At 69.3% G+C, this 55,996-nt stretch carries 53 protein-coding genes and 1 pseudogene (2 of these 54 running past the window's edge); 14 read left to right on the top strand and 40 right to left on the bottom strand.

Going from position 1 to position 55,996, the window contains the following annotated elements:
* The 3 genes from IEX88_RS07265 to IEX88_RS07255 form a co-directional block, all read right to left on the bottom strand.
* Positions 1–182, bottom strand: the 5' portion of a protein-coding gene (locus IEX88_RS07265) for a hypothetical protein (RefSeq protein ID WP_188849931.1). Its footprint begins 40 nt before the window's first position; only the first 182 of its 222 coding nucleotides appear in the window; its start codon is at positions 180–182; its stop codon lies off the left edge, out of view.
* A 169-nt stretch (positions 183–351) separates the two neighbouring features.
* The gene (locus IEX88_RS07260) at positions 352–1,296 is read right to left on the bottom strand and encodes a DMT family transporter (protein WP_188849930.1); all 945 of its coding nucleotides are present in this window, start codon (positions 1,294–1,296) and stop codon (positions 352–354) included.
* Between the two features lie 312 nt (positions 1,297–1,608).
* On the bottom strand, positions 1,609–3,909 hold the full coding sequence (locus IEX88_RS07255) for a xanthine dehydrogenase family protein molybdopterin-binding subunit (RefSeq protein WP_188849929.1): 2,301 nt from the start codon (positions 3,907–3,909) through the stop codon (positions 1,609–1,611).
* A 224-nt stretch (positions 3,910–4,133) separates the two neighbouring features.
* Between IEX88_RS07255 and pepN the strand changes: the two genes are divergently transcribed.
* The 8 genes from pepN to IEX88_RS07220 all read left to right on the top strand — a co-directional run bounded on the left by pepN (position 4,134) and on the right by IEX88_RS07220 (position 14,450).
* Positions 4,134–6,782, top strand: coding sequence for an aminopeptidase N (pepN, locus tag IEX88_RS07250; protein WP_188849928.1), 2,649 nt, complete (start codon positions 4,134–4,136; stop codon positions 6,780–6,782).
* A gap of 210 nt (positions 6,783–6,992) precedes the next feature.
* Positions 6,993–9,284, top strand: a complete 2,292-nt coding sequence (locus IEX88_RS07245; RefSeq protein ID WP_244639928.1) for a PAS domain-containing sensor histidine kinase — start codon at positions 6,993–6,995, stop codon at positions 9,282–9,284.
* A gap of 186 nt (positions 9,285–9,470) precedes the next feature.
* Complete coding sequence (locus IEX88_RS07240; RefSeq protein WP_188849927.1) at positions 9,471–10,937, top strand: cryptochrome/photolyase family protein; 1,467 nt, start codon at positions 9,471–9,473, stop codon at positions 10,935–10,937.
* A gap of 113 nt (positions 10,938–11,050) precedes the next feature.
* Positions 11,051–12,097, top strand: a complete 1,047-nt coding sequence (locus IEX88_RS07235) for a cysteine synthase A (RefSeq protein WP_188849926.1) — start codon at positions 11,051–11,053, stop codon at positions 12,095–12,097.
* Positions 12,097–12,831, top strand: a complete 735-nt coding sequence (locus IEX88_RS07230) for an alanyl-tRNA editing protein (RefSeq protein WP_188849925.1) — start codon at positions 12,097–12,099, stop codon at positions 12,829–12,831. The genes IEX88_RS07235 and IEX88_RS07230 overlap by 1 nt, the downstream gene beginning before the upstream one ends.
* Positions 12,832–12,937: 106 nt before the next feature.
* A complete protein-coding gene (locus tag IEX88_RS27030; protein WP_274604579.1) occupies positions 12,938–13,066 on the top strand; it encodes a hypothetical protein in 129 nt (42 codons plus the stop codon).
* A complete protein-coding gene (gene sseA / locus IEX88_RS07225; RefSeq protein WP_188849924.1) occupies positions 13,063–13,923 on the top strand; it encodes a 3-mercaptopyruvate sulfurtransferase in 861 nt (286 codons plus the stop codon). Before IEX88_RS27030 ends, sseA begins: the two co-directional genes overlap by 4 nt.
* A 5-nt stretch (positions 13,924–13,928) precedes the next feature.
* Positions 13,929–14,450: a GNAT family N-acetyltransferase gene (locus IEX88_RS07220; RefSeq protein ID WP_188849923.1), complete on the top strand. Its 522-nt coding sequence runs from the start codon at positions 13,929–13,931 to the stop codon at positions 14,448–14,450.
* Here the strand turns inward: IEX88_RS07220 and IEX88_RS07215 are convergent.
* Positions 14,447–15,796 (bottom strand): aminotransferase-like domain-containing protein, encoded by a 1,350-nt coding sequence (locus tag IEX88_RS07215; RefSeq protein WP_188850311.1) that lies wholly within the window; start codon positions 15,794–15,796, stop codon positions 14,447–14,449. The two genes, IEX88_RS07220 and IEX88_RS07215, sit on opposite strands and share 4 nt — an antisense overlap.
* A 160-nt stretch (positions 15,797–15,956) precedes the next feature.
* Here IEX88_RS07215 and IEX88_RS07210 point away from each other — a divergent pair, with 160 nt between their 5' ends.
* Entirely contained in the window at positions 15,957–16,820 is an 864-nt protein-coding gene (locus IEX88_RS07210) for a DMT family transporter (RefSeq protein WP_188849922.1), read from the top strand.
* 92 nt (positions 16,821–16,912) lie between these two features.
* Here the strand turns inward: IEX88_RS07210 and IEX88_RS07205 are convergent, their stop codons facing one another.
* The 4 genes from IEX88_RS07205 to IEX88_RS07190 form a co-directional block, all read right to left on the bottom strand.
* Positions 16,913–17,728: an EF-hand domain-containing protein gene (locus IEX88_RS07205; RefSeq protein WP_188849921.1), complete on the bottom strand. Its 816-nt coding sequence runs from the start codon at positions 17,726–17,728 to the stop codon at positions 16,913–16,915.
* A gap of 41 nt (positions 17,729–17,769) precedes the next feature.
* On the bottom strand, positions 17,770–20,775 hold the full coding sequence (locus IEX88_RS07200) for a bifunctional [glutamine synthetase] adenylyltransferase/[glutamine synthetase]-adenylyl-L-tyrosine phosphorylase (protein WP_188849920.1): 3,006 nt from the start codon (positions 20,773–20,775) through the stop codon (positions 17,770–17,772).
* Complete coding sequence (locus tag IEX88_RS07195) at positions 20,738–22,180, bottom strand: sensor histidine kinase (protein ID WP_188849919.1); 1,443 nt, start codon at positions 22,178–22,180, stop codon at positions 20,738–20,740. The genes IEX88_RS07200 and IEX88_RS07195 overlap by 38 nt, the downstream gene beginning before the upstream one ends.
* A 113-nt stretch (positions 22,181–22,293) precedes the next feature.
* Complete coding sequence (locus tag IEX88_RS07190) at positions 22,294–23,025, bottom strand: SDR family NAD(P)-dependent oxidoreductase (protein ID WP_188849918.1); 732 nt, start codon at positions 23,023–23,025, stop codon at positions 22,294–22,296.
* Between the two features lie 97 nt (positions 23,026–23,122).
* Here IEX88_RS07190 and IEX88_RS07185 point away from each other — a divergent pair, with 97 nt between their 5' ends.
* A complete protein-coding gene (locus tag IEX88_RS07185; RefSeq protein WP_188849917.1) occupies positions 23,123–23,494 on the top strand; it encodes a winged helix-turn-helix transcriptional regulator in 372 nt (123 codons plus the stop codon).
* Positions 23,495–23,503: 9 nt separating this feature from the next.
* Here IEX88_RS07185 and IEX88_RS07180 read toward each other — a convergent pair whose 3' ends face one another.
* The 27 genes and pseudogenes from IEX88_RS07180 to IEX88_RS07050 form a co-directional block, all read right to left on the bottom strand.
* Positions 23,504–24,178, bottom strand: a complete 675-nt coding sequence (locus IEX88_RS07180) for a response regulator transcription factor (RefSeq protein WP_188849916.1) — start codon at positions 24,176–24,178, stop codon at positions 23,504–23,506.
* A gap of 157 nt (positions 24,179–24,335) precedes the next feature.
* Positions 24,336–25,883, bottom strand: coding sequence for a Do family serine endopeptidase (locus tag IEX88_RS07175; RefSeq protein WP_188849915.1), 1,548 nt, complete (start codon positions 25,881–25,883; stop codon positions 24,336–24,338).
* 263 nt (positions 25,884–26,146) lie between these two features.
* Positions 26,147–26,482: a type II toxin-antitoxin system PemK/MazF family toxin gene (locus tag IEX88_RS07170; RefSeq protein ID WP_188849914.1), complete on the bottom strand. Its 336-nt coding sequence runs from the start codon at positions 26,480–26,482 to the stop codon at positions 26,147–26,149.
* 3 nt (positions 26,483–26,485) lie between these two features.
* The gene (locus IEX88_RS07165) at positions 26,486–26,728 is read right to left on the bottom strand and encodes an AbrB/MazE/SpoVT family DNA-binding domain-containing protein (protein ID WP_188849913.1); all 243 of its coding nucleotides are present in this window, start codon (positions 26,726–26,728) and stop codon (positions 26,486–26,488) included.
* Positions 26,729–26,937: 209 nt separating this feature from the next.
* Positions 26,938–27,405 (bottom strand): cytochrome c-type biogenesis protein, encoded by a 468-nt coding sequence (locus tag IEX88_RS07160; protein WP_188850310.1) that lies wholly within the window; start codon positions 27,403–27,405, stop codon positions 26,938–26,940.
* 53 nt (positions 27,406–27,458) lie between these two features.
* Positions 27,459–29,444 carry a heme lyase CcmF/NrfE family subunit gene (locus IEX88_RS07155; protein WP_188849912.1) on the bottom strand — a complete coding sequence of 662 codons (1,986 nt, stop codon included), beginning with the start codon at positions 29,442–29,444 and terminating at the stop codon, positions 27,459–27,461.
* On the bottom strand, positions 29,441–29,941 hold the full coding sequence (gene ccmE / locus IEX88_RS07150) for a cytochrome c maturation protein CcmE (RefSeq protein WP_188849911.1): 501 nt from the start codon (positions 29,939–29,941) through the stop codon (positions 29,441–29,443). The genes IEX88_RS07155 and ccmE overlap by 4 nt, the downstream gene beginning before the upstream one ends.
* Entirely contained in the window at positions 29,938–31,179 is a 1,242-nt protein-coding gene (ccmI, locus tag IEX88_RS07145; RefSeq protein ID WP_188849910.1) for a c-type cytochrome biogenesis protein CcmI, read from the bottom strand. Before ccmI ends, ccmE begins: the two co-directional genes overlap by 4 nt.
* 183 nt (positions 31,180–31,362) lie before the next feature.
* Positions 31,363–31,683, bottom strand: a complete 321-nt coding sequence (locus IEX88_RS07140; protein ID WP_188849909.1) for a hypothetical protein — start codon at positions 31,681–31,683, stop codon at positions 31,363–31,365.
* Between the two features lie 149 nt (positions 31,684–31,832).
* A complete protein-coding gene (locus IEX88_RS07135; RefSeq protein ID WP_188849908.1) occupies positions 31,833–33,218 on the bottom strand; it encodes an ATP-binding protein in 1,386 nt (461 codons plus the stop codon).
* Positions 33,199–33,870: a response regulator transcription factor gene (locus tag IEX88_RS07130; RefSeq protein ID WP_188849907.1), complete on the bottom strand. Its 672-nt coding sequence runs from the start codon at positions 33,868–33,870 to the stop codon at positions 33,199–33,201. Before IEX88_RS07130 ends, IEX88_RS07135 begins: the two co-directional genes overlap by 20 nt.
* 72 nt (positions 33,871–33,942) lie before the next feature.
* Positions 33,943–34,308 (bottom strand): hypothetical protein, encoded by a 366-nt coding sequence (locus IEX88_RS07125; protein WP_274604578.1) that lies wholly within the window; start codon positions 34,306–34,308, stop codon positions 33,943–33,945.
* Positions 34,309–34,406: 98 nt separating this feature from the next.
* Positions 34,407–34,613 carry a hypothetical protein gene (locus tag IEX88_RS07120; RefSeq protein WP_188849906.1) on the bottom strand — a complete coding sequence of 69 codons (207 nt, stop codon included), beginning with the start codon at positions 34,611–34,613 and terminating at the stop codon, positions 34,407–34,409.
* A gap of 31 nt (positions 34,614–34,644) precedes the next feature.
* On the bottom strand, positions 34,645–38,529 hold the full coding sequence (locus tag IEX88_RS07115) for a baseplate multidomain protein megatron (protein WP_188849905.1): 3,885 nt from the start codon (positions 38,527–38,529) through the stop codon (positions 34,645–34,647).
* Between the two features lie 3 nt (positions 38,530–38,532).
* The gene (locus IEX88_RS07110) at positions 38,533–38,937 is read right to left on the bottom strand and encodes an NlpC/P60 family protein (protein WP_188850308.1); all 405 of its coding nucleotides are present in this window, start codon (positions 38,935–38,937) and stop codon (positions 38,533–38,535) included.
* Between the two features lie 158 nt (positions 38,938–39,095).
* On the bottom strand, positions 39,096–39,986 hold the full coding sequence (locus IEX88_RS07105; protein WP_188849904.1) for a phage/gene transfer agent baseplate hub protein: 891 nt from the start codon (positions 39,984–39,986) through the stop codon (positions 39,096–39,098).
* Positions 39,983–40,621, bottom strand: coding sequence for a DUF2460 domain-containing protein (locus IEX88_RS07100; protein WP_188849903.1), 639 nt, complete (start codon positions 40,619–40,621; stop codon positions 39,983–39,985). Before IEX88_RS07100 ends, IEX88_RS07105 begins: the two co-directional genes overlap by 4 nt.
* Before the next feature lies 1 nt (position 40,622).
* Positions 40,623–41,198, bottom strand: a complete 576-nt coding sequence (locus tag IEX88_RS07095; RefSeq protein WP_188849902.1) for a phage tail tape measure protein — start codon at positions 41,196–41,198, stop codon at positions 40,623–40,625.
* Positions 41,199–41,686: 488 nt separating this feature from the next.
* Positions 41,687–41,905, bottom strand: coding sequence for a rcc01693 family protein (locus IEX88_RS07090; RefSeq protein WP_274604584.1), 219 nt, complete (start codon positions 41,903–41,905; stop codon positions 41,687–41,689).
* A gap of 137 nt (positions 41,906–42,042) precedes the next feature.
* Positions 42,043–42,375: pseudogene (locus IEX88_RS26800) on the bottom strand (gene transfer agent family protein); the annotation flags it as partial.
* A gap of 41 nt (positions 42,376–42,416) precedes the next feature.
* Positions 42,417–42,830: a phage major tail protein, TP901-1 family gene (locus IEX88_RS07080; protein WP_188849900.1), complete on the bottom strand. Its 414-nt coding sequence runs from the start codon at positions 42,828–42,830 to the stop codon at positions 42,417–42,419.
* 146 nt (positions 42,831–42,976) lie between these two features.
* A complete protein-coding gene (locus IEX88_RS07075; RefSeq protein WP_188849899.1) occupies positions 42,977–43,387 on the bottom strand; it encodes a DUF3168 domain-containing protein in 411 nt (136 codons plus the stop codon).
* A gap of 300 nt (positions 43,388–43,687) precedes the next feature.
* The gene (locus IEX88_RS07070) at positions 43,688–44,020 is read right to left on the bottom strand and encodes a phage head closure protein (RefSeq protein WP_188849898.1); all 333 of its coding nucleotides are present in this window, start codon (positions 44,018–44,020) and stop codon (positions 43,688–43,690) included.
* Complete coding sequence (locus IEX88_RS07065; protein ID WP_188849897.1) at positions 44,020–44,580, bottom strand: head-tail connector protein; 561 nt, start codon at positions 44,578–44,580, stop codon at positions 44,020–44,022. Before IEX88_RS07065 ends, IEX88_RS07070 begins: the two co-directional genes overlap by 1 nt.
* An 83-nt stretch (positions 44,581–44,663) precedes the next feature.
* Positions 44,664–45,917 (bottom strand): phage major capsid protein, encoded by a 1,254-nt coding sequence (locus IEX88_RS07060; protein WP_188849896.1) that lies wholly within the window; start codon positions 45,915–45,917, stop codon positions 44,664–44,666.
* A 297-nt stretch (positions 45,918–46,214) separates the two neighbouring features.
* Positions 46,215–46,757: an HK97 family phage prohead protease gene (locus IEX88_RS07055; protein WP_188849895.1), complete on the bottom strand. Its 543-nt coding sequence runs from the start codon at positions 46,755–46,757 to the stop codon at positions 46,215–46,217.
* Entirely contained in the window at positions 46,754–47,104 is a 351-nt protein-coding gene (locus tag IEX88_RS07050) for a DUF6107 family protein (protein WP_188849894.1), read from the bottom strand. The genes IEX88_RS07055 and IEX88_RS07050 overlap by 4 nt, the downstream gene beginning before the upstream one ends.
* Positions 47,105–47,262: 158 nt before the next feature.
* Between IEX88_RS07050 and IEX88_RS07045 the strand changes: the two genes are divergently transcribed.
* On the top strand, positions 47,263–47,958 hold the full coding sequence (locus tag IEX88_RS07045; protein WP_188849893.1) for an aspartate/glutamate racemase family protein: 696 nt from the start codon (positions 47,263–47,265) through the stop codon (positions 47,956–47,958).
* A gap of 6 nt (positions 47,959–47,964) precedes the next feature.
* On the opposite strand, the gene IEX88_RS07040 is transcribed toward IEX88_RS07045, so the two are convergent.
* The 4 genes from IEX88_RS07040 to IEX88_RS07025 all read right to left on the bottom strand — a co-directional run bounded on the left by IEX88_RS07040 (position 47,965) and on the right by IEX88_RS07025 (position 52,177).
* The gene (locus IEX88_RS07040; protein WP_188849892.1) at positions 47,965–49,206 is read right to left on the bottom strand and encodes a phage portal protein; all 1,242 of its coding nucleotides are present in this window, start codon (positions 49,204–49,206) and stop codon (positions 47,965–47,967) included.
* A 233-nt stretch (positions 49,207–49,439) separates the two neighbouring features.
* Positions 49,440–50,792 carry a DNA-packaging protein gene (locus tag IEX88_RS07035; RefSeq protein ID WP_188850306.1) on the bottom strand — a complete coding sequence of 451 codons (1,353 nt, stop codon included), beginning with the start codon at positions 50,790–50,792 and terminating at the stop codon, positions 49,440–49,442.
* Between the two features lie 239 nt (positions 50,793–51,031).
* Positions 51,032–51,433: a hypothetical protein gene (locus IEX88_RS07030; protein WP_188849891.1), complete on the bottom strand. Its 402-nt coding sequence runs from the start codon at positions 51,431–51,433 to the stop codon at positions 51,032–51,034.
* Positions 51,434–51,547: 114 nt separating this feature from the next.
* Complete coding sequence (locus tag IEX88_RS07025; RefSeq protein ID WP_188849890.1) at positions 51,548–52,177, bottom strand: glutathione S-transferase family protein; 630 nt, start codon at positions 52,175–52,177, stop codon at positions 51,548–51,550.
* Positions 52,178–52,275: 98 nt separating this feature from the next.
* Here IEX88_RS07025 and IEX88_RS07020 point away from each other — a divergent pair, with 98 nt between their 5' ends.
* On the top strand, positions 52,276–52,977 hold the full coding sequence (locus IEX88_RS07020; RefSeq protein WP_188849889.1) for a helix-turn-helix transcriptional regulator: 702 nt from the start codon (positions 52,276–52,278) through the stop codon (positions 52,975–52,977).
* Positions 52,978–53,014: 37 nt separating this feature from the next.
* Here the strand turns inward: IEX88_RS07020 and IEX88_RS07015 are convergent, their stop codons facing one another.
* The gene (locus tag IEX88_RS07015) at positions 53,015–53,509 is read right to left on the bottom strand and encodes a YcgN family cysteine cluster protein (protein ID WP_188849888.1); all 495 of its coding nucleotides are present in this window, start codon (positions 53,507–53,509) and stop codon (positions 53,015–53,017) included.
* A 128-nt stretch (positions 53,510–53,637) separates the two neighbouring features.
* Here IEX88_RS07015 and IEX88_RS07010 point away from each other — a divergent pair, with 128 nt between their 5' ends.
* Together IEX88_RS07010 and IEX88_RS07005 are read left to right on the top strand one after the other, a co-directional pair.
* Complete coding sequence (locus tag IEX88_RS07010; RefSeq protein ID WP_244639926.1) at positions 53,638–55,791, top strand: transglycosylase domain-containing protein; 2,154 nt, start codon at positions 53,638–53,640, stop codon at positions 55,789–55,791.
* Positions 55,792–55,895: 104 nt separating this feature from the next.
* Positions 55,896–55,996: the beginning of a DUF1214 domain-containing protein gene (locus IEX88_RS07005; protein ID WP_188849887.1), read on the top strand. It continues 484 nt past the right edge of the window; the window shows 101 of its 585 coding nt (coding positions 1–101); the start codon lies at positions 55,896–55,898; its stop codon lies beyond the right edge, outside the window.

Here is a 55,996-nt window from a genome sequence, read left to right as displayed (position 1 = left end):
GCTTCCTGGTTCGCCCGCTCCTTCTCCGCCTTGTTCAGGTCATGGACCTCGCGCGCCTTCTCGATTTCCGAGGGGGGCGCGAAGGCAATGACGCTGCCGAGCAGTCCGACGCCGGCGAGCATGGCGAAGCCCACCGCCAGCTTGCCGGCCAGCGTGAATTCATCGTTGTTCCGAAATTTCATAAGGACACCTTCCCGCTACGACGGGACCCGTTTGCCTTGCCTTCGTTAACACCTGCTGAACGGCAGCCCGGCAATCCACGCCATCGGCAAAAAACCTGTCTTTTCACCAGCTTGCCGCGGATTCTACCAGCTCAGTGGCGCTCTTGCGCGGCGTTCGAAGCGCCCTTTGCTAGCCCGGCGGCGGCGAGACCTTGCGCGCCTTGCCGCGTTCGATGCCGAGGCGGCGTTCGCGGTAGATGATGTAGATCCCCGCGCCGACGACGATCAGGCCGCCGAGCAGCGTCGTCGCCGAGACCTCCTCGCCGAACAGGAACCAGCCGATCGCGATGGCGAGGATCAGCGAAGTGTATTCGAAGGGCGCGATGGTCGAGGCGTCGGCCTGGCGGTAGCAGGCGGTCAGAAGCAGCTGGCCGACGCCGCCGCACAATCCGGACAGGACGAGGAACAGCGTCTGCTCGCCCGTCGGCATTACCCAGCCGAAGGGGATGGACAGAAGCGCGATGCCGCTCGAGGTCAGCGAGAAGTAGATGACGATGGTCGCGGTCTTCTCGCGCCGCACCAGGCGACGGATCTGGATCATCGCGACGGCGGCGACGACCGAGGAGGCGAGCGCGGCGAGGATGCCGATGGTTTCACCCGTCTCCAGGCCCGCGCCCATCAGCGTCAGTTTCGGCAGCGACACGACCATGATGCCGACCAGCCCGACGATCACCGCCGTCCAGCGGTACAGCCGCACCACCTCCTTGAGGAAGACCGCCGCGAAGACCACCGTCAACAGCGGCGCGGCATAGGTGATCGAGATCCATTCGGGATAGGGCAGCTTGGTCAGCGCGAAGAAGCCGAGCGACATCGAGGTGACGCCGATGAGGCCGCGGCCGAGATGGCCGGGGAGATCGTCGGTCTTCAGCGCCGTCCTGAGGTCGCCGAGCCAGGCGAGATAGGCGACGACCGGAATCAGCGCGAAGAACGAGCGGAAGAAGACGATCTGGCCGGCGGGAATGCCCTCACCCGCCAACTTGATGGACGTCTGCATGCCGACGAAGACGACCACGGAGATGATCTTGAGGAGGATTCCGCGCGTCGGATTGGGGGCCGTCGCGATCGCTCTGTCCATGGGACGTCATGCCTTCCGGACGCCCCGATAGGGAATGTCCTTCGTCAGCGGCTTCTCCGGCTCGTCATCCCGGGCTTGGGATCCATTCCGAGACGTGTCCGGAATGCCGCAGAGAAGAGGCCGAGGTCGCACGAACGCATGTCCCGTCCGGCGGTTTGGAATGGATCCCGGGTCAAGCCCGGGATGACGAACCCGGACAGGTCCGGGATGGCGAAGCGGTGGATGCGAAACCGCGCCAGGAGCTTCGATCGAAGTCGCGCGCCTGTGATGGCACGCGGCCCTCGCCCGAAGCTGACCTGTCCGGCGGGCGCGTCAGCCCGCGGCGTTCAACGCTTCCCAGACCCGCAGGGGCGTCGCCGGCATGTCGAGATGGCCGGCCCCGGCATGGCGCAGTGCGTCCTGGACGGCATTCATCACCGCCGGGGCCGCGCCGATCGTGCCGGCCTCGCCCGCGCCCTTGATGCCGAGGGCGTTGGTGGTCGACGGCACGTTGCGGGTCTTGAAGTCGAAGAAGGGAAAGTCGCCGGCGCGCGGCATGGCGTAGTCCATGAAGCTGGCGGTGACGAGCTGTCCTTCCGCATCGTAGACGGCGTTCTCGACCAGCGCCTGGCCGATACCCTGCGCCACGCCGCCGTGGATCTGGCCGGCGAGGAGGATCGGGTTCACCGTCACGCCGAAATCGTCGACGATGGTGTAGCGGGAAAGCTTCACCGCGCCGGTCTCTTCCTCGATCTCGACCTCGGCGACATGCGTGCCGTTCGGGTAGGTCGCTTCCGTCTGCTTGAACTCGCCGACTGCCTTCAGGTCGTCGGCCGATTTGGCGAGCGCGGCCAGCGCGGCGAAGCCGATAGCGCGGTCGGTGCCGACGATGCGGGCTTCGCCGCCCTCGAGCTCGATGTCGCCGGCGGCCGATTCCAGCTCGTCCGCGGCGAGTTTCCGCAGCTTGTCGGCGAGGCTCTCCGACGCGCGGCGCACCGATACGGCGCCGAGCGGGATCGAGCGCGAGCCGCCGGTGCCGCCGCCGGTCGGCGTGTCGTCGGTGTCGCCCTGGCGCACGTCGATCATGTCGTAGTCGAGCTTCAAAGCCTCGCCGACGAACTGCGCATAGGCCGTGGCGTGCCCCTGGCCGTTCGACTGCGTGCCGATCTTCAGCTCAACCCGTCCGGACGGCATCAGCTCGACATAGGCCGGCTCGGAGCCGGGGAAGGCGCAGGCCTCGACATAGGTGGCAAGGCCGATGCCGAGCAGTTTCCCCTCGGCCTTGGCGGCCACGCGGCGGGACTCGAAGCTCTCCCAATCGGCCTGGCGCATCGCCTCTGTCAGGTGGCCGGAAAAGTCGCCGGTGTCGTACATGCGGCCGAGCGGGGTGGTGTAGGGCAGCTGGTCCGGCCGGATGAAGTTGCGGCGGCGGATCTCGTCGCGGCCGAGGCCCATCTCGATGGCGCAGGAATCGACCAGGCGCTCGATCAGATAGGCCGCTTCCGGACGCCCGGCGCCGCGATAGGCGTCGATCGGCACGGTATTGGTGTAGTAGGAGTGGCAGTCGACGTCGACGACGGGGATGTCGTAGAGGCCGGTCGCCATCGACATGCCGAACCAGGGAATCATCGGGCCGTATTGCGAGGAATAGGCGCCGAGATTGGCGTGCAGATCGATCTGCAGGCCGAGGAATTTTCCGTCCTTGTCCATCGCCATGCGCGCCGACACGACGTTGTCGCGGCCATGCGTGTCGGAGACGAAATGCTCGGAGCGGTCGGCGGTGCACTTCACCGGCGCGCCGAGGCGCTCGGCCGCGACCAGGACCAGCGCGTGCTCGCGGTAGAGGAAGGCCTTGGTGCCAAAACCGCCGCCGACATCGCGGGTGACGACGCGGATCTTGTCCTTGCCGACCTTCAGCACGTCCTCGGCCAGCGTGTCGCGCATGCCGTGGACGCCCTGGCTGCCGGTGGTCAGCAGATACTTGCCGCTGGCGGCATCGTATTCGCCGACGGCGGAACGCACTTCCATGTAGTTGCAGACCAGGCGGTTCTGCACGAGCTCGATGGCGGTGACATGGGCGGCCTCGACGAAGGCGGCCTGCACCTTCGCCTTGTCGCCCTCGTGCATCACGCCGGCGACGTTGCTCGGCTTGTTCTCCCAGACCTTCGGCGCACCCTCGCGGCGCGCCGCGGCGATGTCGGACACGGCCGGCAGCGGCGTGTACTCGATCTCGAACAGCTCGGCCGCGTCGCGCGCCTGCATCGCCGTCTCGGCGACGACGAAGGCGACGGCGTCGCCGACGTGGCGGACCGTATCCCGGCACAGCATCGGCGTGTCGCGCGGGTCGAACTTCGACCCGTCGGCCTGACCGACCAGCGCCTGGCAGGGCAGCTCGCCGAGATCGGCGATGTCGGCATGGGTGAGGACGAGCCGCACGCCGGGCGCCTCGCGCACGGCAGCGAGATCGCCGACGACGAAGGTGGCATGCGCATAGGGCGAGCGCACCACGACGGCGTGCAGCAGCCCTTCGCGCGTCTCGTCGTCCGTATACTGGCCGTTGCCGCGGATGAAGGCGTCGTCTTCCTTGCGCAGCACGGAAGCGCCGAGACCGAATTTCGGCGTCATGATGGTCATGCGGGAGGCTCCTTGAACGCGCCGCGGTACGCTGTCGGGAAGCGCGACCGGCGGCAGGCCCGAAACGGGCGAAGACGAGACGACAATAGGTATGGTGCAAATCGCTTCGCGTCGAGACCGAATGCTTCCGCCTGCGAATGATCGCGGCGGCCGCGCCGATTGGCAAATCTGTTGCCAGCGTCTATCCCCGGGAAAAACCCGATGATTTCCGAAGGACTTCCCTCATGCTTCGACCCGATCAGGACCAGGTCATCCGCCTGACGGACTATCGCCCGACAGACTTCCAGCTCGCCACGGTCGACATGCGGGTGCAGCTGTTTGCCGAACACGCCGATGTTCTGACGGTGCTCCAGCTGGAGCGCCGCGCCGGCGCGCCGGCGACCGCCGACCTCGTGCTCGACGGCGACGAGCTCGCCCTCGTCTCTCTCGCCCTCGACGGAACGCCCGTCGACCCGTCGCAGTATGACGCGACGCCGCAGGGCCTGACGATCCGCGGCCTGCCGGAAAGCGGCAGCTTCACCTTGGCCATCGAGACCCGGCTGCAGCCGCAGCTGAACACCCAGCTGATGGGGCTCTACCGCTCCGGCGGCGTCTGGTGCACGCAGTGCGAGGCCGAGGGCTTTCGCCGCATCACCTATTTCCTCGACCGGCCCGACGTGCTGGCGACCTACCGCGTGCGCGTCGAGGCCGACAAGGCCGAGGCGCCGGTGCTCCTGTCCAACGGCAATCCGGCCGAGCACGGCCTTCTCGACGGCGGCCGCCACTTCGCCGTCTGGGACGATCCCTTCCCGAAGCCGTCCTATCTCTTCGCCCTCGTCGCCGGCGACCTCGACCGGCTCGGCGACCACTTCACCACCATGAGCGGCCGGCGCGTCGCGCTCGACATCTACACGGAGAAGGGCCGCGCCCATGAGGCGCTCTACGCCATGGACGCGCTGAAGCGTTCGATGGTCTGGGACGAGCAGCGTTTCGGCCGCGAATACGATCTCGACGTCTTCTCCATCGTCGCCATCTCCGACTTCAACATGGGGGCGATGGAGAACAAGGGCCTCAACGTCTTCAACCACAAATACGTGCTTCTGGACTCCGAGACCGCCACCGACGGCGACTATGCCGGCGTCGAGACCGTGATCGCGCACGAATACTTCCACAACTGGACCGGCAACCGCATCACCTGCCGCGACTGGTTCCAGCTCTGCCTGAAGGAAGGCCTGACCGTTTACCGCGACCAGGAATTCTCGGCGGACGAGCGCTCCGCCGCGGTCAAGCGCATCGCGTCGGTGCGCGGGCTCACGGCGCACCAGTTTCCGGAAGACCAGGGCCCGCTGCAGCATCCGGTGCGACCGAGCGAGTACCGCGAGATCTCCAACTTCTACACCGCGACGATCTACGACAAGGGCGCGGAACTGGTGCGGATGATCGCCACCATCGTCGGCCAGGCAGGCTTTCGCGCCGGCATGGACCTCTATTTTGCGCGTCATGATGGGGATGCCGCGACGATCGAGGATTTCCTCGCCTGCTTCGTCGAAGCCACCGGCGCCGATCTCACCCAGTTCGCGCTCTGGTACAGCCAGGCCGGCACCCCCGTGCTCAAGGTGGAAGAGCGTTTCGACGCGGACCGGGGCGAGCTGACGCTGACGCTCGGCCAGCATCTGGCGCAGGGACCGGCCGGCACCGGCACGCTGCCGATGCACATTCCCGTGCGCTTCGGCCTCGTCGGCGCCAATGGCCAGGACCTCGTGCCGGCGCCGCGCGACGGCGCGCCGGTCGAGGGCGACGTCATCCATCTGCGCGACGCGGAGACGACCATCGTCTTCGAGGGCTTGGGCGAGCGTCCCTATCTGTCGATCCTGCGCGACTTCTCCGCCGCGGTAGCGCTGCGCACCAGCCAGCGCGAGCGCGACCGGCTGGCGCTCGCCCGCCTCGACGGCAATCCGTTCAACCGCTGGCGCGCCCTCTCCGACCTCGTCGGCGAGGCGCTGCAGGCCGCCACCATCGACGCCCGCGGCGGCAACCCGGTGCGCCTCAACCCCGCCATCGCCGAGGCGCTGATCGCCACGGCGCTGGACGAGACGCTGGAGCCGGCGCTGCGGGCGCAGGCGCTGTCGCTGCCGAGCGAGGCGGACATCGCCCGGCTGCTAGGGGAGAACGTCGATCCGGACGCCATCCACATCGCCCGCGATGCCGTGGTCACGGCGATCGGGCGGCAGGGCGAAAAGCGCTTCGCGCCGCTCTTTGCCGGCCTCGCGCGCCAAGGCGCGTTTTCGCCGGATGCCGATAGCGCCGGCCGCCGGGCGCTGGCCTCGGTGCTGCTCGACTTTCTCCTGGCCGCCAGCGGCACGCCGGATCGCGCGGTGCAGCAGTTCCGGACGGCCGACAACATGACCGAGCAGTTCGCGGCGCTGACGATGCTCTGCCACCGCTTCCCCGAGGACGACGCGACGCGCGACGCGCTCGCCGCCTTCTACAGCCGTTTCGAGACCAACGCCCTCGTCATCGACAAATGGTTCTCGCTGCAGGCGACCGTGCCCTCGCCTTCGGCGCTCGCAACGGTGCGGGCGCTGACCGCCCATCCCGCCTTCCGCCTCGCCAATCCGAACCGCGCGCGCGCGCTCATCGGTGCTTTTGCCGCCGGCAACCAGATCGGCTTCAACCGCGCGGACGGGGCCGGTTACGCTTTCGTGGCGGAAATGATTCAGGCCCTCGACGAACTCAATCCGCAGGTCGCCGCGCGCATCGCCACGGCCTTCCGGTCCTGGCGCTGTTTCGACAGCGGACGGCGCGAGAAGGCCCGCGCTGCTTTGGCTCAACTCTCTGAGATGAAAGGTCTTTCGACTGACGTTAAGGATATTGTTGAAAGATCCCTGCGCTAATTGACTCTCGGTCAGCAACGGAGATTCACGATCCATTAAGTTATGGACAAGGTGATTCGTGTCTGATCAAGTGGCACTGATTCGGATGTGCGGCATACGAATCGCCGAGGGGTAATACACATGTCTGAAGCGATGGGTGCGGACGCGTCACGCGTGCCGGCAGGGGGACGCTTGTCTCGAATCGATGGCCTGCTGAAAGCGAAGAGCGGAATGGCGAGAGGCCTGAGATCCAAGGCCGTACGGCGCTTCCAGACGCTCGGCGACGCCGAGCCGACGCTGCGCCGGGCCATCCCGATCATGATCGTCGGCTTCCTGGCGATCCTGGCCGTCGCCCGCTTCATCTCCCTCATGGAAGAGCGCCAGGTCATCGAAACCGCCGCCAGCCAGACGCTGCGGCTCGGCGCCAGCCTGGTCCGGGCCGAACAGCAGGCGCCCGGCACGCCGTCGAACCCCGATCATGCCGCCATCGCCGCGAACGAGGCCGTCGAGCTTCTCACCAGCGCCGTGCCGCGGGAACTGGCCGAGGACGGCCGCTTCGTCGTCATCGCCGACCCCTCGGGCGAGATCGTCGCCACCCTCCCCGGCTACGAGCGCTATGTCGGACAGAACCTGTCCAACCTGTTCGGCGGCATCCAGCCGCTGCTGATGTTCGGCGAGCGCGCCGGCCTGCTGCGCACCCGCCTCGACGGCGACAGCGCGCTGGTGGCCAATGCCACGCTGGCCGAGCCGCTGGGTTCGGTGACCTTCATCCAGAAGGAGAGCGACCTCTTCGCCGAGTGGCGCAGCACGGTCTCGGTCAACGTCACCTTCTTCGCCCTCACCAGCCTCATCATGCTGGTCATCCTCTACGCCTATTTCCGCCAGTCGATGCGCACGAGAGAGGCGGACGAGCTCTATCTCACCACGCATCAGCGCGTCGACACGGCGCTCTCGCGCGGCCGCTGCGGCCTGTGGGACTGGGACCTGTCGCGCGGCCGCATGTACTGGTCGCGATCGATGTACGAAATCCTGGAAATGCCGGCCCAGGACGGCGTCCTGTCCTTCGGCGACGTCGCCCATTTGATGCATCCCGAGGACGGCAGCCTGTTCACCATCGCCCGCGCCATCGCCTCGGGCAAGATCGTCAACCTCGACCGCTCCTTCCGCATGCGCCGCAGCGACGGCGCCTATATCTGGCTCCGGGCCCGCGCCGAAATCACCCGCAATGCCGACAACGAGATCCACGTCATCGGCGTCGCCGTGGATGTCACCGAGCAGCAGGCGCTGGCGCGCCGCACCGACGAAGCCAACACCCGCCTCCACAACGCCGTCGAGAACATTTCCGAGAGCTTCGTCCTGTGGGACAGCCGCGGCCGGCTCGTCCTGTGCAACGACCAGTACCAGGAAGTCTACGGCCTGCCGGACGCCGCCGTCGTGCCGGGCGCCCCCTTCGAGGAGGTCAATGCCCGCGCCCGCAAGCCGATCGAGACGCGCAGCATCACCAGCCCCACCTTCGTCGCCGGCGAGCGCGTCACCGAGGTCATGCTGGCCGACGGCCGCTGGCTGCAGGTTTCCGAACGCCAGACCTCGGACGGCGGCTTCGTCTCCATCGGCACCGACATCACCCAGATCAAGATGAACCAGGAGCGCCTCTACGATTCCGAGCGCCGGCTGATGGCGACGATCGACGACCTCTCCGTCGCCCGCCGCGACGCCGAGGCCAAGGCGCGCCAGTTGTCCCTGGTGAACGCCTCCTACATCGTCGAGAAGGAGCGGGCCGAGGCCGCCAACCGCGCCAAGACCACCTTCCTCGCCAATATGAGCCACGAGCTGCGCACGCCGCTGAACGCCATCATCGGTTTTTCCGAGATCATGCGCGAGGGCTCCTTCGGCCCGATCGGCTGCCCGAAATACACCGAATACGCCTCCGACATCCACGACAGCGGCCACTATCTCCTGAAGCTGATCAACGACATTCTCGACATGTCGAAGATCGAGGCCGGCCGCCTGCTTCTGTCGCGCGAACCGATCAACCTGGCCGACATCATCGGCGAGGCGACAAAGATCGTCGAGGTCCAGGCCGAGCGGAAGGCGCTGACGCTCGTCACCGCTTTGCCCGAGCGCCTCTCGCTCGCAGCCGACCGGCGCGCCACCAAGCAGATCCTGCTCAACCTCCTCGCCAATGCCATCAAGTTCACCGATCCCGGCGGCCGCATCGAAATGCGCGCGCGTCAGGTGCAGGGTGCCGCGCTCATTACCATTTCCGATACCGGCATCGGCATCCCGAAGGAGTCGCTGAAGAGCCTCGGACGTCCCTTCGAGCAGGTCGAGAACGAGCTGACGCGCACCAACAAGGGCACCGGCCTCGGCCTCGCCATCGCCCGCTCGCTCGTCGAGCTGCACGGCGGCCGCATGCGCATCGCCTCGACCGTCGGCGTCGGCACCGTGGTCTCGGTGCGCATGCCGCTCGACGGCCGCGCCCGCGCCGCCGGCCCCGAGAGCGTCCGCGCCAGGGCCGCCTAACCCACTCCATCGCGACGACCGCGGGTCCCGGACGACACCGGCTGCGGCCCGCTCGGCGCGCGCCCGTGCCGGCCGGATGACGGGGGCGTGATCGCGGCGGGGGCCGCGCGCCGCCCTTTGCCCCTGTCAGGGGCCGATGCGAGCCTTAGCTTGCTGACGACCTCCGGCCGCCGACAAGCGAGACTCATGAAATCCGCTGAAGACACCTCCCCCATCCTCGTCTGGCTGCGCGACGATCTGAGACTAGACGACAATCCCGCCCTCGCCGAAGCCTGCCAGACGGGCCGGCCGGTCGTGGTGCTGTTCATCCTCGAGGATGAGGGCCCGCGGCCGCTCGGCGGCGCCCATTTGTGGTGGCTCCACCATTCGCTGACCGCCTTTTCCGAGGCGATCGAAAAACTCGGCGGCCGGCTGATCCTGCGCCGGGGCTCGGCCGCGCAAATCGTTCCCGCGGTGCTGGAGGAGGCGAGCGCGACGGCGCTCTGGTTCAACCGCCGCTACGAGGAAGACGCGGTGGCGCGCGACGACGACATCGCCGCCGGGCTGGAGGACATCGACGTCCAGCGCTTTCGCGCCCACATCCTGCACGACCCCTCGGCGGTGAAGACCAAGACGGGCAACAGCTACCGCGTCTACACGCCGTTCTGGAAGACGCTGTCGGCGAGCGGCGAGCCGCGCGAGCCTTTGGATCCGCCGAAACGCATCGTGCCGCCCGCCGGCAAGGGGCCGAGCTCGGACACGCTGGCGGCATGGAAGCTCTTGCCGACGCGGCCCGACTGGTCGGGGGGCCTTGGCCAGGCCTGGACGCCCGGCGAGGCGGCGGCCCGGAAAAGCTTCGAGGCGTTCTGCGAGGCGCGGCTGAAGGGCTATGACGAGGGCCGCGACCTCCCCGCCGAGGACGCGACCTCGCGCATGTCGCCGCATCTGCGTTTTGGCGAGATCTCGCCCTTCCGGCTCTGGCACATGGCGCAGACCGCCGCCGGCCACCGCAAGGTGCCCGCGGGCGACCTCGAGCGCTACGAGAAGGAGCTGGTCTGGCGCGACTTCAATTATCACCTGCTCACGCATTTCGGCCCGCTCGCCGAGCGCAACTTCGATCCCCGCTTCGACGCCTTCCCCTGGCGCGAGGCGCCGGAGGAGCTGAAGGCGTGGCAGCAAGGGCGCACGGGCTATCCGCTCGTCGATGCGGCGATGCGCCAGCTCTGGCAGACAGGCTGGATGCACAATCGCATGCGCATGGTCACCGCCTCCTTCCTGGCCAAGCATCTCCTCATCGACTGGCGCCTGGGCGAGAAGTGGTTCTGGGACACGCTGGTCGACGGCGACCCCGCCAGCAATGCCTCGCAGTGGCAGTGGGTGGCGGGCTCGGGCGCCGACGCCCAGCCTTTCTTCCGCATCTTCAACCCGATGACCCAGAGCCGGAAATTCGACCCCGCCGGCGCCTATATCCGCCGCTTCGTGCCGGAACTCGCCGACCTCTCCGACAAGGCGATCCACGCGCCCTGGGAGGAGGACACGGCGACGCTGACGAGGGCCGGCGTGAGGCTCGGCACGACCTACCCCCGGCCGATCGTCGACCACGCCGCGGCGAGGGCCCGCGCGCTCGACGCCTTCAAGACGATGCAGGGAGAGGCGCACGCGGACGCCGTCTGACGCTGCGCACGCAAAAACCATCCTCGCAAGGCCGTGCGACCGGTCGTCTGATCCTTGCCATGCCCCCGTCCGGGCCATAGGTTCCGCCCAACCCTCATGCGAACAGGCGCCTTATGTCCCGACATACCAATGTTCTCGACGCCATCGGCAACACCCCGCTGATCCGCCTGAAGCGGGCCTCCGAGGAGACCGGCTGCGAGATCTACGGCAAAGCGGAGTTCCTCAATCCCGGCCAGTCGGTGAAGGACCGGGCCGGTCTCTTCATCATCCGCGACGCCGAGGAGAAGGGCCTGATCCAGCCGGGCGGGCTGATCGTCGAGGGCACCGCCGGCAATACCGGCATCGGCCTCGCCCTCGTCGCCAACACGCTCGGCTATCGCACCGTCATCGTCATCCCGGAGACGCAGAGCGAGGAAAAGAAGGACGCGCTGCGGCTGATGGGCGCCGAGCTGATCGAAGTGCCGGCCGTCCCCTACAAGAACCCCAACAACTACGTGAAGCTGTCCGGGCGCCTCGCCGCGCAGCTGGCCTCCTCGCATCCGCAGGGCGCGATCTGGGCCAACCAGTTCGACAACACCGCCAACCGCGACGGCCATGTCGTGACCACCGCCGAGGAGATCTGGCACGCCACCGGCGGCGAGATCGACGGCTTCATCTGCGCGGTCGGCACCGGCGGCACGCTGGCCGGCACCGCCATGGGCCTGAAGCGCCGCTCCGGCCATATCAAGATCGGCCTCGCCGATCCGATGGGCGCGGCGCTCTACAGCTATTACACGACGGGCGAGCTGAAGTCGGAGGGCTCGTCGATCACCGAGGGCATCGGCCAGGGCCGCATCACCGCCAATCTCGAAGGCTTTGCGCCCGATTTCGCCTACCAGGTGCCGGACGAGGAAGCGGTTAGAATTGTCTTCGACCTCGTCGGCGAGGAAGGCCTGTGCCTCGGCGGCTCCTCGGGCGTCAACATCGCCGGCGCGATCCGCATGGCGCGGGAGATGGGCCCCGGGCACACCATCGTGACCATCCTCTGCGACTACGGCAACCGCTACCAGTCGAAACTGTTCAACCCGGAATTCCTGCGCTCCAAGGGCCTGCCGACGCCGGCATGGCTGGAGGCGAAGGGGCCGCCCGCCTTCGACATCCCCTTCGAACCGGTGCCGTGATGGACACGGTCCAGGCCTACCAGGACGACGCCTATCTCTCGACCATGGAGGCGACACTCCTGCGCCTCGACGGCGAGGACGGGCTCGTCTTTGACGCCACCAATTTCTACGCCTCGGGCGGCGGCCAGCCCGGCGACACCGGTTTCGTCGAGACGGCGGACGGCCGGCAGATCCCGATCCTCGATACCGTCTATGCCGCCGACCGCGCCGCCATCGTCATGCGCGCCGAGCCGGGGGCCGCCCTGCCTGCGCCCGGCGAGACGCTGGTGCTGCATGTCGACTGGCAGAAGCGCTACAGGATGATGCGCATGCACACGGCGCTGCATCTCCTCACCGTCGTCTGCCCTTTTCCGGTGACCGGCGCGGCCGTCGGGCCGGAGGAGAGCCGTATCGACTTCGACATTCCCGATGCCGATCTCGACAAGGCGGGCGTCACCGCCGCGCTGATGGCGCTGGTCGAGGCCAATCACCCGGTCTTCACCCGCTGGATCACCGATGCCGAGCTCGACGCCGATCCGGGCCTCGTCAAATCCGCCAATGTCCGCCCGCCGCGCGGCACCGGGCGCATCCGGCTCGTCTGCATCGGCGAGGACGCCAGCGTCGATACCCAGCCCTGCGGCGGTACGCATGTGCTGGAGACGCAGGAGATCGGTGCGGTCCACATCGGCAAGATCGAGAAGAAGGGCAAGGCCAACCGCCGCCTGCGCCTGCGCTTCGGCCCGCTTCCCGCCTGATGGTCCCGAGATAGGCTTGCCGCCGGCCCGTCCGCGGGCCTATCACCACTGCCGGGAACAGGCAGTTGGCCGAATTGCCCTTTGGCCCCGCCCCCGGTGTTTCCGCATGATCTGGAAAGAAGGTGGCCGCCTTTTGCAGATCATGCACCGGTTTGGCGCGATCCTGCGTTTATCCCTTGCCGTCATGACAGTGCCGGCGGCCCGGTTTCCCCTTCGTTCAGAGAAGATCGCATGATCCAGTCCCCTCTCCTGATCTCGCCCGACGACCTCGCCGCCCGCCTCGGCGAGCCCGGCCTTCGCATCGTCGACGCTTCCTGGTACCTGCCGGCGCAGAACCGCGCGGCGCGGGCCGAGTTCGAGGCCGGGCATGTGCCGGGCGCCGTGTTCTTCGACCAGGACGCCGTCGTCGCACCCGGCTCGCCGCTGCCGCACACGCTTCCGCCCGCCGAGGTCTTCGCCGCGGCCGCCGGCGCGCTCGGCATCGTCGAGACCGATACGATCGTCGTCTATGACGGTCTCGGCCTGTTCTCCGCTCCCCGCGTCTGGTGGATGTTCCGCACGTTCGGCGCCCGCAAGGTGCTGCTGCTCGACGGCGGCTTCCCCGCCTGGACGGCCGGCGGATTTCCGGTCGAGACGGGCGCAGCAATGCCCGCCGCGGCGACCTTCACCGCCGCCTTCGACGCCTCCGCCGTCGCCACGATGGACGAGGTTCGCGGTCATGTCGCCGCGCGCGACACGCAGATCGCCGACGCCCGTCCGCTCGATCGGTTCGCCGCCGAGGTGCCCGAGCCGCGCGCTGGCGTTCGCGCCGGCCACATGCCGGGCGCCCGTTCCCTGCCGATTGGGCTCCTGGCCGAGAACGGCCGGCTGAAATCGCCGGAAGCGCTGCGCGACGTCTTCGCCGCGGCCGGCGTCGATCCCGGCCAGCCCGTCATCACCACCTGCGGCTCGGGCGTCACCGCCGCCGTCATCAGCCTGGCGCTGGAGGCGGTCGGCAACCGCTCGTCGAAACTCTACGACGGCTCGTGGACGGAATGGGGCTCGGCCCCGGACACGCCGGTCGAGACCGGGCGCCCGGACGCGAAGGGGTGATCCGCGTGCAATTGCTGGAAACGACGGTCACGCAGTTCGAACTGCGCACGCCGCCCGGCCGCCGCCTGCATCCGCCGGAAATCCGGCGCAAGCTCCTGATGCAGGAAGTGCCTCATATCCCCCTGTCCTACTACGCCTATCTCTACCAGGTGGTCGGCCGGGCGCATCACTGGACCTCGCGTCTCCTGCCGGGAAAGCAGCTCGCCCGCGAGATCCACATCGACGGCATCGCCGTGCACGTGCTCTCGGTCGACGGCGCCCCGGCCGGCTGGTTCGAGCTCGACTGGGCCCGCAAGCCCGGCGAGACGCGCCTCGTCCATTTCGGCCTCCTGCCGGATTTCCGCGGCCTGGGCCTTGCCCGCTATCTCCTGTCGGAAGCGATCCACGCCGGCTTCGCCGTCGGCAATCCCGTGATGACCCTGGAAACCAACACCCTCGACCACCCCGCCGCCCGAAGGCTCTACCAGGAGGCGGGCTTCGTGCCGGTGAGCTCCAGATCGGTCACGACGCGGGCAATCGAGGCCTAGCCGTCCAGAACCCGCTTCAGCAGGGCCGGCAATCGCGGGTCGTCCATCTGGGCCACGTTGAAGCGCATCCAGTCTCGAGCGGTCTGTGCGACGCTGAAGACGTTTCCCGGCGCGAGAACGACATTCTCCCTCAAGGCGCGGCGCGCGACGTCGGCCGCATCTTGCCCATCCGGCAGGCGACACCAGAGGTAGAACCCGCCGCGCGGTTCGAGCCAGGGACGGATGCCGAGGGTCTCCAGCGTGGCTGCCACCTCCCGCCGTCGCTTCGCCAACCGAGACCGAAGGGCCGCGAGGTACTTGCGGTAGCTTCCGTCCGACAGGGCGCCGGACACGATTTCCGTGGCGATCGGGCTCGGGCCGCCAAAATTCGTGGCGACTTGCAGGTCGATCAGACCGTCGATCCAGTCCGCCCGCGCCGCGATGTAGCCGCAGCGGACGGAAGCCGACAGCGTCTTCGAGAAACTGCCGATCCGGACCACCGTCGCAAGGCCGTCCAAAACGGCAAGCCGCGGCGACGGTTCGGGTTCGAGATCGGCGAAGATATCGTCCTCGACGATCGTGACATCCTGCGCGGCTGCCAAGGTCAGGATGCGATGCGCCGCCTGCGGGGAAAGGGAGGCGCCGGTCGGATTGTGGATGGCCGAATTCCGGATGTAGAGGCGTGGCCGATGCGTCTCCAAGGCTTCCGCAAACGATGCCATGTCCGGCCCGGTCGGCGTCATCGGCACGCCGACGACCTTCACCCGGTGAACGCGGAGCAGGGCCTGGAAGTTGAAGTAGCAGGGATCGTCCAGAAGCACCGTGTCGCCGGGTTGCAGCAGGAAGCGGCAGACGAGGTCGATCGCCTGCGTGCCGGATGCGGTGAGCAGGATCTGGTCGGCCCCAGCGTCGATGCCTTCCGCTGCGAACTGACGCGCCAGCACACCCCGCAGCGCCCGCGAGCCGCGCGTGGCGCCGTAGTCGGTAAGCATCGCATCTTCGGCTTTGGCAGCCGCCCGCAAGGCCCGCCGGATCGCCGCGGTCGGCATCCAGTCGGCCGGAAGCCAGCCGCATCCGGGACGAAGCATGTCCGCTCCCCCGTCAAGCGACTGCCGCGATACCCACAGCGGATCGACCGCCCGATCCGTTCGGGGTTCGACATCGGCAAGGACGAGCGGCAGGCTGCCGGCGACAAAGAAGCCAGACCCCGGGCGGGACCGGATCAGACCTTCGGCAGCGAGGCGATCGTAGGCCTCCACCACGGTCGACGGCGAGACGCTCATCGCGTTGGCAAGCCCGCGGATGGAGGGAAGCTTCTCGCCCGACGTCAGCGTGCGGGCGGCGATCCGGCGCCGGATCGCGTTCATGACGGTTGCCGTGCGGGTCGCCGCTTCGGGATGACGTTCGATCGAAAGCTGCAAGCGTTCTGCTCCCGCTACCCATACAGTTCGGCGTCACCGTAGGCCACTGTCGCTGTCCGATCCAGCCTCGCCCGCGCTATCCCGGAGGCGAAACCAGGAGAGCGTCATGGACAGATCAACGGCCGGATGGGGCAGCGGCCTCCTCGGCGTCATCATCTTCAGCGGCTCGCTGCCCGCGACGCGCGTCGCCGTCGGTGGCTTCTCGCCCCTGTTCCTGACCTCGGCGCGTGCGGTGATCGCCGCCGCGCTCGGCGCGCTGCTGCTCATGGCTCTGCGGCAGAAGCGCCCGCAGGCCGTGGACCTCGCGCCGCTGGCGGTGGTCTCGCTCGGTGTGGTGCTGGGCTTCCCGCTCCTCACCGCGCTGGCGCTCCAGCACATCACCTCGGCCCATTCGATCGTCCTGATCGGCCTCCTGCCGCTGTCGACCGCGATTTTCGGCGTGGTCCGGGGCGGCGAACGACCGAAGCCGGCCTTCTGGCTCTTCTCTGTCACGGGTGCTGCGGCTGTGGCCGGCTTCGCCCTCGCCCAGAGCGGTTCGGCCTCGTTGACCGGCGACCTGTTGATGCTGGCGGCGATCGTCCTGTGTGGCCTGGGCTACGCGGAAGGGGCGACGCTGGCGCGTCGTCTCGGCGGCTGGCAGGTCATCTCGTGGGCTCTTCTGGGGTCGCTGCCGTTCGCCGGTCTCATCGCGCTCGTCACCCTGCCGGGGGACTGGGCCGGGATCACCGCCCCCGAATGGCTCGGGCTCGCCTATGTGTCGGTGTTTTCGATGCTGGTCGGCTTCGTGTTCTGGTACCGCGGTCTGGCGCTCGGCGGCATTGCCGGCGTCGGCCAGCTCCAGCTTCTCCAGCCCTTCTTCGGGCTCGCGCTGGCCGGACTTCTGCTGGGAGAACCCGTGGCGTGGTCGATGATCCTGGTGACGGGACTCGTCATCGCATGCGTGTTCGCCGCCAAAAAGTTCGCCCGGTGAGGGCCTGCATTGCCTGTTCTGGCGCAATTCGAAACGACGAACGGCCCCGGATCTCTCCGGGGCCGCCTGTCATTTCACCGATCAGCCTGAGATCAGTAGCGGTCGCGCTCGCCGCCCGGCATCATGCGCTGGCCGTCGTGGCCGTGGTGGCGGCCCTCGCCGCCGTGGCGGCCGTGGCGTTCGCCGTGGCGGCCGTGGTGCTTGCCGTGCATGCCCTGGCGGCCGCCGCGCTCCATGCCGTGCTTCGGGCCCATGCCGCGATGCGCCTCGGCGAGTTCGCGGCGGTCGATCGTGCCGTCGTCGTTGCGGTCCATGACGGCGAAGCGCTTGTCGCGCATGCCCTGGACCTCGGCGAGGGTGACCTTGCCGTCGCCGTTGATGTCGAGGCGCTTGGTCATCTGGCGGGCGCGGCGTTCGACGATCTGCTTCAGCACCATGTCTTCCATCTCCTGCTGGCTGATCGTGCCATCGCCGTCGGTGTCGGCCGTCTTCAGGCGCTCGACGCGGCGGCCCTGGAACTCTTCCTTGCTGATGGTGCCGTCCTTGTTGGTGTCGAGCCAGCCCATCCGGCCGCCGCGACGGCCCGGACCGTCCTTGCCCGGGCGCGGCGGCGCCGGCATCGCGGCCGTCTCGGCGGCCGGCGCGTCGTCGTCTATCTCGGCACCCGTGTCAGCGCCCGTGCCCGCGTCCATGTCGGGCGCGTCCATGTCGTCGCCGTCGTCGAGATCGCCGAGGTCGTCGGCCTGGTCCATCATGGCGTCGTCGTCCTGCATCGTGGCAGGCGCCTGCCCGGTGGTGGTGGCGGCAGCGGGCGGCGTCGGGGTCGTGGTGGTCTGGGCATAGGCGAAGCCCGAAACCGCAAGCGTCATCACGACGCTGGAAAGGGCAAGCTGCTTGATTCTGTTCATCCGAAGCTCCTGTTGCGCCGGGGCGCCTGCGAGGCGCGGCGTCAGACGCCGTCCTCGCGATCCATGGGTAGCAGCCGCGTGAACGTTTCGTTGACGGCGGCAGCCGTTGTCGCAACTGTCGGCTCGATCGCCTCGGGAGAGGCGAGACCGAGGGCCTCGGCCACCCGCTCCGACAGGCCCCGGGGAAGGGCTTCGACGGTGTGGGCATGGCCGGGACCCAGCCGGGTCAGTTGAATGATCCTGGTGTAGGCGTCAGCGGATGAACCCAAAATGAGCGGGAAATTACCATTCGGTAACACGCCCGCGACTTCCAGCGCCCGCAGCACTTCGGCCGTCGGGCGGCCGATCAGAGCGGGTGGCACATGGCCCGCGAGGATCGCCCATTGCGCGATGAACTCCAGATCGATCAGCCCGCCGGCGATCAGCTTCAGGTCGAGCGCGCCGCGCGCCGGCTTGTCCCGCGCGATCCGCGCCCGCATTGCCGCAACGTCCTGGCGCATCGCCACGGGATCGCGCGGCAAGGCGAGGATTTCCCGCACCGTCGCTTCGGCTTGCGTCTGCATCGAGGCATCGCCGGCGATCGGGCGCGAGCGCGTCAGCGCCATCCGCTCCCAGGTCCAGGCCTCGTTTTCCTGGTAGCGCCGGAAGGCCCCGAGATGGGTGGCGAGCGGCCCCTTGTTGCCCGAGGGCCGGAGGCGGAAGTCGACCTCGTACAGGATCCCCTCCCCCATCGGCGCGGTCAGCGCCGCGATCAGGCGCTGGGTGAGCCGGCTGTAATAGGTGGTGGTGGCGAGCGGCCGGGCCCCGACCGATTCCTCCGCCCCCTCGTCGTGGTCGTAGAGGAGGAGCAGGTCGACGTCCGAGCCCTCCGTCAGCTCGTGGCTGCCGAGGCGCCCCATGCCGAGGAGCGCCGCGCGTCCGCCGGGCACCGTGCCGTGCACGCGGGCAAATTCCTTCTCCACCGCGTCGAAGGCGGCGGCGAGGACGACGTCGGCGATGGCGGAATAGACCGCCCCCGCGACCTCTCCCTCGATCGCGCCGGAGAGCAGCCGCGCGCCGACGAGAAATTTCTGCTCGGAGGCAAACAGGCGCAAGCGCACCAGGCGCTCCTCATAGCCGTCGGAATCGGCGAGGAAAGCGGAGAGGCGCTCGGCCATGAGATCCGCCGTCGGCACCTCGCGGTAGAAGGCGGGATCGAGCAGGGCGTCGAAGACATGCGGCCGGTGCGAGATCGTCTCGGCGAGGCGCGGCGCGGCCGAGATCACCAGCGCCAGGAGATCGAGCAGGCGCGGATTGGAGGCCAGCAGCGAAAAGAACTGCAGCCCGGCCGGCAGGCGCGAGACGAAGCCGTCGAAGGCGGCCATGGCCGCATCGGGATCTTCGGCCTTGGCAAAAGCCTCCAGCAGCGCCGGCAGGACGATAGCGAGCTGGCGGCGCGTCGCCTCGGCCCGCGTCGCGCGCACGCGCCCCGCGCCCCAGCCGCGCAGGATGCGGGCGATGTCGCCCGGTCTCTGGAAGCCGAGGCCGGCGAGATAGGCGGCGACGCCCGCCTCGTCCTCGCCGCCGAGAAAGCCGCCGACTTTCGGCAGCGCGTCGTCGGGCTCGGTGCGCTGGGCGAACAGGCTGGAAAACAGCGCCTCCACCCGCGTCAGCGTCGGCAGCAGGCTTTCGGAAAAGCCGGCGAGGTCGGCAAAGCCGGACAGGCGCGCCACCCGTTCCAGCCCTTCGGCATCTTCGGGAAGCGTGTGGGTCTGCTCGTCGGCGACCATCTGGATGGCGTGTTCCACCCGGCGCAGGAACCAGTAGGACCCGGTCAGCTCGGTGGCCACCCCGGGCGTGATCCAGCCGCCCCCGGCCAGCGCCGACAGCGTCTCCTCGGTCCGGCGCAGGCGCAGCTCGGGCGCCCGCCCCCCGGCGATCAGCTGCTGCGTCTGGGCAAAGAACTCCACTTCGCGGATGCCGCCCGGCCCGAGCTTCACATTGTGGCCGGCAACGCCGATGCCGTCGAAACCGCGGTGCCGGTCGATCCGGTCCTTCATCGACTGGATCTCGGCGATGGCGGCGAAATCCAGATATTTGCGCCAGACGAAGGGGGTGATCTCATCGAGGAAGGCCGCGCCCGCCTGGGCGTCGCCGGCGACGACGCGCGCCTTGATCATCGCCGCGCGCTCCCAGTTGCGCCCGGACGCCTCGTAATAGGTGATCGCCGCCGGCACGGGAATCGCCAGCGGCATGGCGCCGGGATCGGGGCGCAGGCGTAGGTCGGTGCGGAAGACATAGCCGTCGCCGGTGCGCTCGCCGATCATCCGGATCAGCCGCCGCACCAGTTTCGAGAACATCTCGACCGCCTCGTCCGGGTCCGGGATCGCCGCGACGTCCGGGTCGAAGAAGACGATGAGGTCGATGTCGCTGGAATAGTTCAGCTCACGCCCGCCGAGCTTGCCCATGCCGAGGACGAAGAGGCCGCAGCCTTTTTCCGGGTGGGCGGGATCGGGCAGCGCGAGTTTTTCGCGATTGTGCAGGTCGAGCAGGGCAAAGCGCACCGCCGCGCCGACGGCGCCTTCGGCGAGATCCGACAGGTCGGCCGTGGTCTCGCGCCCGTCGGCGGCGCCGAACAGCTCGCGCAAGGCCACCAGCAGCGCCACCTCGCGCTTGGCCTGGCGCAGCAGCGCCATGGTCTCGGACTCGCTCGCCCCCGCCACCGGTAGCGTGCCGAGGCTGGCGATGATCTCGGCTATGCGGGCGCGCGGTTCGGTGTCGAACAGGCGTTCCAGAAAATCCGGGCTCGACAGCATCACCGCATTGAGATGGCTGGAGAGGTCGAGGACGGCGCCGAGCCGCGCCCGGTCCGCGTCGCCCGTCCGGGCCAGCAGCGCGAGGAGGCGCGGGCAGTCCTCGGCCTCGGCGCGGCGCGCGAGGTCGGCGAGCCAGGCCTCGGCCTTGCCAGCGTCGAGCGGCACGAGGCGGGCGGTGCCGCCGATCTTCAGCGCGGCGGCGTCAGCCGCCGCATCAGTCCCTGGCGGGGGCGGCGATCCTGAGCGGTTCATGAGGGGTTACGACCTTTCCGTCGAGGGGGAAGTCGAGGACCACTCTAAGGCCGGGGGCGGCATCCTCAAGGGCAAGACGGCCGCCATGCAGCTGCGCGATCGCCTGCACCAGCGACAGGCCGAGGCCCGATCCCGGCTTGGTGCGGCTTTCGTCGAGCCGGTAGAAGCGCTCCAGCACCCGGTCGCGCTTGTCTTCGGGAATGCCCGGCCCGTCGTCGGCGACCGACAGACGGCAGCGGTCGCCGCGCTGTTCGAGGCCGACGGTCACCGTCGTTTCCCGGTCCTCGCGCGCGGCGTATTTCAGGGCATTGTCGATGAGGTTGGACAGCGCCTGGCTGATCAGCTCGCGGCTGACATGCGCTTCGACCGGCCCGGAGACGGCCGTGACCAGCTTTGCGCCGGCATCCTCCGCCAGCGGCTCGTAGAGCTCGGCGACGTCGGCGACGATTTGGGCGACATCGCTCACCCCCTTTTCCGCCGGGTGGAAGCCGGCCTCGACGCGGCTGATCATCAGCAGCGCATCGAAGGTGCGGATCATCTGATCCGCCTCGGCGATGTTGTTCTCCAGCGCCGCGCGCGGATCGCCGCCTTCCGAGGCGTCGGCGAGCGCGGCTTCGGCGCGGTTGCGCAGGCGCGTCAGCGGCGTCTTCAGGTCATGCGCGATGTTGTCGGAAACCTGGCGCAGGCCCTCCTGCAGGAGGGCGATGCGGGCGAGCAGGGTGTTGAGATTGGCCGAGAGGCGGTCGAACTCGTCGCCGGCGCCGGTCACCGGCAAGCGCTCGCCGAGATCGCCGGCGAGAATCCGGGCGCTCGACGCCGACATCTGGTCGAGCCGCTTCAGCGCCCGCCGCCCGACGATCAGCCAGGCGAACAGCGCGCCCGCGGTCATCAGGCCGAGCGCCAGGATCAGCGCCCGCTGGACGATGACGCGGAACCGCTCCTGCTCGCTCTGGTCGCGGCCGACCAGAACCCGCATGCCGTTCGGCAGCGCGACGATCTCGGCCAGCGCCAGATGGTAGCGGTCGACGACGTTCTCGGCATAGCGCTCGTAGCCGAAGGCTTTTTCGGTGAAGCCGCTTTTGTCGAGGATGCCGGCCTGGAGGCTGGCGACATTGCCGGCGAGGATGCGGCCGGTGGAGTCGGTGACGAGGTAGAGCGAAGCGCCGGGCTGGCGCGAGCGCCGCTCGATCGAGCGCACGAGGCCGACGATGCCGGCATTGTAGTAGATCCGGCCGAGCTCGGAGATCTCCTCGCCGATCGTGGCGCGCGCTTGGCTCTGCAGAATCCCCGCCGCCGTCGCGGTGACGTAGACGACGAGCGTGACGGCGAAGATGGCGAACAGCGCCAGATAGATCGCCGACAGCCGGACGGCGGTCATCCGCATGAGGGAACGCAGGCGGTTCATCGGGCGATGGTCTCCGTGCCAGCCCTTGCGACTGGCACGGAGCCGACTGCGTCCAGAACGTCGAACATGGCCGGGCCCTTCCGTCTTCGTGCGGGCGGGCGCCTGCCCAAGCCTCACACCTGCGTCATTCCACCGTCGATGCACAGTTCCGCACCGGCGATATAGCTGCTTTCATCCGAGGCGAGAAACAGGGCCGCCGCCGCCACTTCCTCCGGCCGCCCCATGCGGCCGAGCGGAATTTGCGCCGCCAGGCCGGCCCTGACCTCCTCGGTGGCGGCGGCCATCATCGCCGTGTCGATCGGCCCCGGGCTCAGGGTGTTGACCCGGATGCCCCGGCCGGAGAGCTCCGTCGTCCACGTCCGCGCCCAGGATCGCACCGCCGCCTTGCTGGCATTGTAGACACCGTAGCCCGGCGTGCCGATCACACCGGCGATCGAGCCGACCAGGACGATCGCACTGCCCTCCCGCATCAGCGGAACGAGCGTCTGCACGGTCAACACCATCGCGCGCACATTGATGTCGAAGATCTTGTCGAAGTGCGCCGCGGTGATTTCGGCGAGCGGAGCGACATCGGCGACGCCGGAGGAGTAGACGAGGATGTCCAGACCCTCGCCACGGGCCGCGATGGCGGCATGCAGCCGGGCGAGATCGGCGGCCTTCGTCAGATCGCCCTGCACGGCCACGGCCGCCCCGCCGATCTCGGCGACCGCACGGTCCAGTTCCGCCTGCCGCCGCCCGGTCACCAGGACCGTGGCGCCCTCGGCCGCGAGCCGCTTCGCGGTGGCCAGGCCAATCCCGCTGCCGCCGCCGGTGACGACCGCGATCTTTCCGTTCAGTTTCGACATGTCCGTGCTCCATTGAGGTGGAGCTCCCAAGTATATCCTGTATATCTAGGGTCAATTAGGCACTTGATGTCGCCTAGGTATAGCGGAGGAAACCGACATGGATGACATGTGCGACCCGACTTTCGCCGAGGCTTGCGCCACAAGGCCCATTCTCGACGAGATCGCCAACAAATGGTCGATCATGATCCTCTCCGTGCTGTGCAACCAGCCGACCCGTTTCAACATGCTGCGGCGAAGGCTGGAGGGGGTGACGCAGAAGGCGCTGACGCAGGCGCTGCGGCGGCTGGAGCGAAATGGGCTGGTGTCGCGGCGGGTGATCACGTCCTCGCCCGTCGCCGTGGAATACTCCATCACGCCGCTCGGCCATTCGCTGAAGGAGCCCATGGCGGCCCTCTACCTCTGGACGCTCGACCATGTTTCCGACCTCGAGGCCGCGCAGAGAGAGTTCGACCAGCGCCCCGATTCCTGAGCGCCGGCGCTAATCCGCCCGCATGATGTAGCCGGCGCCCCGCACCGTGTGCAGGAGGGGCGAGCCGAATTCGCGCTCGATCTTGGCGCGCAGGCGCGAGACGTGGACGTCGATGACGTTGGTCTGTGGGTCGAAATGATAGTCCCAGACATTCTCCAGGAGCATGGTGCGCGTTACCACCTGGCCGGCGTTCTTCATCATGTATTCGAGCAGGCGGAATTCGCGCGGCTGCAGGACGATCGGCTTGCCGGCGCGCCGGACCTCGTGGGAGAGGCGGTCGAGCTCGAGATCGCCGACCTTGTAGGACGTCTCGACGTCGCGGCTGCCGCGCCGCCGTCCCAGCACTTCCACGCGCGCCAGAAGCTCGGCAAAGGCGAAGGGTTTGGCGAGATAGTCGTCGCCGCCGGCGCGCAGACCGGTGACGCGGTCGTCGACCTGGCCGAGCGCCGAGAGGATCAGCGCCGGCGTGTCGTTGCCCTTCTCGCGCAGGCCGGAGATCACCGACAGCCCGTCGCGCTCGGGCAGCATGCGGTCGACCACCATGACGTCGTAGTCGCGCGTGTCCGCCATGTGGAAGCCCGAGGCGCCGTCGCCGGCGTGGTCGGGCACGTGGCCCGCTTCCTTCAGAGCCTTCACGAGATAGGCGGCTGCCTCGCGATCGTCTTCGATGATCAGAATGCGCATGGACCTGGATGTAGCGGATTCAGCGGCCAGCGCCATGGCGTTTCGCTCCCTTGGATCGCGCCGCCCTCGAAAACCTCGGGGGCGGCGACGGCGGAACCCATCGGCCCGCCGCTCGTCGTGTTCGGCCGGTCCGGGACGGGCCCGGACCGGAGCGGCGTCAGCCCTTGGCGATCGGCAGGGCCACGAAGCGGTTCTGGTCGCCGTTCTTCAGCTGGAACAGCGCCGCCTTGCGGCCGCTCTTGTCGGCATCGCCGAGCGCCTTCCTGACGTCGGCCTGCGACTTCACCGACTTGCCATTGACCGAGACGATGACGTCACCGGCCTGGACGCCCTTTTCGGACGCCGGCGAGGACGGATCGACCTCGGTGACGACGACGCCGCTGCCGTCCTCGGACGGCGTCAGCGTCAGGCCATAGCCCGACAGCGAGGACGGATCGACCGGCGCCGTCGGCGCGGTACCATCGGCCGAGGCGGCTTCGTCGAGCGAGTTCAGGTTGCCGAGCTTGACCGAGATCGTCTTGGCCGCATTGTCGCGCCAGACCGTGACGTCGATCGAGGTGCCCGGCGCAAACTCGGCGACCTTGCGCGCCAGTTCCTTCGGTCCCGGAATGGTCTCGCCGTTCACCGCGGTGATGACGTCGCCGGTCAGGATTCCGGCTTCGGACGCCGGGGTGCTGGTCTCCGGCAAGGTCACGATGGCGCCGTCCGAACCGGCAAGACCCACCGCCTCGGAAATGCCTTCGGTCACCGGCGCGATCTGCACGCCGAGCCAGCCGCGCTGGACATTGCCCTTGTCGCGCAGCGACTGGACGACGTTTTTGGCGGTCGAGGCGGGAATGGCAAAGGCGATGCCGACATTGCCGCCGGACGGCGAGAAGATCGCGGTGTTGACGCCGATCACCTTGCCTTCGAGGTTGAAGGCCGGGCCGCCGGAATTGCCGCGGTTCACCGCCGCGTCGATCTGCAGGAAGTCGTCATAGGGGCCGGCACCGATGTCGCGGCCGCGGGCCGAGACGATGCCGGCGGTCACCGAGCCGCCGAGGCCGAACGGATTGCCGACGGCGACCACCCAGTCGCCGGTGCGCACGCTGGTGTCATCGCCGAATTCGACATAGGTGAACTTCTGGTTCTCGGCATCGACCTTCAGAACGGCCAGATCGGTGCGCTTGTCGGTGCCGATCAGCTTGGCGTCGTATTCCTTGCCGTCGTCCATCACCACGGTAAAGTTCTCGCCGCCGTCGACGACGTGGTTGTTGGTGACGAGGTAGCCGTCCTCGGAGACGAAGAAGCCCGAGCCCTGCGCCGTCGCCTGGCGGTTCTCGCGGCGCGGCTGCATGCCCCGCGGTCCGCGCTGGCCGGGCAGGCCTTCGGCACCCGGCGCGCCGGGATTGCCGAACTCGAAGAAGCGGCGCAGCGGGTGATCTTCCGGAAGGGTGTCGAAGGGGTTGGCCTGGTCCTGGCCGTCGTCGGCGGTGGCGGCGACCATCTTTTCCTTGACCCGAACGGACACCACCGCCGGGCTGACTTTCTCGACCACGTCGGCAAAGCCGAAACTTTGTACCGGCGAGGTCACGGTGACGGGCGCGGCAAGGCTCTCGGTCATGTTGGTCATCACGCCGCCGGCGAAGGCGGAACCCGCGACGCCGGCCGCCAGCGCGGCGACGAGAATACGGTTGCGCTTGGACTTCTGGATCACGTCTGGCATCGAAATCATCCTTTTCCCTGGATTCTCGGGGAAAGAGCGAGGCGTCTGCCGCGTCGCCGCTTCCCGGGAGCTCTGCTGCGGGGGCATCGTCGACGCCATCGCCCGCTTCGCATGGAGAGATAGGATGTCTCGGGTTACGGGACCCCTTCAGCGGGGTGAAAGGTTGGTAATGTTGGCGATGGTGGCGGAGGCATGCGATCACGTCGGTCGGTATCAGAGCCCTGACACAAGGAAGATCCATACCGCTCGACCAGCGCGCGGCCTTAGAGGCCAATCAGCGCCTTGAGCATTCCCAAGACCCTCGGCGCAATGTCGGGGCAGTTCTCGATGAACTCGGAGCCGCGCTGGTCCCATGAAATGCTTTTAACATGATCGCACAGGACAACGCCCCGGGTGCGAAAACCTTGGGGCAAAGCAACCTCGAATGGGAACCCCTTGACCCGCGTCGTGATGGGACAAACCACGCAAAGACGGGTCAAAGCGTTGTAGCGATCGTCTGACAGGACGTAGGCAGGTCGCCGCCCTGCCTGTTCTCGCCCTGCCTGAGGATCGAATGATAGCTGAATGATATCGAAACGCCGCGGCGTGTACGGAGCCAAGGCTCAGAACTCGTTGCCGACGAAGGCACCGGTCGAAGTCTCATCATGCAGGTTGTCCGGCGTGATGCCTGCGAGAAGCTTCGCAAGGTCGTATTCGACAACTTCGTCGACCGGCGTGATCACGACTGAACCCTCATGAATGCTAATGTTCACAGACTTACCATCATGAATCCCGGCCTCACGGGCAAAGGCGCTCGGCAGACGCACCGCTAGGCTATTGCCCCATTTGGTCACTGTTCCGAGCATGTCCCTGCCCCCCTCGGATAAAATGTATCTACTAAATAGATACATCGCGGTGAAGCCTGGTCAAGAGGTCTGGGGTATCTCCAGTAGCGAACGCACCCTTCTTGGACCACAGACTCTGCGCAACGGCGACTCCGGGAGGAGGTCACGTCAGAGTGTAAGAAGCGGTTCGAGCAGTAAGAATCAGCTCAATTCGCAATCCCGAACGGAGGCTAGAGCCCGCGCTCGGCCAGCGTCCGCTCCACCGCGCTTTCCTCGTCCGCCGTCAGTCCGATGCTCGCCGGCTCGCGCTTGTGGCGGCGGGCGGAGTACAGGGCGAAGGCGGCACCGGCGAGGATGAGGGCGGCGGGCGCCGTCCACAGCACGATCGTCCCGAATGACAGGCGCGGCTTCAGGAGCACGAACTCGCCGTAGCGGGCGACGACGTAGTCGATGACCGCCTCGTCGCTGTCGCCCGCCTCCAGGCGCTCGCGCACCAGTACCCGCAGGTCCTTGGCGAGCGCGGCGTCGCTGTCGTCGATCGACTGGTTCTGGCAGACGAGGCAGCGCAGGCCGACCGAGAGCGCGCGGGCGCGGCGCTCCAGCGCCGGGTCGTCCAGCACCTCGTCGGGCTGCACCGCGCGGGCGGTGCCGGAGAAGATGTCGACGAAGGGCGAGGGCAGGCCGGGCGCCGGCACCATCACCGGCCCGACAAGAAGCCCGAAGGCGACGACGGCGATCTCCAGGAGACGCCTCATGCCGCCACGGCTCCCGTCTCAGACTTGCGCCGGCGGGCGCGGGCCGGGGCGCCGACCCTCAGGCGCCGGTCGAGAAGCGACAGTGTGCCGCCGAGCGCCATCACCACGGCGCCGATCCAGATCAGCGTGATCAGCGGCTTATACCAGAGGCGCACGACGGTGGCGCCGTTCGTCGTCTCGCCCAGCGCGATGTAGGTCTGGCTTAGCCAGTGGGTGTGGATGCCGGCCTCGGTCGTCGGCATCTGGCGCGCGGGATAGAAGCGCTTGGCGCTTTCCATCTGCGTCACGGCGACGCCGCCACGGCTCAGCGTGAAGCCGCCGACCTCCTCGCGGTAGTTCGGCCCCTCTCGGGCCGCCAGGCCCTCGAAGCGGATCTGGTAGCCGCCGGCCTCGCGGATGTCACCGGGCTTCATCGCCGTCACCAGTTCGGTCTGGAAGGCGGAGGTGGCGATCACCCCGAGCACGGTCAGGCCGAGCCCGGCATGCGCCAGCGCGGTGCCGAAGGCCGAGCGCGGCAGGCCGGTGAAGCGGCGCAGCGCGACGCGCGCGGTGACGCGGGGATAGCCGGTGCGCAGCGCGAGATCGGTCACGGCGCCGGCCAGCAGCCAGACGGCGAGGCCGAAGCCGAGGGCGGCGAGGATGCGCATGCCCTCGGTGAAGGCGAGCGTCAGGATGATGGCGGCCATGGCGGTGCCGACGGCGAAATACAGCCGCTGCGCCGCCGCCAGGAGATCGCCGCGTTTCCAGGCGAGCAGCGGGCCGAAGGGCACGGCGAGCAGAAGCGGAATCATCAGCGGGCCGAAGGTCAGGTCGAAGAAGGGCGCGCCGACCGAAATCTTGGATCCCGTCAGCACTTCGAGCACCAGGGGATAGAGCGTGCCGATGAGGACGGTGGCGCAGGCCGTGGTCAGGAACAGGTTGTTGAAGACCAGCGCGCCCTCGCGCGAGATCGGCGCGAACAGGCCGCCCGATTCCAGCGTCTGCGCCCGGAAGGCGAAGAGCGCCAGCGAGCCGCCGATGAAGAGCGTCAGGATGGCGAGAATGAACACGCCGCGCGAGGGGTCGGTCGCGAAGGCATGCACGGAGGTCAGCACGCCCGAGCGCACGAGGAAGGTGCCGAGCAGCGACAGCGAGAAGGTCAGGATGGCGAGCAGCACCGTCCAGATCTTCAAGGCCGCGCGCTTTTCCATCACCAGGGCCGAATGCAACAGCGCCGTGCCCGAGAGCCAGGGCATGAAGGACGCGTTCTCGACCGGATCCCAGAACCACCAGCCGCCCCAGCCGAGCTCGTAATAGGCCCAGTAGGACCCCATCGCGATGCCGAGCGTCAGGAAGATCCAGGCGACCAGCGTCCACGGCCGCACCCAGCGCGCCCAGGCCGCGTCGATCCGCCCGTCGATCAGGGCGGCGACGGCAAAGGAGAAGGCGACGGAGAAGCCGACATAGCCGAGATAGAGGAGCGGCGGATGCACCGCGAGGCCGACATCCTGCAGGATCGGGTTGAGGTCCTGGCCCTCGAGGGGCGCCGGCAGCAGACGCTCGAAGGGGTTCGACGTCAGGAGGATGAAGAGCAGGAAGGCGACGGTGATCAGCGCCTGCACCGACAGCACATTGGCCTTCAGCGAGGCCGGGATGTCGCGGCCGAACAGAGCGACAAGGGCGCTGAAGAAGGCAAGGATCAGCACCCAGAGCAGCATCGAGCCCTCGTGATTGCCCCAGACGCCGGTGATCTTGTAGAGCATCGGCTTGGCCGAATGCGAATTCTGGAAGACGTTCATCACCGAGAAGTCGGAGCCGACATAGGCCGCCGTCAGCGCCGTGAAGGCGAGCGCGATCAGCGCGAAGCTCGCCACCGCGGTGACCTCGCCCGTCTCCATCAGCCGGTCGTCGCCGATGCGCGCGCCGATCAGCGGCAGCCCGAACTGCACGATGGCCGTGACCAGCGCCAGGACGAGGGCGAAATGGCCGACTTCGACGATCATGTTCCAGCTCCCCCGGCGCTCGGCGCCTGCGGCGCGGCGGTGCCGCTCACCGTCGGCATGCCCTTGCCCTCCTGCCACAGGCCGCGCTTCTTCATGTCGTCGACGACCTCCTTTGGCATGTAGGATTCGTCGTGCTTGGCGAGCACGGTGTCGGCGAGGAAGACGCGGTCGGGCCCGAGCGTGCCCTCGGTGACGACGCCCTGCCCCTCGCGAAAGAGATCCGGCAGGAGGCCGGTGTAGACGACGGAAACGCTCTCGACCGAGTCGGTGACGCGGAAGCGCACGACCTCGCCGGCCTCGTGGTCGATCGAGCCGGCCTCGACGAGCCCGCCGAGGCGGATGCGCTGGGCGTTGCCGGGCACCTGCGCCATGACGTCGGTCGGCGAGGCGAAGAAGGCGACGCTGTCGGACATGGCGCTCAGCATCAGGCCGACGGCGGCGGCGATGACGACGAGAATGGCGCCGATGGAAGAGAGCCGCTTCTGCTTGCGTGTCATGGCGTTGCTCCCGTGGCGGACAGGCCGAGTGCCGCCGCGAACTCCTCGATCGCCCCGCGCTCCGTGCTGCCCTCGGCAAAGACGGCGCGGGCCTCGGTGAGCGCGCCCTGCGCCTTTCCGGTGTCGCCGAGAACGCTATAGGATCGCAGCAGGCGTTTCCAACCTTCGACGTCGTTCGGGGCGGTTTTCAGGCGCTCGGCGAGCTGGCCGACCATGCCTTCGATCATCGCGCGCCGGTCGTCGCCGGAGAGCTGTGCGGCCGCCGCGACGTCCTCGCCGGTCGGCCCGGGAAGCGTGGGCGCCGAGGCCTCGGCCGGGGGTGCCGGCGTTCCGGCCAAGGGAGCCGGGGCCCCTGCAGGGGGCTGGACAGCCGTCGCCGCTGTCGGCGGTGTGCCGGACGCCGCGGCGATCTTCTGCTGCGCGTCGGCGAGCGCGGAATTGGCGAGGGTCAGCCAGGGCGCGCCCTCGGGACTGGCGGCGATCAGGCCCTGCCAGGCGGGCGCCGCCTCGGCGAAGCGGTTCTCCTGCGACAGGTCGAGGGCGAGGAAGAATTTCGCCGGCAGATAGTCTGCGTTCAGCGCCAGAGCGCGCTCGAAGCTGGCCCGGGCGACATCGGTGACCTCGCCTTCGGCGGCCTGCGTCAGCGCCTCGCCGAGATCGGTCTCGCGCTCCGGCGTCGACCCCAGAATGCGGATGGCGTTGGCCAGCGCCGTCACCGCGTCATCCGGCCGGCCCGAGCGCAGATAGATCGGCCCGAGCAGGTCCCAGCCCGCGCCGTCCTCGGGATTGGACCGCAGCCGCGCCTCGGCCTGCGCGACCAGCGTCGGCAGGTCGGCCCTGGCGGGATCGACGGCAAGACGCGACAGCAGCGGCATGTCCGGCTGGGCCGGCGATCCGAGGACCGCGTAGAAGCCGAGCCCGCCGAGCGGCAGGGCCAGAGCGACGAGGCCGATCGCCAAAGCCGTGCGGCGCGGCGGGCGCGCCTTCGCCTGGCTGGCATTCGCCTCGCCCGCTGCCTTCAGAAGCCTTCGCCCGATCTCGGCGCGGGCGACGACGGCGTCCTCCTCGGCGATCGTGCCGCGGGCGAGGTCGGCCTTCAACTCGTTCAGCTGGGCGCCATAGACCTCGACGTCGTACTGCGCCCGCACCGGCAAGGCCTCAGGCCGCCGGCGCAAGAGGGGCCAGAGCACGGTCAGCGTCACGACGGCGGTCAAAAAGACCGCGATGATCCAGAACAAGCTTTCGTCCATTCCTTGCGGGCATCACGCGTGCGCGCGCCCTCTCCTCGCCTCAGGTCCCGGAATGCCGCCGGATGCCGGCACGTCGATGCGGCGCCGACCCCGGACATAGCAAGTCCGACGCCCGCGTGCCACTTCGGCGCGCGCCGCTTGTGCCCCGCCAGGCCCCCGGCTTCGCCCGGATCAGACGACGGTCTTCCACAATCCGTCTTCGCCGCGGCACGCGGTGCCGACCTGCTTCATCGTCTTGCCCCTGGCGATCACCGTCTGCGAGTAGCCGCGGCAGTCCTGCGAGCCGATGCGGTAGAGCTGCGTCGGCACGACCAGGCCCTGATATCGGCCGGCGCTCCATGCGACTTCTTGTCCCGCCTGGGCGAACTGCAGCGCCTGGAATTCCGCCTCCAGCGCTTTCTCGCGCGCCTCGCCCGACAGGCCCGCGCCGGGCACCTGGCCGACCAGGCCCTCGCCGAGGGCGAGTACGCCGGTCGAAGTCGGCGTGTTCATCGACGATCCGGCGCAGGCGCTCAGCAGGACGGCGACGGCGAAAACGGGCAGCGTTTTGAAGATTGCAGGCATAGGATGTTCCAACTCTGGCGACCGTCGTCGGCTCGGCAACCGCCTGGGCAGCCGGAGGTTCCGATAACCCGAGATATCTACGGGGTCTGCGGGCCGAGCACCAGCGGCAGCACGATTTCCGCCTTGAGACCGCCGAGCTCGGATCGCGTCAAGGTCAGCGTTCCCCGGTACTCGCGCACGGTTTCGGCAACGATCGACAGGCCGAGGCCGCTGCCGGGCTTGTTCTCGTCGAGCCGCCGCCCGCGCTTCAGCGCCTCGACGATCTCCGCTTCGTCCAGGCCCGGCCCGTCATCCTCGATCACGGTGCGGAAGGTACCGCCGTCCTCCGCGCGCGCCGACAGCCGGATCACGCCCTTCGTCCACTTGGCGGCATTCTCGAGGAGATTACCGACCATTTCCTCGTAATCCTGGCTCTCGCCGGCGAAGACCAGCGCCGCGCCCGAGAGGAGCGGCCCTTCGAATCGGATGCCGGGATGGAGCTTCACCATCACCCGCGCCAGGCGCTCCAGCGCCGGTCCGACGGGGGCGCGGAAGACGACGCCCTCGCTCTGCGCCGCCACCCGCGCCCGGTCGAGATAATGCTGCACCTGGAAGCGCATGCTCTCGGTCTGTTCGGCGACGAGGCGCCCCTTCTCGCCGCCGATCGCCGTTGCCTCGTTGGTGAGGACCGCGATCGGCGTCTTCAGCGAATGGGCGAGATTGCCGACCTGGGTGCGGGCGCGTTCGACGATGCGGCGGTTATTGTCGATGAGCCCGTTCATCTCCTGCGTCAGCGGCCGGATTTCGGCGGGAAAGTCGCCCTTCAGCCCTTCCGCCCTGCCCGCCCGGACCTCGCCGAGGGCCCGCCGCACGGCCACGAGCGGCCGCAGGCCATAGAGAATGGCGATGGCGTTGATGAGGATCGAGCCGAGCCCGAAGCAGCCGAGATAGAGGCCGAGCCGCCAGTCGAACTGCGCGGTGTCGGCGTTGAGCAGGCTCGCATTGCCCATCACCCGGAACCGCGCGACGCGATTCTCCTGGTCGAGCACGATCTCGGTCTCGACCACCTTCAGCTCCTCGCCGTCAAGGCCCGGGGCCTCGTAGTCGCGGCGGTAATAGAGGTCGAAGGGTGCGACCTTGGCATTGGGAGAGACGATCTCGGCGCCGCCGAGCGAGACCGAAGCGAGCCGGCCCTTGGTGTTGGCGGCGGCCGGCAGCACTTCCCAGTACCAGCCCGACAGCGGCTGGGCGTAGCGCAGGTCGCCGAGATCCGGCGTTCCGGTCAGGAGGCCCTCTGGCGTGACGCTCACCGAATTGACGAGGTTGTAGAGCTGGGCGACGAGCAGTTCCTCGAAGCCGCGCGAGGCCGTCTGGCCGTAGAGCGAGGAGATCAGTCCGCCGATGACGCTGAACGCCGCGATGGCCCAGAGGCTGGACAGCGCGATGACGCGGAAAGTGAGGGAGTCAGGTCCCCGCAGTCTCATCGCGCATCCTGTAGCCGAGGCCGCGCACGGTCTCGATGAGGTCGACGCCGATCTTGCGCCGGAGGCGCCCGACGAAGACTTCGATCGTATTGGAATCGCGGTCGAAATCCTGGTCGTAGAGATGCTCGATCAGTTCGGTGCGCGAGACGATCTCGTCCTTGTGGTGCATGAGATAGGCCAGCAGCCGGTATTCGTGCGAGGTCAGCTTCAGCGCCGTGCCGTTGACGGTGGCCTTCGACGCCTTGGTGTCGAGCCTCAGCGGGCCGCAATTGATGTCGGAGGAGGCGTGGCCGGCGGCGCGGCGGATCAGCGCCCGCACCCGCGCCAGCACTTCCTCGATGTGGAACGGCTTGGTGACGTAGTCGTCGGCGCCGGCGTCGATACCGGCGACCTTGTCGCTCCAGCGATCGCGCGCGGTGAGGATGAGCACCGGCATCAGGCGGCCGTCGCGGCGCCAGCGCTCCAGCACGCTGATGCCGTCGAGCTTGGGCAGGCCGACATCGAGGACGATGGCGTCGTAGGGCTCGGTATCGCCGAGGAAATGCCCCTCGTCGCCGTCGAAGGCGCGGTCGACGACATAGCCGGCACCGATCAGCGCCTCGTGCAGCTGGCGGTTGAGGTTCGGATCGTCCTCGACGATGAGAATGCGCATGATATCAGTCCGTCGCTGGCGGGCCGGCGCCCAGCACCGGGCGGGCGGGCACATCGCCCCAAGAGATGGCGGCTATTGCGGAATGGTGATGGTCTTCTTGCGCGGCCGTCCGCCGTCCTCGCCAGGGATGAGGACGGTGACGATGCAGACCGTGCGGCCGCCCTGCTCGCTCGAGGAGACCGAGAGCACCTGGCCGCCGCTGTCCGCCGCCGCCTGCGCCGCGGCGCCGGAACAGTCGCCGCCCGCCATCCGCAAAGGCTGCGCTTCCGGCAAGGTCACGGCCGGCAGCAGGCCCGCGGCGGCGCTCGGCCGCGCCAGTTGCGCCAGGTGCATCGGCCCGCCCGCCGCCGGCTCGCGCGCTTCGGCCGCCGAGGCAAGGCAGAGCACGGCCAGGGCCAGGGCGCGGCCGGTGAGCAGGAGAAGGCGGAGATCCGTCATAGCGTGTCCGAGATTGGGGCAGCTCCCTTGTAGCCGAGGGCCGCTGAATGACGAATGAATGGCCGGGCGCGCACATCCGCGCCCGGCCTCGGCGCATGTCACGCGATCGTCTGGCGGGCGTCAAGCCTTCCCCAGATCGCCATGACCGCACCCACGGCCGCCGCCGCGTCGGTCAGCGCCGAGGTCAGCGCCTCGCTCGACGCCCCGTCGACCTCGATGCCGAACAGCCCCGCCAGCGCCGCACCGAGCGCCACCAGCCCGCCCCAGATCGTCTTCGACCGGTACCAGTCCTTCGCCTCGTTCATGTCAGCTCCCTTCTCCGGTTGGATGTTTCTGTCAGGCCGGCCGTGCGAACACCGCCTGCCGCTCGGTCCCCGCGCCGAAGCCGAGGCTGAGCTGCGCCACCCTGACGGTCAGCTGCGGCGGCAGCGCGCCAAAGGCGGCGGCCTGCGCTTCGGCGGAAATCGTCGCGGACGGCACCGCCGTCTCCACCGCCAGCTGCGCCCCCGCCGCGTCGGTGATGGCCACGCGGTAGCGCTCGATGTCCTCGCCGAGCGGCACGTCGAGCCCCTCCCAGGAATCGCCGCCGATGCGCGTGCGCCGGACCCAGGTGAGACCCAGCGCGCCGTCCGCCTGGTAGCGGCCGCTGAGATGCACGGGGGAAAGCGGCCGGACGCCGCGAAGTCCGAGCGTCTCGGTGACGCGGAGCACGGCCGGATCGTCGAGGGGCCGGCCGACCGGCAGCAGCCGCCAGTCCAGCGGCCGCCCGATCTCGTCCGTCGTGAGCCCGATTGCCGAACAGGCGGCATCGAGAAGCACGAAGGCGGCCCCCGACGCCGCGCCCGTCCGCATCGCGTCCTCCGTGCCGCCCTGGGCGCGGAGCAGCCCGCCGAGGCGAAAGCGCATCGGCGCCACTTCCTCCGCATCCTGGAACTGCAGCACCTCCCATTCGCCGGTGACCGACCGAATCGCCGCGAGGTTGCCGCCAGCCAGGAGCTGCGCCGGGGTGATCGAAAACAGCGCGCCGCGCGCCAGCGCGACGTCGACGATATTCGCCCGGTCGACGAGCCCCTCCGGCCCGGCCTCCAATCCCGACAGAAGCGTTCCGATGGTGGCGGGCGCCGCCTGGACGAGCCGGGTCTCGAACGCGCCGCCGGCCGATGCCGCCTGCACCGCATAGGGAAGAAAGGGTTTGGCATGGACGGCGATCCGCGTGGCTTCGCCCGAAGGGCCGGTCGGCAAATCGAGGAAATGCACGCGGGGCGTCGAGGCGATGACGGGTCCGCGGGGAAGCGGCGCCGGCAACGCCGCCCCGTCGCCCCGCCAGCTGCCCCCGCCCGCCAGCCGCCGCGCCTCCGCCCGCCGCGTCAGCCCCGTCTCGATCCGCGACACCAGCCAGCGTCCCGCGGTCCCGGGCAGGGTGACGACGTCGCCCACGTCGAGCCCGATCGCCGCCGGCGAGAGCGAGAAGCGCACTGTTTCCCGTGCGCCGGTGCGGTCCGACAGGAGCGCCGCGGCAAGGATACGCGCCTCGCTCTCTTCCAGGATCACCGGCAGTTCCACCGTCTCCTGGCGTGGGTCGGCGGCGAGCGCCGACAGCGCCTCGGCGGCGGCCGACTGGTAGGCGCGCGCCGGATCGCTGTAGCCGACGACGATCTCCTCGGGGATTTCGCTGGATTCCATCCGCCGGATCTCGACCAGCGGCCCCTCCTCTTCCTCGGCCAGCACCTCGATCGCCGTCGCTGCCGGCAAGGCCCGCAGCGAGCGAAAGACGAGAACCCCGGCTTCGGCCGAAGCGACGATGCCGCAGAGCCGCAACAGGTCCTCGAGCTCGGCTCGGGCAGAGCCGGGGCCGCCGAGGACATAGCCGCCGACCAGCGCGTCGACGCCCGTCGTGTCGACATCGTGAAAACCGTGGTCGGCGAGCAGCCGGGAAATCAGCGCGTTGACCGGCGCGCGGCCGAGCCGGCCGGTAAGCCAGTGCCCGCACCGCCAGTTGTCGCCGTCGCTCCACACGTCGGAGCGCCCGGGAAAGGCGGGAAAGGGCCGGGCGTCGAAGGTCCAGAGATGGATGGCGGCGGGATCGACCATGCGCCCGCCATAGACGGGCGACACCGGGTTGGCGGCGGCGTCGAAGCCCGCCACCGCCGGATCCCAGTGTCGCAGATGCGCCTCCAGGAACCGCCGCTGCATCAGGTCGTCGCGCGCGCCGCTGGAGAAGTACGGCAGAAAGCTCTCCGAGGATTTCGGGTCGACAAAAACGTTCGGCTGGTTGGCGCCCTTGTCGACCGCGGGGCAGCCGAGTTCGGTGAACCAGATCGGCTTGCCCCGTGGCACGAAAGCGGTGGGGCCGCCGACCTCCACGCCGCCGCGCCGCTCGACATGGGGGTTCGACCACCAGCCGACGAGATCCTTGGGCCGGAACACCCAGGGCCTGCCGAGCCCGTCGGTGATCGCGGTGCGCTGCCGCGCCGCCCGCTCGGCGTCGGACCGATAGTACCAGTCGCCATACTCGCCGCCGGCAATGCCCCGGCCGAGCGCCGCCGCGTCATGGGCGGAGACGGCCGCGTCGGGTCCGGCGCCGCCCTCGTCGCCATCGCGCCAGTCGGCGAGCGGCAGATAGTTGTCGACGCCGATCATCGCGATCGCCGGATGGGCCCAGAGCGGATCGAGGTTGAAGAAGACGTCGCCCGACCCATCCGCCGGCTGGTAGCCAAAATATTCGCTCCAGTCGGCGGCATAGGTGAGTTTTGCCGCGGGCAGGACGAGGGCCACCTCGGCGGCGAGCGCCATCAGCGCGGCGACGAAGGGGAAATCGCCCGAGGCGCCGCGCAACCGCGTCAGCCCGCGCAGCTCCGAGCCGATGATGAAGGCGTCGACGCCGCCGGCGAGTTTTGCCAGATGCGCCTGGTGCAGCACCATGCGGCGGTAGGACCACTCCGCCGGCCCTCGATAGCGCACCCGCCCGCCCTCGATCGCAAAATGCGCCGCCGTGGCGGTGCCGACGAAGGCGGCGACGTCCAGCGCCGCGGCGGCGGTGCCGTCGGCCGAGCCGGGCAGGCCGGGCGCGACGTCGAGGCTGATGCGCCCGCGCCAGGGATAGGCGGCCTGTTCCGCCGCGCCATAGGGGTCGGGCAGGCCGTTGCCGACGGCCAAGTCCATCATCAGGAAGGGATAGTAGCTGACCTTCAGCCCGCGCTCGTTCAAGGCGCCGATCGCCGCAACGACGCCCTGGTCGCTCGGCGTGCCGCCATAGGCCGGGCCGCCGCCGCTCCGGCTGACGAGAAGGGCGTCGCCCCGGTCGGTCTCGCCGACGCGCCAGGAGCGGGTCTCCTCCCGCTCGGGCACCTCGACCTTCGGCCGGATGGAACACCGTCCGGCGCGCAGGTCGTCGCCGAACCAGGACACCACCAGCGCCACCCGCTCAAGTAGCGGGCACAGCGCCTGCAGCTCGTCCAGCGAGGCCACGATGTCGCTGGCGCCGAACAAAGCGTTGCGGTTGCGCACGATGTCCTCGCCGGCGAAGCGGGTCTCGCGCACCGGCACGGGGTCGAGCCCGTGCTCGCTGGCACCGGGGATCAGCGTTACCGCGCGGATCTGCCCCTCCAGCGCGCCGACCGGGCGGATCACCTCGCAGGCAATCTGCGGAATGCGGTTGCCATAGGCCTCGAGGGGCAGGCGCTCGAAAACGATATAGGCGAGGCCCCGATAGGCCGGGGCATGGCCGGCGCCCTGCTTGGCCTCGATCAGCGGGTCGGGCATCTGGCCCTCGTCGCCGCGGTGGAGGCGGAAGGTCACGCCGGTGAGGTCGAGTTCCTCGCCATCGGCCCAGACCCGGCGGATGCCGGCGATCGGTCCCTCGCAAAGGCCGATCGCGACATTGCCGGCATAGGAATAGGTCGTCGTCTCGGATTTTGGCGCGCCGCCCTTGCCGCCCTGCCGGCTCGTCTCGCGCGTCTCCTCGAAGCGCGTCGTCCAGATCACCTGGCCGGCGATCCGCGCGGTGCCGTAGAGGCGGGCGATGCCGGCGCCTTCGTCGGCCTCGAGGATACGCGAGGCGCCGAGACGCGCGCCCTCGCTGCGCCGCGTCTGGCCGAACAGCGCGCTGTCGATGGCATAGCCGCCCAGCGCCCCGAGCGCCCGCCCGGCAATGGCGCCGAAAGGGCCGCCGATCAGCCCGCCGACGAATCCGCCGGCCGCCTGCAGAAGGATCGTCGCCATGGTCTACTCCGGAAAGCGGAAGGCCGCCGCGATCCGCCGCCGCCAGGCCGGGCCGAGCGGTGAGGAGACGACGCAATGGCCCTCATAGGCGTGGATCACCCGCCCGCCCGCATCGAGAATGCCGCAATGTTTTGCCGCCGCCTGGGGCCGCCAGCGAAACAGCAGGAGATCGCCGGGCAAGGCGTCGTCTACGGCGATCGCCGGCATGTGCCGGGCGGCGGCCTCCAGCAGGGGCTCGCCGTCGGCCCGCTCGGCCCAGTCCGGCGTGTAGGGGCCGGGGGCCTCCGGCTCGGTTCCATAGAGCGTGCGCCAGACACCGCGCACGAGGCCGAGGCAGTCGCAGCCGACGCCTTGGCGCGAGCCCTGGTGACGGTAGGGCGTGCCGAGAAAACCGCGCGCCGCCGCCAGAGCGCGCGCGCGTGCTTCGAGCGAAGAGCCGGCTGCGGCATCGCCCGCCTCGACATCGCTGGGTCCCGTCTCCGCCCCGGTCTGCGGCGCCGTCTGCGGTCCCGTCGGGGTGCCTCCCGCGCGCACGTCCGTCACCGCGCCAACGTCCGTCACCGCGCTCACGGCACCACCGGCGAGCCGTCGTTGAGCCCGTCCTGCCGGGCAAATCCCAGCGCCGCATCATTGCCCGGCAGATGCGGAAAGCCGCGAAAGTTCAGATGATTGCCGAAGCGCGTGCGGCAGGTGGCAAAGCTCTTGTCGCAGCCGGCGTGGAGCCGGAGAAGATCCCCTGGCACGGCACCCTCCCCGTCCGAGCCGACCAGCGCGATCCGCACGAGGCCGCCACCGGCCGCCTGGAGCCCCGCGATCTCCATCCTCTGCCCGGCGACCCCGCCGCTGTGCCAGACGACATGACCCGCCGCGTAGAGCGACAGGTCGAGGCTGCCGATCCCGCCGACGATCAGCGCGCCGCTCACGATCGCCGCGAGCGTCGCGTCCGCCCAGAAAGCGGGCGCGGCAATGTCGACGCCGCAGCGGCCGTCGCCCAGCACCGCGTCGCAGCGGCGCCGGTAGATCCGGCCGCGCCGCCGGTCGAGCCGGCTGGCGATGCCGCGCAGTTCCGCCGTGAAGGCCGGGCCGCCACGCTTCACCTCGCCGAGATCGGCGACGTCGAGGAGAAGGCGCTGGCCCGGCGCCTGCCAGTTGACGAGAAAGATCTCGATGCGCGCGCCGTCGTAGCGCCCCGCCGCGATGTCGGCCTCGTCGATGGCGAGCGAGGACAAGGCGCCCTCGACTTCCTGGCTGGCCGCGGCGAGGCCGAGCGACGCCTCCGCCTCGCCGGCGGTCAGGCCCGTCGCGGCCTCGAACACGACGCCGTCGAAGGCGATCGGCTCGTCATGGTCGGTGAAGCCGAGCACCGGGCCATCCCGCCGCGTCAGCTTCCAGCAGCTGGCGAGCGTCGTGGCCTGGCCAGCGAGATGGGCGCCGAGCGCCTCCGGAACCCTCCTCATGGCCGGATCTCCACCAGGGGGATCGCCGGAATGTCACCGGCGTCGAAGGCGGCGAGATTCACCACCAGCTGATCGAGATCGAAGCGCACGGGTACGTCGAACTGGAAACCCGCGGTGACGGTCAGCCCGGCCGACGGCGCTTCGGCCAGCATCACCACGCCCGTCGCGGCATCGACGGCAAAGCCGGAGGGGGCGAGCGCCGCCCCGTCGACGGCGACGACCACCGATCCCGCGACGGGCTTGGCGATCGGTCTGACATAGGCGTCGGCGCCGAGCCCGTAACGCTTCACCAGGGCAAACGTTCGGGTCACGCCGTCGCCGGCGCCGATCTCCTGGTCGAAAGCCCCGACCGGTTGGCCGGGCGGCGCCGAGGCATGATCGAGCGGATCGCGAAAGCGGAAGCCGACAAGCTTGCCGCGCCGCGCCTCGAAGAAGTCGAGCACGGCGAAGAGATCCTCGCGGCTCCGGATGCCAGAACCCGCGTCGTAGCGGCGGAAGGCATGGGCATGGCGCTGGTTGCGGCTCTCGAAACCGGTGGAGAGGCGCACGATCTCGGTGCGCCGCTCCGGTCCGCCCGAGGTGCCGAAGGCGATGCGCAGTGGAAAGCGCTCTTCGCTGAAAGCGGCGATCGCCATGTCAGAGCCCCCGCCTGCCGCGTTGCGTGGCGCGCGCCAGCATCGCTTGGATCTGCGCCTCGGAGCGGCGGAAACTCGCCGCGTCCGTGGCGGTGACGTTGAAGACGATGGTTGGTGCACCCCGCCCGCTTCCCTCCCCGAGCGAAACGCCGAGCGAACCGTCGGCCCCCCGCTTCAACGGCAGAATCGCCTCCGCCCCGGCCTCGCCCATCAGCCCCAGCCCGCCGCCGTTCGGAAAATAGCTGGGCGCGGCGACGACGCCGCCCTTGGCGAAGGGCGTCACGCTCGCCGCCGCGCCGCCCCCGAAGAGGCTGCCGAGGCTGCCGGTCAGACCCTGCAGCACGCCGCCGAGGGCGTTTTCCAGCGGCTTCAGCGCGGCGTTCAGCGCCAGCGTGGAAATCCGCTGCGCCAGCTGCTGCAGCACGCCGTCGAGCGTCCGCCCGCCCGACACCGCGCCCCTCAGCGCCGCCGAGAAGGCAGCACCAAAACCGCTCGCCTTCGCCGTCAGATCGACCATCGCCCTGTCGAAGCCCGACAGGTCGGCCTCGACCGCCACCGTCAGCGTCTCGTCCGCCATGCGTCACCTCGTGGTTGATCAGGTTTCGGGCTGGGCCGGCAATCGGAAGGCGGTGCTCGTGGCCCAAGGGGGTGCCTGTCCCTCAGCGGGTCGCTGGTCGCCCACAGACCGTCGAAGGCCGTTGCCATGGCTTTCGAACAGCGGCTCGCATCGGAACGAAACAACCGACCGCCACCCCTCCAATAGTCATTCTCGGGCTTGACCCGAGAACCTATGCCGCGACGGCGACAGCCGCACTTCCGGCTCAGGATGCCCGCTCGAAAGCGCCCTTTCGTGCCGAAGGGGTGGCGCCGCCGGCGTCGCGGCATGGGTCTTCGGGTCAAGCCCGAAGATGACTAAGATCAGAGGTTGGCACCTCGCTTCCATCGCCCGAACGCCGCACATGGGCAAGCGCGGCGATCAGCTCGAACGGCGATCCAGCACACCGATCTCCCCCCTTGAGGGGGAGATGCCCGGCAGGGCAGAGGGGGGCCGTGCCCTGCGCCCAATCACCCGCTTCCCCGATCGGGAAACCGCCGCATCAGGTCGGCGAGGCCGGGTCGCGTGATCACCGCTAGCGGGCTCGGCGTCCGCGGCGCCAGCGCCTGCGCCAGCTCGCGCGGCGTCATGCGCCAGAAATCGCGCGGTCTGAGCCGGAGCAGGCCGAGCCCGACAGACATCGCGGCATCCCAGGGAAAGGCCGTGCCCCCGCCCGCCGGCGAAGACACGGCGATCAAGGGTTTGCGGGAAAAGGCTCCACCCCGGTCGAGACAGTTATCGCGCGCTTCGCCGTCTTGGCCGCGGCCTCAGCCGCATCGCCGACCGATGCATCGCCGACCGACGCTGCGGCGGCCCCTTCCGCCTTCGCTGGCGCCTCCTCCGCCTCGCCGAACGCCGCGGCCAGAAGCGCGGCGACGAGCCGCGCCGCCCCCGCCGTGCCGCCGTCGATGCGCATTTGCGCGACCGCGGCGTCGTCGACGTCCATCCCGCCACCGCGCAGGCCGGCGCCGAGAATGCGGATGAGATCGCGCGCGGCCAGCCGGCCGGCGCTGAAGCGCGCCAGCAGGGCGGCGACGTCCTCGGCGGCGAAGGCGTCCTCCAGCTCGGCCAGGGCGCCGAGCGTCAGGCAGAGGACGCGGTCCTCGCCGTCGATCAGCCCCGCCACCTCGCCACGCCGCCGGTTGACGGCGCGGCGCATCGCCGGCCTTGCCGCGGCGGGAGTCATCGACACCGCCCCGCTCACAGCGCGGCGAAGGCGAGCGCGCCGGCCGATTCCAGCGTCATCTCGAAGCTGACCTCGCCATTGTGCTCGCCGCCATATTCGAGCGCCGTTACCTGGAAGGGTCCGGTGACCGAGCCGAAATCGGGGATGATCGCCTGGAAGGGCGCCACTGTCCCGGCGAAGAAGAGTTGCCGCAGCGCGGCGTCGGAAGCGGCGTCCTTGAAGATGCCGGCGCCCGACAGCGCCGCCCGCTGCACGCCGGCGCCGCCGAGCAACTCGCGCCAGCGCCCGGCGCTCTCGGCATCGGTGACGTCGACCGTCTCGGCATTGAAGGCGATCCGCCGCGTGCGCAGCCCCGCCACCGTCTGGAAATTCGTGCCGCCCGCCGGATCCACCTTCAACAGGAGATCCTTGCCCCGCTGCGCCGCCATTCCGGCCTCCCCTTTCCGTTTCGCCCACGAAAAAGGGCAGCCCGCCGGACCGCCCTTTTAACTCTGCCTGAAATGAAGGACGCGCCCGAGCTCGACTATTGGGTCACTTCCGACCGAGAAAGCCCCGGTGGCGCCTGAAGCTCTGCCTACGCCACCGGCTCCGTCACCGCCCGGAACCGCAAAATCCCGTGATAGGTCGCCGATTCCGGCTCCTGCCGCGCCTCGGCGAACTGCAGCTGCAGATTGACGAGGCTGTGGCCGGTGAGCGGCAAATGCGCGTCGTGCAGCTGGTTCGTCACCTGGTCCATGATCTGGTAGGTCTCGGCCTTGCCGCCGCCCTTGGCCCAGACATGCAGTGTCAGAATGTGCTCGGCGCCGTCCTCGGTGCCGGTCGACCAGTCGACGACCGTCGTGCGCCCAAGCGTCACATAGGGGAAGCTGGCGCGCTCCGGCACCCGGTCGAAAACTTTGGGTCCGCCCAGCATCGACAGGAGCGCCGGGTCGCCGGTCAGGGTCCGAAAAATGCTCGACTGCAATTCGCTGCTCGCATAGGCCATGGCCAAATCCTCTTCAGCTTGCCTCTCACGCCTTCATATCGTGAAATATGGCGTGATGGTTCCGGCCTGTCGAGTGAATCAAAGCTTAATTTACGTCAATCTTTCTGGTCCCGCTCACCGGATCCTCACCAGCTGCCACCTCAAAAACATCGGTCGGCAGTAAGCCCAGCAGCGAGGTGGAGGGGAGATGGCCGAGAGACTCTCCGGCCGCGTCGCGCGCCCGCCGCTGCGCGGCCTCGAGCCCCAGCGCCCGCGCCCGCCGGCCGAGCCTTCCCGCCAGCCGAATGGCCGCGACCAGTCTCACCGCGCTTCCTCGCAGCGGCAGACGAGATAGCGGCCGCTGTCGTCCGGGTCGTGCACGGAGAGGATCACCAGCCGCCGCGTGCCGACGACGAAGGCCATGCCGCGGTCGACCTCCGGCCGGGCGCGACAGATCACGCGGTGCGTCACCACCGCCTCGCGCTGACCAAAACGCTCCGCCGTCGCTACCGACAGCGGCTCGACATGCACCGACATTTCCGCGACCTCCTGCCAGAGCAGGGCCGCGCCGCCGCTCTCGTCCGGCACGGGGACGGCCGCTTCGAGAATCGACCGCCGCCGCAGGAGGCCGGGATCGATGAACAGCGGCGCCATTACAGCCGAACCCACCGGAACGGCGCGATCAGCGCCCGCGCCGCATCCGGCACCACGGCCGGCTGCAGGCCGGCAGACACCGCGCCGCGCAGCTCATAGGCCGTAGCGACGATGCGCTGCATCGCCAGAACGAGATTCACAGGCACCTCGCCGACGGCAAAGCCCGACGTGAATTCGATCTCGGCCCCATTCACCGCCGCCCTTACAACGGCCTGCGAAACCCGGATCGCCTCGATCCCCAGCGCCCGCTCGATCACCGAGGCGCCCGGCCCGAATTCGGTCGGCACGCCCGCCCCGTCATAGGCGACGACCGAGGTGACCTGATGCAGCGGGTGCCGCGTGATGTCGATCCAGCCGTCGCCCGGCACGGGATCGAGCACGAGCCGGAAGCTCCGGCGCACGAGAACCAGCCGCGTCTCGCGCTCCACCGTCTCGCGCGCCGCGGCGACGAGGCGGGCGATCAGCGCGTCCTCGTCGTCCCGCTCGATCCGGCACCAGGCCTTCGCCTCGGCCAGCGTCACCGGCTCGGCGGCGATGCCGCCCAGATCGATCAGCGTCATCGCCGCTCTCCGTTGGTCCCTTCAAAGGAAAGCGGCCGGCCGTCGCCGCCCGGCCGCTCGATCACTCGGTTACTTGGTGCCGATCAGCCGGCGAAGACGAGAAACTTCGCCGCGTCGAAATCCTGCACCCCGCCGCCGACGCGCTTGGTGGTGTAGAAGAGGACGTAGGGTTTCGCCGAATAGGGATCGCGCAGCACGCGCACGCCCTGGCGGTCGACGATCAGGTAGAAGCGCTTGAAATCGCCGAAGGCGATGGCCGGCGCGTCCGCCGCAATGTCCGGCATGTCCTCGGCCTCGACGGTCTCGAAGCCCATCAGCGTCGCCCGCGCGCCGGCGCTCGCCGGCGGCTGCCAGAGATAGTTGCCGTCGGCGTCCTTCAGCTTGCGCACCGCTGCTTGCGTGCGCCGGTTCATGACGAAACTGGCGTTCTGCCGGTAGCCGGCCTTCAGCGCGTAGACGAGATCGATCAGCGCGTCCGTGCCGGTGCCGGGGAGAAAGCCGCCATCGGCGCCGGTCGCGACCGTCCCGACCGTACCCCAGCTCCAGGCGCTTTCGGCGGAAACCGGATAGGTCATAAAACCCTTCGGCTTGGCGACGCCGTCGCCGGTGACGAAGGCGGTAGATTCCTGCGCCGCGAAAGCCTGCTCGACCTCGTCGCCGATCCAGCGGTCGATGTCGACGGCGGCGTCGTCGAGCAGCGCACTCGTCGCCGCCGGCATGGCGTAGAGCTCCATGGTCGGAAAGGAGAGCTCGGCCAGCTGCGGCGCCGTCGTGCCCGGCCGCGCCGCCGTCTCGGCGACCCAGCCGGTTTGCGCCCCGGTGATCGCAAACGGCTTCTTCAGCACCGCCGACGACACCGTGCGCACCGAGGCGATGGAGCGTATCGGCGAGATCGCGGCCAGGCGCCGGCCGATTTCCGTCTCGGTCTCCTCCGGCACGAGAAAGCCGCCATCGGCGCCGGTGAGGCCCGACATCGCCTTCTCCTCCAGCCGCCGCAGCTTGTTCTCGTCGCCGCCGCGGACATAGGCATCAAACGCCTGACGGTGCTCGCTGACGAACACGTCGCCGCCGCCGGACAGCCGCGGCCTCAACTCCTTCAGCACCAGCCGCTCCAGCCGCTTCTCCTGTTCGTCGAGCGCGCGGCCGATGCGGTCGACCTTCTCCTCGGTGACGACGTCGGCCGTCATCCGCTTCTCGATCTCGGCCAACCGCTGGTCGTTGGCGCCGCGAAACCCTTCGAAGGCCTGCATGAACTCGCCGAAGGCCGCAGCGATCTCGCCGCTCTCGGCACCGGTCTGCGCCCTCGTCTCCGGCGCGCTCAGGGTGATCTCGGGCATGTCGTCTCCTTTGGTTGAAACGGGATGGACGGTTGCTCTGCTGTCGGGGGCGCTCTGGCCGCCGCGCTCGGTCGCGCCGCTTGCCGCCGGTGCGGCCTGCCTCACCCCCCCTCTGGCCTGCCGGCCATCTCCCCCTCAAGGGGGGGAGATCGGACGGGCCTGAAGGGTCGGCAGTCCGGCAAAGGTTGCAGAAGGAGCGCGCGCAGGGACGCGCTCGATCTCCCCCCTTGAGGGGGAGATGGGCGGCAGCCCAGAGGGGGGTGTCTCGCGCCATCGGCTGACGTAGGGGGCGCCGGCCTATCGGCGCGCCAAAGCGTTCGCCGGCTTCACCGCAAAACGATCGGCGCCGTCCCGCAGCCGGGCGAGGAGCCTCTCCTCAGCTGCCCGAACATCCAGCCGCGCCCCGTCCTGCATTGGAAAGGTCACCACCGAGATTTCCCAGAGATCGATCTCGGCCAGTCGCCGCCCCGGCCGGCCGCGCTCGCGCAGGGCGCGACGGGTGCGGAACCCGATCGACAGCCCGTCGATGGCGCCGGCTTCGATCAGCGCGAAGGCCTCGCGCCCGGCCTGCGTATCGAGCGCCAGACGCCCTTCGGCAAACAGCCCGCGGCGATCCTCCCCGATCGACGTCCACACCCCGATCGGCCGGGCCGGATCGTGCTGCCAGAGCATGCGCACGCGCGGCGCCCCGCGCCGAGCCAACGAGGCCCGGAAGGCGCCCGGCTCGATCCGGTCGCCGGCGAGGTCGGCGACGCCGAAGAGGCTCGCATAGCCCCGGATCATGCCCGCGGGCGCACCGGCTTCGCCGGCGACCAGCAGCGCGGTCGTCCGTGCCGTCATCGCCGGTCCTCCCCGGCCGGCGGACCGGATCTGCCGGGCCCCCGGAACAGCGCGTCGGCGAAACGCTGGAGCACGCCGAGCGCCCACCAGGCGCACAGGCTCGCCGCCGCCGAGCCCATCATCGCCCGTTCGCCGGGCGAGAGCGCATCGTCGATGCCGAGATATTTGGCGAGCGTCAGCCCGGCGGGGACGCCGAAGGCGAGCCCGGTGACGATCCCGATCAAAAACCGCGCCGCCGCCTCGCGCCGACCCTGCGGCAGGAGATAGGCGACCGAGATCGCCGACCCCGCCGCTGCGCCCACGAGTTTCGCGCCCCAGACGACGCCCGACATCGGTTCTGCGGACATGGCATTCTCCTTGGCAATGATGGGGCGGACTGCGGGGCGCCGGCGGAAGGCATCGGCGCCCGCAAGCACACAGCGCCGGTTCGCTGATCGAAAGAGGCCTCGCGCCATTTCGCGCCGCGGCGCGATGGGCTATCGGACCCCGGGAACGGAGACCCGCTATGAAGATGATCGGCCTCATCGGCGGCATGAGCTGGGAGAGCTCGGCCGAGTACTACCGGATCCTCAACCAGGGCGTCCGCGATCGCCTCGGACCCACGGCCTCGGCCCGCTGCCTGCTCTGGTCCTTCGACTTTTCGGAGATCGAGGCGCTGCAGCGCCAGGGCGACTGGGCCGGCCTCACCGCGCGCATGGTCGACGCCGCCAGGCGGCTCGAGACGGGCGGCGCCGACGTCCTCGTGATCTGCACCAACACCATGCACCGCATGGCCCCGGAGGTTCAGGCCGCGGTCGGCATCCCGCTCCTCCACATCGCCGATCCCACCGCCCGGCGCATCAAGGCGGCCGGCTTCGGCCGGATCGGCCTGCTCGGAACTGCCTTCACGATGGAGCAGGATTTCTACAAGGGCCGGCTGTCGGCCACCCACGGCCTCGACGTGATCGTCCCCGACGAAGCCGACCGCGCCACCGTTCACCGCATCATCTACGAGGAACTGGTGGCCGGGCAGGTCCTGCCGGAGTCGCGGCAAGCCTATCGCGACGTCATCGCCCGCCTCGTCGCGGCGGGCGCCGAAGCGATCATTCTCGGCTGCACCGAGATCATGCTGCTGGTCGGCCCGGAGGACAGCGCGGTGCCGCTCGTCGACACCACCGCGCTCCATGCCGAGGCCGCCATCGAGCATGCCCTCCGCGCCTGACTTTCCTCACGCCCGCACCCCATACCCCACCGCCTCGCGCTTCTCGTCGTCCGACAAGAACCCCGCCGCGCCGATCCTCGCCCAGAGCGCCTCGCGCTCGGCGCTGAGGCCGTCGATGCGGTCGGCGTCGTAGCCGAGGCGGAGCGACGGCGCGCCGAAATGGCCCGCGAGAAAGTCGCCGATCGCGCCGGTGAGCCTGGAGATCAGCGGCAGCACGGTGAAGCGGTAGAAGGCGCGGTTGGCCTCGGCATAGTTGGCATAGGTGTTGTCGCCGGGAATGCCGAGCAGCATCGGCGGCACCCCGAAAGCCAGAGCGATGTCGCGCGCCGCCTGGTTCTTCGCCTCGATGAAATCCATGTCCTTCGGCGACAGGCCCATCGCCTTCCAGTCGAGCCCGCCTTCGAGCAGCATCGGCCGCCCCGCCCGGGCGGCGCCCGTATAGCCCGTCTCGAGTTCGATCTTCAGCCGGTCGAACTGGTCGGGCGAGAGATTGCCGGCCTCGCCCGGCTGGTAGACCAGCGCGCCCGAGGGCCTCGCGGAATTGTCGAGCAGCGCCTTGTTCCAGCGCGCCGCGGCATTGTGCAAATCGAGCGCCGCCCGCGCCGCCGACAGCGGCGCAAAACCTTGGCTATCAGCCAGCGGATGGAACAGGCGGACATGCAGCAACCGTCCCGGCCCGTCCCGCGTCGCGGCACCGCCGGGCCCGTGACCGTCGGCCCCGTCCTCGCCGGCGCCCGCGCCGCCCTCGGCCGCGATGCGCCGGACGCTGCCGCCGACACGGTATTCGTAAGCCTCCGGCCAGCCGTCCCGCCCCTCGATCACCCGCATCCGGTCGGGCCGGAGTGCAAACAGCGCGCGCGGCACGCCGTCCACCGCGACGAGTTCGAGAAACGCGTCGCCCGCCAGGAGGAGATGGCCGCAGAGCGCCTCGACGAGCCCTGCCCCGTCCTGCCCGCCATTCGGCCGGCGCAGGAGCTGCAGCAGCGGATGCGTCTCGACCTCGCGCGGGCCGTCATAAAGCAGCAGCGGGATCGCCGCGGCGTTCTCCGCGATCAGCCGCACCGAGCGATAGACCACCGGATTGTGCATGAACCCCGCTTGCGCCAGCGCCCGGTACGGCCGCTCGCCCTCGACATCCGGCACCGCCCCGGTGAACACCAGCGTCCCCGCCGCCGGCACGCTCTTCACCTCCGCCGGCGCCGTGGGCACAGGCGTCAGCCGCGCCGCGAGAAAGCTTCGCAGTCCCATGGGTGTCTCCGTGATGTCTCTAGGGCGATGACGACGGCGCCTGGCGCGGCCCAAGGACGACCACAGCGCACACGCTGCTTCTTCTCCCCTCCGGGGAGAAGGTCGCGGCAGCGGGATGAGGGGGAGCGCCCGTTGCGATGAGCCGCCGCCTTCGGCGCCCCTCATCGGCCTGCCGGCCACTTCTCCCCGGAGGGGAGAAGAAGCAGCGGCGGCCTCCCGCTCCCTGGAGCGGCTTACAGCCCCCGCACCCGCGGCTCGGCCGACGGTCCCGCGAGCGCCGTCACGGCCCAGACCAGCGCGTCGAGCCGGTCGGGCGAGCGGCCGGATGAAAGACCATCCGGGCCGAAATCGGCCATCTCGTCCTCCAGCGCGGGAAAGCTGCCGGCATGGCGGACCCGGCCCTGTTCGTAGAGCGCCGCCACCGGCTCGGCCCGCACCCACTTGCCGCGGCTGGCCCTCACGGCGCGCACCGGCGCGGACGGCGCCACGGTGCGGATCACCGCCTCGACCATGTCGCCGCCCTGGTTGACCTCGGCGACGATGCGGTCGGCCTCCAGAAGCGTGTAGAGGCCGACCGCCGCCCGCGCCCATTCGTGCGGCTTCAGCCCCTGCCGGCTGTGATCGGCCAGCACGTAGATCGTCCCGTCCGCCGAAATCCCCGCCGCGACGATGCCGCAGGCGTCCGACCGTTTCGTCGCCGTCGCCGGCGGATCCACCGCCACGACGATGCGCCGCAGCGCCGGCGCCGCGCGCACCCGCATCCGGTCGATCCCGGCGCGGTCGAACAGCGCGTCCTCGCGGTCGGCGATCATCTCGCCGAAAAGCTCCTGCCGCCCCAGCCGCGACCCGCCATAGCGCGCCGCCATCGCCTCGACGAATCCCGCCCCGAGATTGTCCGCATTCTCGTCGGTGCGCATATGCGTCACCACCGTCCCACCAGACCCAGACGGCAAGCCTTTCTCCCCCCTCGGGGGGGAGATGGCCGGCAGGCCAGAGAGGGGCTCACCGCCCAAAAACCCGCCGCCGCTGGCCTCCGCCGCCGCGGCCCCCGCACCCGCGATCCCGCCCGCCTCCGCCAGCATCCGCTGCAACAACGGCACCGGCCGCGGCGTCGTCGTGAACAGCGCCCGCGGCCGTTCCCCCAGCCGCAGCCCCAGCTGCAGATTGTCGAAACAGGCGTCGGCATGCTTCCATTTCGCCAGCTCGTCGCCCCAGGCGGCATCGAACTGATAGCCCCGCAGCGATTCCGGGTCTTCCGACGAAAAGATCTGCGCCACGGCGCCATTGCCGAACACCAGCCGCCGCCGCGTCGCCTCGTAGACCGGCCGCGGCCCCGCGACATTCGCCCGGAGCCCGCTTTCGCCCTCGACCATCACCTCGCGCGCATCGGCGAGCGTTTCCGCCACCAGCGCGATGCGGCCGTGCACGCGCGTGGCGGCGGGAAAAACGCCCTCGACCATCGCCCGCACCCATTCCGCCCCGGCCCGCGTCTTGCCCGAGCCGCGCCCGCCGAGGATCAGCCATTGCCGCCAGTCGCCGGGCGGCGGCAGCTGCGAAGGCCGCGCCACCAGCGCCCAGCCCGGCATCGCCCGCCCCAGCACCGAAGCGCGGGCGCTTTCAACTTCCTTCCCGGCCAGCTCCCAGAATTCCGCCTCGTCGATGTCCGGCGGGACGACTCCCGGCTGGACGATCCCCGGCTGGGTAAGACCCGGCGGCACCATTCCCGACTGGATAATTCCCGCCTGGGAGATCCCCGACTCCGCGGGCCGGGCCGCCAAAACCTCCGGACGAAGCGTCGTCGCCGGCCAGAACCGCCGCCGCCGCTTCATGCGCCTCCCGGGGCCGCCAGCGGCGCGCCATCGACCGCGCCGGCCTCGCGAAACCGCCCGTCCGCCTCGAACAGCACCGCCCCGCCGCGGCGCCTTGCATCCAGCGCCCGCAGCCGCCGCAGCATCTCCGCCGCGAGCCGCGCCGCCTCGGCATCCTCGTCCGTGTCGCCGCGCGCCGACAGCGCCTCCAGCCGCTTCAGTTCCAGGAGCTTTTCCAGCGTGCGCGTCACCAGCGCCACCGCCTCGACCCGTCCCTTCGCCCCCGCCTCTCGTTTGTCCCCGGGAACGTCTTCAGGACTATTTTCCTCACAGACCCGCTCCAGCGCCGCGAGCTCGCGCGTCAGCAGCACCAGCAGCCGCGCCGATAACGGCGCCTCCTCCCGGTCTGCCTCTGCCATGAAACCTCTCCGACCAAGAAAAAAGGCGAAGGGATCTCTCCCGCCGCCCGCACTTTTCCGACTGTAGCTGGAGACTACGCGCCCACCGTCACGCTGTCAAGGACTATTTTCCTATTATGCAATCGTCGCTTCTCGCGCCGGCACCTGCACCCCCGCAGCGTCGTCCCGTGCGGCCGCGCGCACGGCCGCCGGACGCGCCTTGCAGCGCGCGGCATAGTCGTCGAGGACAGCGCTCTCGGGGAAAGCACCCCGTGCGAACGAAAGCGCGCTGCCGACGAGGATGTCAGCTCCGCTGAAGGCGTCGCCCATGAGGTAGGGGCCCTGTTCCAGCGCCCGGAGCAGCCGCCGCGTCACCGCCTCATGGCTGCGTCGCTTCATCGGCGCGGCTTCGAGCTCTCCTCCCATGGCGGCAAAGATCGCGGGCTCCATCGCCGCGGCGTACCAGGCGAGCCACGTCAGGTAGCTGCCGCGGCGGGGGTCGCCGGCGCGCGGCCCGAGCTGCGCCTGCGGCAACGCGTCGGTCAGGTAGAGGATGATGGCGACGGACTCCGCCACCAGCGCGCCGTCGTGGACGATCGCCGGCACCTGCTTGTCGGGATGGGGATTGATGGCGTCCGGCACGCCGAGACCGGTCATCGGCCGGAAGATCGACACCGGGACGATCTCGTAAGGGACGGCCAGTTCCTCCAGCAGCCAGACGATGCGGGAGGAGCGGGACTGCGCGGCATGGTACAGCGTGATCATGGTTGTCTCCGTCGTGTAGCGGGAAACGTCCCGCTTTCCGGAGGCGGCTTGTATCGACACCCTGCTGACAGCATGATGTCAGCAGGGAGACCACGCCGATGCGCCGGGCCGATCGACTTTTTCAGATCATCCAGATCCTCAGGCGCTCGCACCGGCCTGTTACCGCCGACGCCATGGCGCAGGAACTGGAGACCTCGAAGCGCACCATTTATCGCGACATCGCCGACCTTCTCGGCCAGCGCGTTCCGCTGCGCGGCGAAGCCGGCATCGGCTACGTCCTCGATGGCGCTTTCGACATGCCGCCGCTGATGCTGACGCCCGACGAGATTGAGGCGGCCGTCCTCGGCGCGCAATGGGTGGCCGGCCGTGGCGACCCGGTGCTGGCGTCCGCCGCGCGCGATCTGATCGCCAAGATCGCCACGGCCGTGCCGGAAAAGCTGCGCCCCTTCATCCTCGAGCCGGCCATCGGCACGTCGCCGGGACGCGGCGCTGCGGCCGACGGGGTCGACATCACAAAGGTCAGGGCCTGGATTCACGCCGGCCGGAAGATCGCCATCACCTACCGCGACGAGCGGGGCGAAACGACGCGGCGCGTCATCTGGCCGGTCATTGTCGGCTATTTCGATACCATGCGCATGCTGGCAGCATGGTGCGAGCTGCGCCAGGATTTTCGCAGCTTTCGCACCGAGCGCATGGTGGCGGCAGAGTTTCTGGACGAGCGCCACGGCTCCCGGCCCGGGGAGCTTCGGAAAAGATGGAAACGGCACATTCAGGAAACGCGCGGCGTGACGCTGCCCTGAGCCCCGCTCCGGCTTGCCGAGCGCCGCACTGGCGCTCCTACCGCACCCCCGCCCCCGGATCCTCCCCCGGCCAATCCGCCAAATGCTCCTCCAGATCGTCCGTCTCCATCCCCTCCTCGGAAATCGTCCGGCCGCGCACGGAGATGCCGGCCGCGTGCACCGTCTCGGGGTCGCCGGACAGGAGATGGTGCCACCAGTAGAGGTCCTCGCCGTCGCGGATCAGGCGGTAGGCGCAGGTCGGCGGCAGCCAGGTGATCGAATTCACCTCGGCGAGCGTCAGGCCGATGCAGTCGGGGACGGTGGCCTGGCGGTTGGGATAATCCTTGCAGCGGCAGGTGTCGCCGTCGAGCAGCCGGCAGGCGACATGCGTCCAGGCGATCTCGCCGGTGTCCCAATCCTCGAGCTTGTTCAGGCAGCAGCGGCCGCAGCCGTCGCACAGGCTCTCCCACTCCGACGGAGTCATCTCGGCCAGGGTCTTTTCCTGCCAGAACGGCCTGTTGCCGGAATCACGCAGCGGTGAAAGATCGTCCATGTGCTCAGTGTCTTTTCTTGTTGTCGCCACACGGCTCGACCACTTAAGCTGGTCGAAGGGACTGGGATGGTAAGACGACGCGCTATAGCAAAAATGGCTCCCGCTCGCCCGAGGAAACAGGTCTGAACTTGCGCCCATCTCAGCCCCATCAGCCAAAACGCTGGGTCCCCACGCGTCTGATCGAAGTCGACGCCTGGATCGACAGCAGCCTGTGGCGCCTTTCGCATGCGTTTTCCGCGGCCTGGGAGAGCCTTACCATCTTCTCGCGGCGATTTCGCGCCCGCGGCTTCAAGCGCGTCCTCGTCGAACTCTCCTGCGAGGGGCTGACGCTCGGCCTCGTCGGCTTCGTGCTCCTGCTCGTGCTCGCCCAGCCGGCGATGCAGCTCACCGCCAACGGCCTGCCGCTGCAGAGCGACTATTCCGTGCTGTTCCTCGACCGGCACGGCAACGAGATCGGTCGCCGCGGCGTGCTGCGCTCGGACGCCATCCCGATCGACGAAATGCCCGACCCCTTCATCAAGGCGGTTCTGGCGACGGAAGACCGGCGATTCTTCGAGCACTGGGGCATCGATTTCTTCGGCCTTGCCCGCGCCATGAGCGAGAACGCGCGCGCCGGCGGCGTCGTTCAGGGCGGCTCGACGCTGACGCAGCAGCTCGCCAAGAACGTCTTTCTGTCGAACGAGCGCACCATCGACCGCAAGATCAACGAGGCCTTCCTGTCGCTCTGGCTGGAATCCAATCTCACCAAGCGCGAGATCCTCGGCATGTATCTCGACCGCGCCTATATGGGCGGCGGCACCTTCGGCGCGGCGGGCGCGGCGGAGTTCTATTTCAACAAGGACGTGCGCGAGGTCTCCCTCGCCGAGGCGGCGATGCTCGCCGGCTTGTTCAAGGCGCCGGCGAAGTACGCCCCGCACATCAACCTGCCCGCCGCCCGTGCCCGCGCCAACGAGGTCCTGTCCAACATGGTGCAGGCCGGCTTCATGACCGAGGGCCAGGTCGTGGCCGCCCGCCGCCAGCCGGCCACCGCCGTCGACCGCTCGTCCACCACCTCGCCCGACTATTTTCTCGACTTCGCCTTCGCCGAGGTGCAGCGCCTCGCCGAAAAGATCCCGCACCGCAACTTCATCGCCCGCACGAGCCTCGACACCGGCCTTCAGAAGCTGGCCGAGGAATCGGTCGACTATCACCTGCAGCAGTTCGGCAAGCCCTACAACGTCAAGGAGGCGGCGATGGTCGTGCTCGACGACGAGGGCGGCGTGCGCGCCATGGTCGGCGGGCGCGACTACGGCCTGTCGCAGTTCAACCGCGCCACCAAGGCGCTGCGCCAGCCGGGCTCGTCCTTCAAGGGCTATGTCTATGCCGCGGCAATGGAGGCCGGCTACAAGCCGAACGACAAGATCTCCGACGGGCCGATCACCATCGGCAAATGGTCGCCGAAGAATTACGGCCGCTCCTATGCCGGTACGGTCACCCTGACGGACGCCATCGCCAAGTCGATCAACACGGTGCCCGTGCGCCTCAGCCAGAAGATCGGCGTCGACAAGGTCGTCGCCATCGCCAAGGCGATGGGCGTCGAAAGCCCGCTGCGCGGCGACAAGACCATGGCGCTCGGCACCTCCGAGGTGACCGTGCTAGACCAGGCGACGGGCTATGCGGTGTTCCCCGCCGGCGGCATGGATTCGCACCGCCACGCCATTCTGTCGATGACCGACACCGACGGCGACGTGCTGTGGGACGCGCGACGCGACATGCCGCCGCGCCATCGCGTGCTCTCCGAGCAGGCCGCCCAGTCGATGAACGAGATGCTGGTGCAGGTGCCGATCCGCGGCACGGCGCGCAAGGCAGCCCTGTCGATGACGCGGGCCGCCGGCAAGACCGGCACCACCCAGGCCTACCGCGACGCCTGGTTCGTCGGCTACACCGGCAACTTCACCGCCGCCGTCTGGTACGGCAATGACAGCTACGCGCCGACCAACAAGCTGACCGGCGGCGGCCTGCCGGCGATGACCTGGCACCGCTTCATGGAGAGCGCCCATCAGGGCATCGAGCTGAAGCCCATCCCCTATATCGACGATCCCCTGCCTCCGCTCGAGGAGCCCAAGGTCGCCAGTGCCGGGGAAGAGGGCGGCAGCCCGCGGCCGGTGCGCCAGCTCTCGCTGAATTCGGCCACGCAGAAGCTCCTGGTCGGCATCGCCACGCTGTTCGACGACGCGCCGCCGCTGGGCCCGGAAAAGGTCGCGGCCAACCGCTCGTCCCGCGCGGCCGCCGGGGCGCAGTAGCGCCGCCGGCCCACCCGCCGACGCGCCGTTCGGCGCGGACCCGCCTTGCATCCGGCGCCGCCGCATGGAATGAGCCAGTGCCCCTGCACCAGAGCCCAGAGCGCATGCGTTTCATGATCCTCCTCGTCCTCTCGCTGCTCCTGGCGCTCGGCCTCGGCGCCTGGACCGCCGATCGGGCGCTGGAGATGTCGGCCGATCTCGGGAC

The organism is Aureimonas glaciei (assembly GCF_014643375.1).
In the GTDB taxonomy this organism is placed as follows: domain Bacteria; phylum Pseudomonadota; class Alphaproteobacteria; order Rhizobiales; family Rhizobiaceae; genus Plantimonas; species Plantimonas glaciei.
This window is presented reverse-complemented; position numbering and strand designations above follow the sequence as displayed.

Bases quoted from the DNA above. Each gene is read 5' to 3' on its own strand.
- IEX88_RS07055 (WP_188849895.1), bottom strand. From the start codon at position 46,757: ATGACGGCACGGACGACCGCGCTGCTGGTCGCCGGCGAAGCCGGTGCG.
- IEX88_RS27030 (WP_274604579.1), top strand. From the start codon at position 12,938: ATGATCTGGAAAGAAGGTGGCCGCCTTTTGCAGATCATGCACCGGTTT.
- IEX88_RS07210 (WP_188849922.1), top strand. From the start codon at position 15,957: ATGGACAGATCAACGGCCGGATGGGGCAGCGGCCTCCTCGGCGTCATC.
- IEX88_RS07160 (WP_188850310.1), bottom strand. From the start codon at position 27,405: ATGGTGCCGGCGCCCGGCCTGCCCTCGCCCTTCGTCGACATCTTCTCC.
- IEX88_RS07075 (WP_188849899.1), bottom strand. From the start codon at position 43,387: ATGGCCTATGCGAGCAGCGAATTGCAGTCGAGCATTTTTCGGACCCTG.
- IEX88_RS07040 (WP_188849892.1), bottom strand. From the start codon at position 49,206: ATGGGACTGCGAAGCTTTCTCGCGGCGCGGCTGACGCCTGTGCCCACG.
- IEX88_RS07100 (WP_188849903.1), bottom strand. From the start codon at position 40,621: ATGGCGATCGCCGCTTTCAGCGAAGAGCGCTTTCCACTGCGCATCGCC.
- IEX88_RS07190 (WP_188849918.1), bottom strand. From the start codon at position 23,025: ATGTCGAAACTGAACGGAAAGATCGCGGTCGTCACCGGCGGCGGCAGC.
- IEX88_RS07155 (WP_188849912.1), bottom strand. From the start codon at position 29,444: ATGATCGTCGAAGTCGGCCATTTCGCCCTCGTCCTGGCGCTGGTCACG.
- IEX88_RS07260 (WP_188849930.1), bottom strand. From the start codon at position 1,296: ATGGACAGAGCGATCGCGACGGCCCCCAATCCGACGCGCGGAATCCTC.
- IEX88_RS07115 (WP_188849905.1), bottom strand. From the start codon at position 38,529: ATGGCGACGATCCTTCTGCAGGCGGCCGGCGGATTCGTCGGCGGGCTG.
- IEX88_RS07240 (WP_188849927.1), top strand. From the start codon at position 9,471: ATGAAATCCGCTGAAGACACCTCCCCCATCCTCGTCTGGCTGCGCGAC.
- IEX88_RS07135 (WP_188849908.1), bottom strand. From the start codon at position 33,218: ATGAGACTGCGGGGACCTGACTCCCTCACTTTCCGCGTCATCGCGCTG.
- IEX88_RS07030 (WP_188849891.1), bottom strand. From the start codon at position 51,433: ATGGCAGAGGCAGACCGGGAGGAGGCGCCGTTATCGGCGCGGCTGCTG.
- IEX88_RS07230 (WP_188849925.1), top strand. From the start codon at position 12,097: ATGGACACGGTCCAGGCCTACCAGGACGACGCCTATCTCTCGACCATG.
- IEX88_RS07175 (WP_188849915.1), bottom strand. From the start codon at position 25,883: ATGCCAGACGTGATCCAGAAGTCCAAGCGCAACCGTATTCTCGTCGCC.
- IEX88_RS07120 (WP_188849906.1), bottom strand. From the start codon at position 34,613: ATGAACGAGGCGAAGGACTGGTACCGGTCGAAGACGATCTGGGGCGGG.
- IEX88_RS07180 (WP_188849916.1), bottom strand. From the start codon at position 24,178: ATGCGCATTCTGATCATCGAAGACGATCGCGAGGCAGCCGCCTATCTC.
- IEX88_RS07020 (WP_188849889.1), top strand. From the start codon at position 52,276: ATGCGCCGGGCCGATCGACTTTTTCAGATCATCCAGATCCTCAGGCGC.
- IEX88_RS07025 (WP_188849890.1), bottom strand. From the start codon at position 52,177: ATGATCACGCTGTACCATGCCGCGCAGTCCCGCTCCTCCCGCATCGTC.
- IEX88_RS07215 (WP_188850311.1), bottom strand. From the start codon at position 15,796: ATGAACGCGATCCGGCGCCGGATCGCCGCCCGCACGCTGACGTCGGGC.
- IEX88_RS07080 (WP_188849900.1), bottom strand. From the start codon at position 42,830: ATGGCGGCGCAGCGGGGCAAGGATCTCCTGTTGAAGGTGGATCCGGCG.
- sseA (WP_188849924.1), top strand. From the start codon at position 13,063: ATGATCCAGTCCCCTCTCCTGATCTCGCCCGACGACCTCGCCGCCCGC.
- IEX88_RS07125 (WP_274604578.1), bottom strand. From the start codon at position 34,308: ATGACGGATCTCCGCCTTCTCCTGCTCACCGGCCGCGCCCTGGCCCTG.
- IEX88_RS07245 (WP_244639928.1), top strand. From the start codon at position 6,993: ATGGCGAGAGGCCTGAGATCCAAGGCCGTACGGCGCTTCCAGACGCTC.
- ccmE (WP_188849911.1), bottom strand. From the start codon at position 29,941: ATGACACGCAAGCAGAAGCGGCTCTCTTCCATCGGCGCCATTCTCGTC.
- IEX88_RS07050 (WP_188849894.1), bottom strand. From the start codon at position 47,104: ATGTCCGCAGAACCGATGTCGGGCGTCGTCTGGGGCGCGAAACTCGTG.
- IEX88_RS07105 (WP_188849904.1), bottom strand. From the start codon at position 39,986: ATGAGGAGGGTTCCGGAGGCGCTCGGCGCCCATCTCGCTGGCCAGGCC.
- IEX88_RS07195 (WP_188849919.1), bottom strand. From the start codon at position 22,180: ATGAACCGCCTGCGTTCCCTCATGCGGATGACCGCCGTCCGGCTGTCG.
- IEX88_RS07200 (WP_188849920.1), bottom strand. From the start codon at position 20,775: ATGAACCGCTCAGGATCGCCGCCCCCGCCAGGGACTGATGCGGCGGCT.
- IEX88_RS07035 (WP_188850306.1), bottom strand. From the start codon at position 50,792: ATGCCGGGCTGGGCGCTGGTGGCGCGGCCTTCGCAGCTGCCGCCGCCC.
- IEX88_RS07205 (WP_188849921.1), bottom strand. From the start codon at position 17,728: ATGAACAGAATCAAGCAGCTTGCCCTTTCCAGCGTCGTGATGACGCTT.
- IEX88_RS07015 (WP_188849888.1), bottom strand. From the start codon at position 53,509: ATGGACGATCTTTCACCGCTGCGTGATTCCGGCAACAGGCCGTTCTGG.
- IEX88_RS07065 (WP_188849897.1), bottom strand. From the start codon at position 44,580: ATGACGCTGATCGATCTGGGCGGCATCGCCGCCGAGCCGGTGACGCTG.
- IEX88_RS07095 (WP_188849902.1), bottom strand. From the start codon at position 41,198: ATGGCGGACGAGACGCTGACGGTGGCGGTCGAGGCCGACCTGTCGGGC.
- IEX88_RS07045 (WP_188849893.1), top strand. From the start codon at position 47,263: ATGAAGATGATCGGCCTCATCGGCGGCATGAGCTGGGAGAGCTCGGCC.
- IEX88_RS07165 (WP_188849913.1), bottom strand. From the start codon at position 26,728: ATGCTCGGAACAGTGACCAAATGGGGCAATAGCCTAGCGGTGCGTCTG.
- IEX88_RS07130 (WP_188849907.1), bottom strand. From the start codon at position 33,870: ATGCGCATTCTCATCGTCGAGGACGATCCGAACCTCAACCGCCAGCTG.
- pepN (WP_188849928.1), top strand. From the start codon at position 4,134: ATGCTTCGACCCGATCAGGACCAGGTCATCCGCCTGACGGACTATCGC.
- IEX88_RS07255 (WP_188849929.1), bottom strand. From the start codon at position 3,909: ATGACCATCATGACGCCGAAATTCGGTCTCGGCGCTTCCGTGCTGCGC.
- IEX88_RS07060 (WP_188849896.1), bottom strand. From the start codon at position 45,917: ATGCCCGAGATCACCCTGAGCGCGCCGGAGACGAGGGCGCAGACCGGT.
- IEX88_RS07140 (WP_188849909.1), bottom strand. From the start codon at position 31,683: ATGAACACGCCGACTTCGACCGGCGTACTCGCCCTCGGCGAGGGCCTG.
- IEX88_RS07070 (WP_188849898.1), bottom strand. From the start codon at position 44,020: ATGGCGCCGCTGTTCATCGATCCCGGCCTCCTGCGGCGGCGGTCGATT.
- IEX88_RS07185 (WP_188849917.1), top strand. From the start codon at position 23,123: ATGGATGACATGTGCGACCCGACTTTCGCCGAGGCTTGCGCCACAAGG.
- IEX88_RS07235 (WP_188849926.1), top strand. From the start codon at position 11,051: ATGTCCCGACATACCAATGTTCTCGACGCCATCGGCAACACCCCGCTG.